This is a genomic window from Actinocatenispora thailandica, from assembly GCF_016865425.1.
In the GTDB taxonomy this organism is placed as follows: Bacteria; Actinomycetota; Actinomycetes; order Mycobacteriales; family Micromonosporaceae; genus Actinocatenispora; species Actinocatenispora thailandica.
In genome coordinates this window covers 6,484,751-6,540,302 of the sequence record NZ_AP023355.1, presented here as the reverse complement: position 1 = coordinate 6,540,302, position 55,552 = coordinate 6,484,751, and the positions used below count along the sequence as shown (strand labels likewise).

Below are 55,552 nucleotides of genomic sequence, written 5' to 3'. Positions count from 1 at the left end.
CGCTGGGATGCAGGTTTCCGTCCCAGGTGACGCCGCCGAACGAGTTGTTGCCGGCGTCCGTGCCGAGCGTCGCCTCCGCCTTGTAGCTGAAGTGCGTCTCCAGCTGCACCAGGCCCTTGCGTGCCATGGTGAGCCGGCGGATCGCCACCGCGGTGTGCCCGACGTACGGCCGGGTGGCGAGCTTGAGCGCGTAGTCGCCGGTGAGCGCGCCGTGCGTGCCGGTGTCGAAGAACGTGCAGTTGGACACCTGCGGCGGCCGGAAGTCGCGCATGTGATCGTCTACTGTGGACAGGTCGCCGTTGCCGTCGTAGTTGCCGATCAGCTCGGTCCAGCCGTTCGTCCCGGTGTCGAAGTTGTCGTAGGTGAGGATCCGTGGCAGCGGATCGAACCGGGACAGGGCGGGGTCGGCGGCGAGCATGCCCCGCCGTACCTGTTCGCCGGTGCTCCCCAGGTGTGGTGACAACGTTGGTCCTTCCTCCGACGGCGTGCGTGCCTCGACGGCGTGCGTGCCTCGACGCTAGGTGGCGGTGGCGTTGCGCGGCAACGGCGGTTGCATCGGTCGCAACGACAGATCCGTTGCCGCGCAACGATTCTCAGTGGGCGAGCTTGGCGTGGACGAACGACTGCCGGCCGGCCGGGTCGATGCTCAGCCCGGTGACGTTCGTCCGGTACGCCAGGTCGACGGTGAAGTCGGCCGGGAAGATGCCGACCGCGTCGTCCCAGATGATCTGGCTGGCCTGCTTGTACAGCGCGGTGCGCTCCGCCGGGTCCAGCGTCGCCTTCGCCCGCGCCAGCACCGTGTCCAGCTGGTGGTTGCAGTAGCCCATCCGCTTGGCGTCGCAGGTGTAGAGCCGGCCCAGGGTGTAGTCGGCGTCGCCGGTGGCCACCGTGTTGCCCTGCAGGTTCATGTCCCAGTTGAGCTTGTTCAGATCGTCCAGCCAGACCGACCGCTCCTTCGGCAGCGGCTTGACCTTCACCCCGATCTTCGCCCAGTACGAGACGAACGCCTGGCCGAGCGAGTTCTGGTTGGTGTCGTCGGAGCTGGCCCACTGGATCGTGGTGGCGAACCCGTGCGGGTAGCCCGCCTCGGCCAGCAGCTTCTTCGCCTTCGCCGGGTCGTACGGGTACGGCGACAGCTGCGGTGCGCCGAACACCGGCTGCGGGATCGGCGCCTGCGCGAGCTTCGCCTGCTTGCCGTACAGGTCGCCGACGACCTGCTTGACGTCCACCGCGTACCACAGGGCCTGCCGGACCCGCTTGTCGGTGAACGGTTTCCGGGACGAGTTGAACCAGATGAACTCGTAGCTGTAGCCCGGCCTGGTGGCGTAGTGCACGCCCGGCATCTTCTCGACCTGGCCGACCGAGTCGGCGCCGATCCCGTTCGTCACGTCCGCCTCACCGGTGGACAGCGCGGTGATCCGGGCCGACTCCTCCGGGATGTTCAGGTAGGTGATGGTCGGGATCGACGGCTTGGCTCCCCAGTACTTCGCGTTGCGGGACAGCACCAGCTGCTTGTCCGGGGACCACTCCTCGACCGTGTACGGCCCGGTGCCGATCGGTTCCTTCCAGTACGACTCGCTGGTCGCCTTGCCGGCCTCGGTGATCGGTAGCAGGCTGAGGGTGGCGAGCATCGTACCGAGCGGCTGGGTGGTGGTGATCGTGACGGTGTGCGCGTCCGTCGCGGTCACCGACTTCACCGGCTCCCACAGCGGTGCCAGCGAACTGCCCGCCTTGATCAGCGCGTCCGCGGACGCCTTGACGTCGTCGGCGGTCAGCGCTTTGCCGTCGGAGAACGTCACTCCGGACCGGAGGGTGAACGTCCAGGTGTGGTCGTCCGGCTGGCTCCACTTGGTGGCGAGCAGCGGCCGGTAGTCGTTGCCGGAGCGCGCCACCAGGGTCTCCAGCACGTGCTGCACCGGGCCCTGCACCGCGGCCTCCGCCGGGTACTGGTAGATGTTCAGCGACACCGGGAACGTGGCCGGCGCGACCCGCAGGCCCTTGCCGCCGGCGTTCCGGGCCGATTCGGTTGCCCCGCAACCGGTCGTGGCGAGCACACCGGCGAGGGCGAGTACCCCAGGGTGCTGATCGACGTGCGTCGTCTCACCGTTTCTCCTCAGCTCGTGAAGCGGTACGTGCACTGGACGGGTCGGTGGTCCGACGGCGCGATGCCGCCGGAGAAGTACTCGACGACCTCGGCGCCGGCCGCGCGCAGCGGGCCGCGGAAGAACTGCCAGTCGATCGTCTTCGCCGCGGCGTACGTGTCCGGCCACTGCCGCGGCTTGTCCAGCGGCAGCGGGTACACCGGGTGGGTTGCCGGCGCGACCGTGCCGAGCTCGCCGAACGGCTCCCGGTAGCCGGCGTCGTAGCAGGTCCACAGCGGGCGGGCGTAGTCGTTGGTGTCGGCGCAGAACAGCACCGCCACCTCGCCGCGCCCGGCGTCGCCGGCGAGGCGGCCGAGTTCGGCGACGATCGCGCGGGCCTGCTCGACCCGCGGGCTCCGGTCGTCGGCGATCTCGCGCGGGTGTCCGGGCCAGGTCAGGTGCGCAGTGGCGAACAGCAGCTCGGTGCCGGCCGCCGGGCAGCCCAGCCGTACCCAGAACAGCCGGGCGTCGTCGGACCAGATGCCGACGTCGGCCGCGCCGTGCGCCAGCTCGGTGAACAGCTCCCGGTGCCACCACAGGTTGCTGCGGGTCGCCCAGCCCGGGAACTCGTCGCGTACCCGGTCGTGGCCGGTCAGCGCGGCGTCCACGGCGGCGCGCGAGTCGGGATGCAGCTCCTGGGTGGCGAGCAGGTCGGGCCGGCGCCGGGTGAGCAGCCCGGTCAGCGGGTCGCGGCGCTCGGCGAACCGCCACCCGCCCCACAGGTTGTAGGTCATCGCGGTGAACGTCACCGGGTGGCTCATCTCGCCGCCTCCTCGGCCGGTGCGTGGCGGCTGGGCAGCTGCGCCAGGTGGTCGTCGGTGCCGTACCGGACGAGCCGGCCGGCGGTGATCGCGCCGCCGGCGACGTACAGCAGAACCTCGGTGAGCGAGCAGTTGCCGGGGCCGGCGAGCAGCCGGTGGCCGTCCGGTCCGAGCCCGAGCACCTCGGCGACGAGGGCGCGGATCGGCCCGCCGTGGGTGAACGCCAGGATCCGCCGCTCGGCCCCGGCCGGTACCTGCCGGGCCAGGTCGGCGAGCAGCTCGGCGCTCCGCCGGCGCAGGTCGGCGAATCGCTCGCCGCCGCCGCGCGGGATGTCCTCCCCGGCGCGGATCCGGGCGATGTCGCCGGCCCACTCGCGTTCGACGTCGGTGAGCAGCAGGCCGGCCCACGCCCCGTTGTCGAGTTCCCGCAGCCGCGGTTCGGGTACCGGTTCGGCCGGGTAGGGCCGCGCGGTCTCGACCACCCGCGGCAGGTCGCTGGCGAGGACCAGGTCCGGCGCCGGCAGCGTGGCCAGCCGGGCCGCGGTGCGGGCCGCCTGGCGCCGGCCGTACTCGGTGAGGCCGGGGCCCCGTTGCCCCTGGGCCCGCCGCTGCCGGTTCCACTGCGACTCGCCGTGGCGTACCAGGGTGAGGTGCAGCCGGCGGTCGCCGCCGTCGACGGGGTCGTCCACTGCCCAACGGGTCATCCGCGCTCCTCGACAGGTGGCCGGATCCGACCGGTCCCGCGGATGCCGCCGGGCCGCTCGGGGTCGCTGACGCCGACCAGCGGACCCCGCCGGTACCAGCGAGAACAAGCCCGTTTCGGGATGTGCAACGGGCCCCTTGACAGCCTCCGAGGGCCTGGCTAGCTTGCCACCGTGAACGTTACCGGTAACGTTCACGAAACACGGTTGTCGATCGGCTCGCACCACCCGTCACCCCCGGACGGAAGGCACCGAAGATGCAGTCGTTGTCTCGCGGGCTCGCGCTGCTGGGCGAGCTCGGTCGCCACGGGCGACCCATGACCCTGACCGAACTGACCGCCGTCGCCGGCCTGCACAAGAGCACCGTGCACCGGATGCTCGGCGCGTTCCTCGAGCACGGCCTGGTGCAGCGGGTCGACGACAACCGCTACACGGTCGGCGTCGGACTCTACGAGCTGGCCGAGTCCGCCCGCCCGGCCCCGGCCACCGCGCGCTGGCCGCACATCCAGGCTGCGCTCGGTGCGCTCGGCCGCGCCGTACACCGGCCGGTCGGGTTCGCGCTGCCCCGCTACGGCGGGCTGGTCCGGTCGCTGTCGGTCGACGCGCGCGGCGGCGCGGTCCCGCCGGCCCGCGGCACCGCCTCGCTGACCGGCACCGAACTCGGCGCCGCCTACCTGGCGTTCCGGCCCCGGGCGGAGGCCGAACGCTGCGCCGCCCGGCACGGTACCGACGGGTACCGGCTGCTGCTGTCGCTGGGCCGGATCCGGGCCCGCGGCTACGCGGTCGGTGCGGCCGTCGCGGCACCCGTACTCGGGCCGGACGGGCTCGCGATCGCCGCCGTCGAGGTGACGGTCGACGAACAGGACCGCGTCGCCCGGCAACGCATCGGCGTCGCCACGGTCGGCTGCGCCCGCCGGGTCGCCGGCTGCCTGACGCCGGCGGTCGGGCCGGCACCGGCGGCGACGCCGGCGAGCCGCCCGCGGCCCACCCGGACCCCACCGGCCGGCCGCCCGCGGCCCGCCCGCACCCCGGCGGCCGGGCTGGTCGCGCCGTCCGGGGCGAGCGCCTGATGCTCGGCTACCTGATCCGTCGCCTCGCCTACTCGCTGTTCGTGCTGTGGGGCGCGGTCACCATCGTGTTCGTGGTGCTGCGGGTGGTGCCGGGCGACCCGGCGCTGGTCATCCTCGGCCCCGACGCCAGCCCGGCCGACGTCGCCCGGCTGCGGCACGGCATGGGACTGGACCAGCCGCTGCTCGTGCAGTACGGGCACTACCTGGCAGACGTGGCGCGGCTGCACTTCGGTGACTCGATCCGGCTCGGCGGCGACGCGATGGGGCAGATCCTGCTGCGGCTGCCCGCCACCGCCGAACTCGCCGTTGCCGCCGTGGTGTTCGCGGTGACCGTCGGGATCGGCCTCGGCGTCGCCGCGGCGTCCCGGCCGAACTCCTGGCTGGACCGGCTGATCTCGGTGTTCACCCTGGTCATCCAGTCGACCCCGACGTTCTGGGCCGGGCTGGTACTGCTGCTGATCTTCGCCCGGCAGCTGCGGGTGCTGCCCAGCGAGGGCGCGCACTCCTGGCAGAACATCATCCTGCCGGCCATCACGCTCGGCCTCGGCTTCCTCGCCATGGTCACCCGGCTCACCCGGTCCGGGCTGCTGGAGATCAGCCACGAGTCGTACCTGAACACGGTGCGCGCCAAGGGGTTGTCCGAACGGGTGGTCGTCTTCCCGCACGCCATCCGCAACGCGCTGATCCCCGTCGTCACCGTCATCGGCCTGTACCTGGGCAGCGTGCTCGGCGGCACCGTGGTGATCGAGACGGTGTTCGCCTGGCCCGGCGCCGGTCGGCTGATCGCCGACTCCATCGGGTACCGCGACTACAACGTGGTGCAGGCCGGCGTCATCCTGATCGCCGCCCTCTTCGTCGTCGTCAACCTGCTCGTCGACCTGCTGTACGGGCTGATCGACCCCCGCGTGTCGGTAGGGAGCGTGTCGCGATGACCACCACGTCCGCGGTCGCGGACACCATCGAGACGGCCGCGCCGCCGGTCCGCCGCCGGGGCCGTACCGGCACGGTACGGATCGCCGGATCGCTCGCGGTGGTCGCCTTCTACGCGCTGTGCGCGGCGTTCGGGCCGATCCTGTTCCGGTTCGACCCGGTCGCCGTCGACACCAGGAACCGGCTGCTGGCACCGATGTCGCACACCAGCGAGGGCCACCTGGTGCTGTTCGGTACCGACCAGATCGGCCAGGACCTGCTCGCCAAGATGATGCAGGGTGCCCGGGTGTCGATGACCATCGGCATCTCGGCGCTGCTGCTGTCCGGGCTGATCGGGCTGGTGTTCGGGATCCTCGCCGGCTGGTTCGGCGGCTGGCCCGACTCGATCCTGATGCGGCTGGCCGACATCCAGCTCGCGTTCCCCGGCATCCTGCTCGCGATCCTGATCGCCGCGGTACTCGGCCCGAGCGTCGGCAACGTCATCGTGGTGCTGTCCATCTCCGGCTGGGTCACGTTCGCCCGGGTCACCCGCGGCCAGACGCTCGCCACCAGGCACCGCGAGTACGTCGACGCCACCCGGGTGCTCGGCGCCCGCACCTGGCACCTGGTGCGTACCTGCGTGCTGCCGTCCTGCCGGGCCCCGTTCCTGGTGATCGCCGCGCTGCACATCGGCGACGTGATCCTCGCCGAGGCGTCGCTGTCGTTCCTCGGTCTCGGCACCCCCGCCACCACGCCCAGCTGGGGCACCACCATCGCCAGCGGGCGGGACCTGCTCAGCACCGCCTGGTGGATCTCCACCATCCCCGGCATCGCGCTGGCCGTACTGGTCGTCGCGTTCGGAGTGCTCGGCGACGCGCTGCGGGACCGGTACGACCCGAAGCTCGCGGCGAGGTGAGCGCGATGGAACCGTTGTTGCGGGTACGCGACCTGCGGGTCCGGTTCGGCACCCGGCGCGGCGGAGTGCCGGCGGTGGACGGCGTCTCCTTCGACGTGTACCCCGGGGAGACGGTGGCGGTCGTCGGCGAGTCGGGCAGCGGCAAGAGCGTCACGATGCAGGCGGTCATGGGGCTGCTGCCGCGCGGCGCGCAGGTCTCCGGCTCGATCACCTACCGCGGCACCGAACTGGTCGGCCGGCCGCTGTCGGTGACCCGGGCGCTGTGTGGCGACGAACTGGCGATGATCTTCCAGGACCCGCTGTCGTCGCTCAACCCGGTGTTCCGGGTCGGCCGGCAGATCACCGAGGCGCTGGTACGCCGCCGCGGCATGTCCCGGGCCGCCGCCCGGGACCGTGCCGTCGAGCTGATGACCCGGGTCGGGATCCCGGCACCGGAACTGCGCGTCGACGAGTACCCGCACCAGTTCTCCGGCGGGATGCGGCAGCGCGCGATGATCGCGATGGCGCTGGCGATGTCGCCGCGGCTGCTGATCGCCGACGAGCCCACCACCGCGCTGGACGTGACCGTGCAGGCGCAGATCATGCGGCTGCTGGCCTCGTTGCGCGAGTCCGAGGGGATGGCGCTGGCGCTGATCACGCACGACCTGGGCGTGGTCGCCGACGCCGCCGACCGGGTGGCGCTGATGTACGCCGGGCGGGTCGTGGAGGCCGGCCCGACCCGGGAGGTGTACGAGCACTGCCGCCACCCGTACACCGAGGGGCTGCTCGCCTCGGTGCCGGACGACGCCGGGGCCGACCGGCTGGTACCGATCCCGGGCCAGCCGCCGAACCCGGCGTCGCTGCCCGCCGGCTGCGCGTTCCACCCGCGCTGCCGGTACGCGATCGAGCCGTGCCGCCGCACGGCGCCGGCACTGTCCGAGCTGGACGGCCATTCGGCCGCCTGCCACCGCAGCGAGGAGGTCGGCGGATGACCCGGCGAACCGGACCGGCCGACCCGGCCGTCCCCGGCGGTGGCGGCACCGGTTCCGCCGTCGATGGTGTCGCGGCCACGCCCGCGGTCGCCCCGGCCGTGGCCGGTGCCGCGACGCCGGCCGAGCCGGCCCTGTTGTCGGTGCGCGACCTGGTGACGAGCTTCCCGATCCGGTCGACGCTGCTGCGCCGGGTGACCGGCCGGATCGAGGCGGTCGCCGGCGTCTCCTTCGACCTGCCGGCCGGGCAGACCCTCGGCATCGTCGGCGAGTCGGGCTCCGGCAAGTCGACCCTGGCCCGGACGATCGTCGGCCTGGCCCGGGCCACGGCCGGTTCGGTGCTGTTCGGCGGCACCGACCTGGCCGCGGCGCCGGCGGACGAGGTGCGGCGCCGGCGGCGGGACATCCAGATGATCTTCCAGGACCCGTACACGTCGCTCAACCCGGGCCGCACCGTGCGCCAGCTCGTCACCGAGGCCTGGCAGGTCCACCCCGACGTGGTGCCGCGCCGCCGCTGGGCGGCCGAACTCGGCGAGCTGCTGGAACGCGTCGGGCTCGACCCGGACCACGCCGACCGGTACCCGCACCAGTTCTCCGGCGGGCAGCGCCAGCGGATCGGTATCGCCCGCGCGCTGGCGCTGCGGCCCCGCCTGGTGATCTGCGACGAACCGGTGTCCGCGCTGGACGTGTCGATCCAGGCGCAGGTGCTCAACCTGCTCCGTGACCTGCAGCGCGACCTCGGGCTGACGTACCTGTTCATCTCGCACGACCTGTCCGTGGTGCGGCACGTCGCGGACCGGGTCGCGGTGCTCTACCTCGGCCGGGTCGTGGAGGAGGCGCCCACCGCGGAGATCTTCGCCGCGCCGGCCCACCCGTACACCCGGGCGTTGCTGTCCGCGGTGCCCCGGCTGCGGCCGTGGCGGGAGGTGGCGCCGGAACCGGTCGTGCTCGCCGGCGACCTCCCGTCGCCGGCGAACCCGCCGTCCGGCTGCCGCTTCCGTACCCGCTGCGCGCAGGCCGCGGAGGTGTGCGCCGCCGAGGTCCCGGACCTGGTGCCCCGCGGTACCCACCCGGTCGCCTGCCATCTCGTGCCGCGCTGATTCACGGTGTCGCGGCGCGGCAACGGGCCGCTGCCCGGCCCGGCGCTGCCCTGCCCCGCGCTGCTCGGCCTGGCGCTGCCCTGCCCCGCGCTGCTCGGCCTGGCGCTGCCCGGCCCGGCAGGTGCGGCCCGGCCTGGCGCGCCGCGGTGCGGCCCGACCTGGTGCGGCACCGCTAGGTGCGCCGCGGTGCGGTGCGGTGCGCCGCGGTGCGGTGCGTGCGGGACACTCGACCCAGCCGCGCCGAGCGGCGCGGGCAACAGACGAGGGGAGCGGTCATGGCAGTGGGGCGACTGCGGGCGGTGGCGATCGACTGTGCCGAGCCCGAGGAGCTGGCGGAGTTCTGGGCGGCGCTGACCGGCGGCAAGGTGGCGTTCCGGTCGCCGCAGTTCTGCGCCGTGGACGCCGACGGCAGCTGGCTGAGCACCGTCCGGGTGGCCGACTACGCCCCGCCGACCTGGCCGGACGGGCCGGCGCCCAAGCAACTCCACTTCGAGGTTTCGGTGACCGACCTGGACGCCGCCGAGGCGGCCGCGCTGGAACTGGGTGCGCGCAAGGCGAACGCGCAACCGGCGCCGGACCGCTGGCGGGTCTTCCTCGACCCGGCCGGCCACCCGTTCTGCCTCACCACCCAGATCCCAGACTGAGCCCACCGCGCCCGCGCGGCCAGCGCGGGGCGGGCTCGGGGCGCATGATGGGCGGATGAGTGCGCGGGTGACGTTGCGGCCGATGACCCCGGCCGAGTTCGACACGTACCTCGGCCGTTCGGTCCGGGGGTACGCGCAGGAGAAGGTGCGGGCCGGCGAGTTCGCCCCCGAACGGGCCGACGAGCAGGCCCGCGCCGAGTTCGCGCTGCTGCTGCCGGAGGGCGTGCGGACAAACGGGATGCTGCTGTTCACCGCGGTCGACGGGTCCGAGCCGGTCGGCATGCTGTGGCTGGCGCTGCCGTCCGCCCGCCGCCGCCAGGCCTGGGTGTACGAGCTGTGGGTGGCGCCCACCGCCCGGTCCCGCGGCTACGGCCGGGCGATCATGCGGGCCGGCGAACGGGAACTGGCCGCCCGCGGTGTCAGTGAGGTCGGGCTGAACGTGTTCGGCGACAACACCACCGCCATCGGCCTGTACGAGAGCCTCGGCTACGCGGTGGTGTCGCAGCAGATGACCAAGCAGGTCGGCGGCACCTGACCCGGACCCGACCCCGGATCGTGCGGCCACGGAGTGTGACGGTTGCCGCAGTTGCGCCACCTCGGCGGGCCGCGTTCGTTCTACTCCACGGGCCGACAGCGGCGTCGGCCCCACCATAGACCTTGTTCCCCCGCCGCGAGGCGCCCCCGGTCACGACAGCGGCCGGGGGCGCCTCTCTGCCGGCGGCAGGTCAGCGCACGGCCCGCTCGACGCCGTGTTCGCGGCGGCCGAGGAACTCCGGATCCGGCTGCATCACCATGCTGTAGATCGCCTTCACGTCGGCGAGCTGCTCGCGGACCCAGTTGCGCGGGTACGCGTCCCAGCGGTGCTGGCCGGTGTCGCCGACGCCGTCCGCGTCGATGCCGACCGACCGGCACAGCGCCGTCGCCCGCGGAACGTGGAAATCCTGCGAGACGACCAGCGCCCGGTGTACGCCGAAGATCCGCTTCGCCCGCGCGCACGACTGGTACGTGTCGAAGCCGGCGTAGTCGGTGACGATCCGGTCCATCGGCACCCCGTGATCGACCAGCCAGGCGCGCATCACGTCCGGCTCGTCGTACCCCCACCGGCGGTGGTCGCCGGTGACGAGCAGGGCGCGCACCTTGCCCGCCACGAACAGCCGGCGGGCCAGCTCCAGCCGGCCCGTCAGGAACGGTGACGGGGTGTCGTCCTGGTACACCTCGGCACCGAACACCAGCGCCACCGGCGCGCTCGGCGCCGCCGCGACCGAGTAGTAGAGGTGGCCGTGCGCGCGGAGGTGCACCCAGCCGACCGCGCCGCCGAGCAGCACGGCCACCAGCGCCACCCCGGCGAGACCCGTCGCCAGCAGCCGCCGCGGCCGCAGCCAGCGACGGAGCGGAGCGGGCAGTCTCGACATCATGGCCTCACTATGCCCGTACCGGGCAACGGCATCCCGCTGGTGCCGGCCGGCCCTCCGTGCCTGCGGCCGCGCCGGTTCCGGGCCACGCCGCGGCGGTTCCGGCCCGCGCTGCACGGCGGTGCCACCCGTGTGGCGGGGCGGTTCCGGCCCGCGGTGCCCGGCCCAGGGCCCGCCCATGGTCCACATCACAGCCCAAAACGACCGGCTGACCTGCAAGGACGCGGGTGGTAGCGACGTATGATCGGGGCTGCACAGGGCCCGGGTCAACGGGTGGGGAAGCGACAGCCAGCCGGCGTTCGCTCCCGAGCCGGCTTCGACCTGACGGGCGCGCTGAGGGTGGGTTAGCGCGTCGATCGACGTCGTCGCATCGTCCTCGGAGGAGTCGAAGTGCCCGCCCTGGGTGCCTATCGTGCGCTGTTCGCTGCCACCGGTCCGCGGTTGCCGGTGCTGTCCTTCCTTGCCCGGCTGCCCAACGCGATGGGCCCGCTCGGCGTGCTCACCCTGCTGGTCGCCACCACCGGGTCGTACTCGGCGGCGGGCATCGCGACCGCCGCGCTCGGGCTCGGCGCCGCGTTCGGTGGTCCTGCGGTCGGTGCCCTCGCCGACCGGTACGGGCAGCGCCGGGTCGGGCTGCTCGCCGCGCTGGTGGACGCCGCCGGGTACGCCGGGCTGGTCGCCGCCGCGCTGCTGCACGGTCCGACCCCGCTGGTCACCGGCCTCGCCACCATCGCCGGCCTGGCCACCCCGCAGGTCGGCCCGTTCATGCGGGTCCGCTGGGTGCACCTGCTCGGTGCCCGCGGCGAGCTGGTGCCGACCGCCTTCTCGTACGAGGGTGCGGTCGACGAGACGTCGTTCGTGGCCGGCCCCGCGCTGGTCGGGCTGTGCGCGCTGGTGTTCCCGCCGGCCGTGCCGCTGCTGATCGCGGCGGCGCTGCTGGTGGTGGCGGGGCTGGCGTTCGCGCTGCACCCGACCGCGCCGACGCCGGCGGGAGCCTCCGGCGGCGCCGCACCGCGGGGCCGGTTGCCGCGCCGGCCGGTGCTCGGACTGGTCCTCGCGATGGCGGCGCTCGGCGCGATCTTCGGCGGCACCCAGACCGGCATCACCGCGCTCGCCGGTGCGATCGGCCGCCCCGGCTCGGCCGGGCTGATCTACGCCGTGCTCGGCGTCGGCAGCGCCACCGCCGGCCTCGCGACCGCCTGGCTGCCGGCCCGGTTCCGTTACCCCGCAAGGTATCTGGTGTTCGCCGCGGCACTCGCGGTGGCGGTCACCGCGCTGCTTGCCATCTCCGGCCCGGCCGGCGCCGTCGCCGCGATGGCGGTCCTCGGCCTGCTGGTCGCCCCGTACCTGATCACCGTGTACGCGCTGGCCGAACGGATCGCACCGCCCGGCCGCACCGCGACGGTGCTGACCCTGCTCGCCGCCGGCATCGTCGCCGGGGTCGCGCTCGGCGCCGGCCTCGCCGGTACCCTCGCCGACCGGTACGGCTACCCCGGTGCGTTCGGCGTGCCGGTCGCCGCCGGGGTGTTCGCGCTGCTGCTGGCCGCCGGCACGCACCGCCGACTGGCCCGCGCCATCGCGGCGCCGGCGCCGGCCGCGACCCGACCCGACCCGGTACCCGCCCGCTGACCTGCCGCGCCGATCGGGGCGCCGGGCCCGGCCGGTGCGTCGTGCAGGGCGCCGCTCCGATCAGCGCACGCCGTTAGCCGGGGCGCCACGGGGTGCGGGTCAGTCGTCGAGGGGGAGTTCCAGCGGGTCGAGCGGGCGCGGCGCGGCCGGCGCCGGGCTGGAGATGGTGTCGACGGCGGTGGGCGCGGTGAGCCGGCCGGCCGCCTCGGTCATGTGTCGCTCGACGACCGTGAGGAGGCCCGGTTCGTCCCGCGCCGCGATGGCGTCGATGATCTCGGCGTGCGAGTCCGGCATGTCGGCGCGGACCCGGAACTCGCGGTCCAGCGAGTAGGTGCAGAGCCGGGTCTCGATCAGCAGGGTGGCGATGGTGGCGGACAGCCGCGCGCTGCCGGCGGCGTCCACCAGCGCCTGGTGGAACTCGATGTCGGTGTCGCCGACGGCGTGCGCGTCGCGGCGCTTGTTCGCCCGGGCCATCCGTTGGTGCACCTTGCTCAGGGTGCGCACGGTGCGGTCGACGACGTTGTCTCGCAACACGACCCGGCAGGCGGCGCCTTCGACGGCGGTACGGGCGAGGTAGACGTCGGCGACCGCGGCGGCGTCCATGCTGACCACGGCGAGCCCGCGGCGCCGGGTGGTGGTGAGCAGCCGTTCCTGCACCAGCCGCTGGGCCGCCTCGCGCAGCGGGCCGCGGCTGACGCCGAGCTGCTCGGCCAGTTCCGCCTCGCCGAGCGGGGCGCCGGCCGGCAGGGTGCCCTCGAAGATGGCCTGCCGGAGCCGGGCCGCGATCAGGTCCACAGTGGACTCGCGGGGACAGGGGTGATCTTCTGCGCGCGGCCCGACCGAAGCGGCGTTGCGGGGCGAATAGGGCGACGCGAAGAATTCGCCACTGCTACGCACCTCCTGGGTCTGGGCATGGCCGGCCGGCGACACGCCGTGGGGTTACCGGAACCCTATTTGGGGTACCCACGCTCCGCCAGAGGCGACCCGGCCGGTTGGCCGTAGCTCACACGGCGGACCGGACCGCTCACCCGGCGAGACGGTACAACGCAGTTCGCCAACATGTTGCAGACTATCGACGATCCTAATGTCAACAAACATACGAGCGGTGCTAGCGTTCAGCACCGAACTCCGGGCCGAGAGTCGGCCCGCCATGCCCGGACCTCGACGCGGCCCCGAGCGGGTCGCGCGGTCCGATGCCTGAGGAGGTTGAGGTCCGTGACGGACAACAGTCAGTGGTCTCGTCGTACGCTCCTTCGCTCCGCCGCGGTCGGTGGCGGGCTGCTCACCGTGCCGGGCCTGCTGGCCGCGTGCTCGCGCACCCAGACCGGCACGGGCGCCAGCAAGGAGGACACACTCAGCAAGATCAAGAGTTCCAAGACGGTGACGATCGGTTTCGCCGGTGAGCAGCCGTACGGGTTCAAGAAGGGCGGTGAGTTGACCGGCGAAGCGCCGACGCTGCACAAGAAGATCTTCGGCGAGCTCGGCATCACCAACGTCAAGGGCGTGCTGGTGCAGAACTTCGACGCGCTCATTCCCGGCCTGACCGCCGGCCACTTCGACGTCATCTCGGCAGGCATGTCGATCACGCCGGAGCGGTGCAAGAAGGTGCTGTTCTCCGAGCCGGAGTTCACCGGTGCCACCGCACTGATGGTCAAGAAGGGCAACCCCAAGAAGTTGTCCGCACTCAAGTCGGTGGCCACTTCTGGCGCCACCCTGGGTGTGCTGACCGCCGCGGTGGAGAAAGGCTACGCCCAGGCGTACGGGGTGTCCGACTCGAAGATCAAGTCGTACGGCAGCCAGCAGGACGCGCTGGACGCCATGCTCAACGGCCAGATCGACGCGATCGCACTGACCGACATCTCGCTGCACTGGCTCGCACACCTCAACGCGGGCAAGCCGGTCGAGGTGCTGGCGTCGTTCGTGCCGGTCGTCAAGGGCACCAAGCAGACCAGTGCCGGCGGTGCCGTGTTCCGTAAGTCCGACACCAGTCTGCAGGCGGCGTTCAACAAGAAGCTGAAGGCGATCACCTCGAACGAGTCGGAGTACCTGAGCCTGCTCAAGCCCTTCGGTTTCGGCAAGAACAACGTGCCGCCGGCGAGCCTGACCACGTCCAAGCTCTGCGCCGGCTGACGGTCCGAGAGAGACGCCCCCATGGATAAGGTTCTGCACGCGGTCTTCGGATCCTGGGACCAGATCCTCTCCGGTCTGGGCTACACGATCCTGGCCACCGTGCTCGGTGCGCTGCTTGCGCTGATCCTCGCGTTCATCCTGGGACTCGGGTCCCGAGCCCGCAACGTGGTGGTGCGCGGCGTGGTGCGCGCGGTGGTGGAGTTCTTCCGCGGTACCTCGCTCTTCGTTCAGTTGTTCTGGTTCTACTACGCCATGCCGGAGCTGGGTTTCGGCTTCGCTCCGGTCCAGATCGGCTCGTTCATCATCCCGAGCGGCGTGTTCGCGGGAGTGGTCGCCTTCGGGCTGAACTTCGGTGCGTACGGCGCCGAGGTGGTGCGGGGTGCGATCAACGCGGTGCCGAAGGCGCAGTGGGAGGGCGCCACGGCGCTGAACATGTCGCCGTTCCAGCGGATGCGGCTGGTCATCCTGCCGCAGGCCTGGGTAGGGATGATCCCACCGTTCAACAACCTGCTCATCCAGTTGCTGAAGTCCACCCCGCTGCTGTCGCTGGTGCTCGTTGCCGACCTGACGGCGGTGTTCCAGCAGATCCGGGACGACACGGCGAACACGTTGGCCACGTTCTTCGTGCTGATGCTGATCTACTTCGTCATCGCCTACGTGTTCACGCTGCTGATGAACGCCCTGGAGACGGTGGCCTCGGCCAAGCTCGGCCGCGGTCGCGGGCTGCGCGCGGTGTTCCGGATCCGGGCGGCCGACACTTCAGTGGACATCGGTAAGGGGGTGCGGTGACGATGTTCGATACCTCCAATCTCGGCGAGATCCTGCCGCTGCTGCTGGTGGGGTTCTTCCGCTACACGCTGACCGCCACCCTGATCGGTACCGGGATCGGCGTGGTGTTCGGCCTGGTCCTGGCGATCCTGCGCCGGATGCACACCCGGTGGGTCCGGGTGCCGGTGCGGGCTTTCGTGGAGTTCGTCCGCAGCACCCCGTTGATGGTGCAGTTGCTGTTCGCGACGGGTGTCGGCTTCGTGGCCCGGCCACTCGGCCCGTTCCTGGTCGGCTCCATCGTGCTCGGCATCCACTACGCCACCTACATGTCGGAGGTGTACCGGGCGGGCATCGACGGTGTGCCGAAGGGGCAGTGGGAAGCCGCCGTGGCGCTGTCGATGTCGCGGCGCCGCACCTGGCAGGCGGTGGTCCTGCCGCAGGCGGTGCGCAACGTGCTGCCGGCACTGGGTAACTACGCCATCTCGATGTTCAAGGACACGCCGTACCTGTCGGTGATTGCGGTGCCGGAAATGGTGCGAGTGGCCGAGGAGTACGGTGGCGAGCACTTCGCCTACACCGGCACGTTCACGCTGGCGGCGATCCTCTTCCTGCTGGCCAGCTACCCGACCTCGATCCTGGTACGAAAGCTGGAGACGCGCCTTGGACACTGACGACACCTCTGCTGTGGAAAGCCGGGTGACCCGGCTGCCGGAGGGCACCCCGATGGTGCAGTTCGACAAGGTGGTGAAGCAGTTCGGCACCAATGTCGTCCTCGATCACCTGGACTTCTCCGTCGCCCAGGGCGAGCGGGTCACGTTGATCGGGCCGTCCGGGTCGGGGAAGACCACGATCCTGCGGCTGCTGATGACGCTGGAGAAGATCAACGGCGGTGTCATCTACGTCGAGGGCGAGCCGCTGTCGCACATGATGCGCGGGGGCCAGCTCGTTCCGGCAAGCGAGCGCTACCTGGGCACCGTGCGCAAGAAGATCGGCATGGTCTTCCAGCAGTTCAACCTGTTCCCGAACATGAAGGTGCTGGACAACGTCACCGAGGCGCCGATCCACGTGCTCGGACTGCCGAGGGACGAAGCGGTGGAGCGGGCGAAACAGCTGCTGGACATGGTGGGCCTCGGCGACCGGGTCGACCAGCACCCGACCTCGCTGTCCGGCGGTCAGCAGCAGCGGGTGGCGATCGCCCGGGCGCTTGCCATGCAGCCCGACGTGCTGCTGCTGGACGAGGTCACCTCGGCGCTCGACCCGGAACTCGTCGCCGACGTGCTCAACGTGCTGCGCGACATCGCCCAGACGACGACCATCACGATGCTGATCGTCACGCACGAGATGCAGTTCGCCCGGGACGTGTCCAACCGGATCCTGATGTTCGACAAGGGCCGGATCGTGGAGGAGGGCCCGCCGGACAAGATCTTCTCGAACCCGGAGAACGAGCGCACCCAGACGTTCCTGCGCGCCGTCCTCGAAGAGCGCTGACCGGTCGGGGTTCCGCCGCCGGCCAGCGGCAGCGGAACCCCGTCGGAGTCGAGATCGCCCCGCCACGGCGGGGCGATCTGCCGTTCATGGGATCATCGAGACGACCGCTTCGACGGTCCCCGGAACGGTTCGCGGAGGTGCCCGGTGATCCGCCGCCTGTCGGACGCCTGGTCCGCCCGGCTCGGCCTGCTGCTACGCCAGGCGTGGGGGCGACTGCTCCGGCTGTCCGGCCCGCGCACCCGGCGAGCGCTGGTGCTGGTTCGGCGCGCGGTGGGCGAGTTCGCCGAGGACCGCTGCCCGCAGCTGGCCGCCGCCATCGCGTTCCACGTCCTGCTGTCGGTGTTTCCGCTGGCCATCGTGGTGCTGTCGACGTTCGGCCTGGTCGCCGACGAGGCGCACGTCCGGGACACGGTGATCGGTACGGTCACCGCCTACGTGCCGCTGACCGCGGACGGGCAGCGTGGCCTCGCCGCGCTGCTGGCGCAGTTGCAGGGCGGGTCGGCCGCGCTGGGACTGCTCGGCCTGCTCGGCGTGGTGATCGCCGCCTCCGGAATGATGGGCGCGCTGCGTACCGCGCTCACCCTCGCCTGGGACGCGCCGGCGCCCCGGGGGTTCCTGCACGGCAAGCTGGTCGACGTGCTGCTGGTCGCCGCCACCGGCCCGGTGCTGCTGGCGTCGTTCGTGCTGACCGTGGTGGACCGGCTGACCAGCCGGGCCGGGCAGTCACCGGAGGTGCTCGGCCGGCTCGTCGGTGCGGCGGGCTGGCTGCTCGGGCTGCTGGCGCCGATGGCGCTCACCTTCGTCGTGTTCGTGCTGCTGTTCCGGATCGTGCCGGCCACCCGGACCCGGGTGGCCGACGTCTGGCCGGGAGCCCTGTTCGGCACGGTGCTGTTCGAGGCGCTGAAGGACGGGTTCGCCGTCTACCTGGCCAACTTCGCCCACTACAACGCCATCTACGGGGTGCTCGGCGCGGCGGCGGCGTTCATCTTCTTCGTGTACCTGTCGGCGAACGTGCTGCTGCTGGCGGCCGAGGTCGCCTCCGAGCATGCGCAGCGGGCACCGGCCGCCCGGCGCTGATCCTGCCTGGTCACCACTCCGCGAGCGAGCCGTCGGGATGGCGCCAGAGCGGGTTGCGCCAGCCGGCGTCGCGGCCGTCGGCGGCGCGGACGGCGGCCTCGTCGAGCGTCACGCCGAGGCCGGGCGTCTCGGTGCGCTGCGCGTACCCGTCGACGAACCGGAACGGGGTCGGGTCGGCGACGTAGTCGAGCAGGTCGTTGCCGGTGTTGTAGTGGATGCCCATGGACTGTTCCTGGATCAGCACGTTGGGCGTGGCGAAGTCGACCTGCAGCGACGCGGCGAGCGCCACCGGCCCGAGCGGGCAGTGCGGGGCGAGCGGCACGTCGAAGGTCTCGGCGAGCGCGCCGATCCGGCGTACCTCGGAGATGCCGCCGGCATGCGACAGGTCCGGCTGGGCGACGGCGATCCCGGCGGTCAGCGCGGGCAGGAAGTCGGTACGGGAGTAGAGCCGTTCCCCGGTCGCGATCGGCACCGGGCCAGCGGTCAACCGGGACAGCTGGTGGCCGTACTCCGGGGGGAGTGGTTCCTCGACGAACAGCGGGTGCAGGTCGGCGATCGCGGCGATGGCCCGGGGCGCGGTGGGCCAGGCGACCCGGCCGTGGAAGTCGACGGCGACGTCCCGGTCGGCCCCGAGTACGGCGCGGGCGGCGGCGACCCGGTCCACCAGGCCGGCGAGGTCGGCGGCGGTGGCGGCCCGGCCGATCCGGCCGAACCCGTTCATCTTGACGGCGGTGAAGCCGGCGGCGACGGCGGCGCCGACCGAGTCGGTGATCTCAGCCGGCTCGTCGCCGCCGACCCAGGTGTACATCCGCACCCGGTCCCGCACCGGGCCGCCGAGCAGCGCGTACACCGGGACCCCGTACGCCTGGCCGGCGATGTCCCAGAGCGCCTGGTCGAGGCCGGCGACGGCGCTGGACAGGACCGGCCCACCGCGGTAGAAGCCGCCCTTGGTCAGCACCTGCCAGTGGTCCTCGATGCGCAGCGGGTCGGCGCCGAGCAGGTGTTCGGCGGCGACCTCGACGGCGGCGCGAACCACCTCGGCGCGGCCCTCGACGACCGGCTCGCCCCAGCCGACCAGCCCGTCGTCGGTCTCCACCCGGCAGAACAGCCAGCGCGGCGGTACCTGGAACGTCTCGATCCGTGCGATCCTCATCCGCGCTCCGCTCGGTCCGGGGTCAGCGCCGCGGCGTGCTGGTTGGCCGCGGCGAGCAGGTCGTACATCGCCGTCTCGGCGCCGTCCGGGTCGCCGGCCCGGATCGCGTCGAGTACCGGCCGGTGGGTGGGGACCGGGTCGGGCGCGGATCCGCCGTGTACCAGCCGGTCCCGCTCGGCGAGGGCGCGTTCCACCACGACCTCCAGCCGGCCGAGCAGCTCGTTGTGCGTGCAGGCCAGCAGGGCCCGGTGGAACCGCAGGTCGGCGGCGACCGCGGCGTCGGCGTCCGTGGCACCGTCCATCTCGGACAGCGCCGCGTCGAGTTCGGCCAGGTCGGCGTCGGTGCGCCGGGTCGCGGCGAGCCGGGCGGCCGGCGGCTCCAGCAGGGTACGCACCTCGGCCAGGTCGCCGAGGAACCGCGTCCAGGTCGGCGCGGGCGCGGCGAACTGCCAGCGCATCACGTCACCGTCGAGCAGGTTCCAGGCCTGCCGCGGCCGGACGAACGTGCCGCGCTTCTGCCGCGCGCCGACCAGTCCCTTGGCGGACAGCACCTTCAGCGCCTCGCGCAGCGCGGTACGGGACACGTCGAGTTCGGCCTCCAGCGCCGGGATGTCGAGCGTGGCGCCCTCGGCGAGCCGGCCGGACAGGATGCGGTGCGCGAGCAGCTCGACGGTCTGGCCGTGCAGCCCGCGGCCCGGGTACTCGTTCACGCGGACGCCTTCGTGATGGACCAGCCGCCGTCGACCGGGACCGCGGCGCCGGTCACGTACGAGGCCTCGGGGGAGGCGAGGAACGCGATGACGGCGGCGACCTCGGCGGGGTCGCCGAACCGTTTCGCGGCGGTGGCCTCGACGCTGCGGGCCCGATCGGGTTCGGGCACGCCGTCCCAGGCGGCGGTCAGGATCGGGCCGGGCAGCACGCTGTTGACCCGGACCTCCGGGCCGTACTCGACGGCGAGTTGCCGGCACAGCGCGGTCAGCCCGCCCTTCGCCGCCGCGTACGCCGGGTGGCCGGGCAGGCCGATCAGGGCGTGCACCGACGAGGTGACGACGACCGCGCCGCGCCGCGCGCGCAGGTCCGGCAGGAAGGTACGGACGGCGAGGTAGCTGCCGGTGAGGCAGACGGCGAGCTGCCGGTCCCAGCTGTCCCGGCCGGTCTCGTGCAGCGGCCGGGCCGGGTCGAAGAACGCGTTGCTGACCAGCACGTCGACCGGCCCGTACCGGTGCGCGACGGCGGCGACGCGGTCCCAGTCGGCGTCGCTGGCGACGTCCGCGGCGACGAAGGTGGCCTGCCCGCCGGCCGCCTCGATCTCCGCGGCGACCTGCGCACCGGTGTCGTCGATGTCGGCGAGCACCACCCGGGCGCCCTCGGCGGCGAGCCGGCGGGCGGTGGTGGCGCCGATGCCGCGGGCCGCGCCGGTCAGCACCGCCAGCCGGCCCGCGAATCTCCCCGGCGCGGTCGTCTCTGCTGCCATGCCCGCCACTCTAGGTTAAGTCTTTTTTTATGAATACATCTTGACAGGCATGTCACACCCTGGTGATGCTCGGAGCCATCCCGCGTCGGTGTGCACCGAAAGGGGTCAGGATGGGCTCGCCAACGGCGATGACACGACGATCGGTGCTGGCCGGCGGCGCCGCCGCGGCGGCGGCCGGAGCCGGGCTGCTCACCGGGTGCGGCACCGGCGCGGCGCCACCGCCGGGCCGGGCAGACCGCAAGCCGGGCGAGAAGGTGACGCTCCGTTTCTGGTCCTGGGTGCCGGGCATCGCCGCACCCGTCGACCTGTGGAACAAGCGCAACCCGGACGTGCAGGTGCACCTGGACACCATCATCCCCGGCGGCAGCGGCGGCTACGCGAAGCTGCACGCCGCGGTGCACACCGGTGGCGCACCGGACCTGGCGCAGATCGAGTACCACATCCTGCCGGCGTTCATGCTGGACGGCGGGCTGCTCGACCTCACCGACTACGGCGTCGAGAAGTACCAGCACCTGTTCGTGCCGTGGCAGTGGCGGCAGGGGGTGTTCGACAAGCGGGTGCGGACGGTGCCGGAGGCGTCCGGGCCGATGGCGATGTTCTACCGCGCCGACCTGTTCGCCAAGTGGGGCATCGAGGTGCCGAGGACCTGGCAGCAGTACCGGGACGCCGCCGCGAAGGTGCGCAAGGCGGACCCGGGCGCGTACCTCATGGCGTTCCCGCCGGCGAACTCCGCCTACCAGACCGGCCTGGCCTGGCAGGCCGGCGCGCACTGGTTCACCCCGAGCGGGCAGCGCTGGCGGATCGACATGACCGACCCGGGCAGTACCCGGATGTGCGACTACTGGGACGAGATGCTGCACGAGAAGCTCGTGCTGGCCGAGCAGGACATGCAGTCCGGCTGGTTCGCGCAGCTGCAACGTGGCCAGATCGTCAGCTGGGTCGGGCCGCAGTGGGGCGACGCGCTGCTGATGGGCAACGCCGCCGGTACCGCCGGGAAGTGGCGGGTGGCGCTGATGCCGCAGTGGGACGAGACACATCCGAGCGCGGCGAACTGGGGCGGCTCGTCGACCGCGGTGATGGCCAACACGCAGTACCCGGAGGAGGCGATGCGGTTCGCGGTCTGGCTCAACACCAACCTGGACAGCGTCAACCTGCTCATCAAGGGCGGCTACGGCTGGCCGGCGCTGGCCAACTCGTACCACCGGACGATCCTGGACCGGCCGAGCAAGTTCTTCGGCGGCCAGCGGTACAACGAGATCTTCGCCGCGGCGGACCAGCAGATCGACGACAGCTGGATGTGGCTGCCCACCACGGCCTCGACCTTGGACCACCTGAACGCCTCGATCGCCGGCGCGGTCAACAGCGGCGGCAAGCTGATCGGCGCACTGCGCACCGCGCAGCAGCAGACCGTGGACGACCTGCATGCCAAGGGGCTCGAGGCGTCCGGACCGGGAAGGGAGCGGTGATGGCGACCCGCACGCGTCGGCGGATCTCCCCGGGCATCGGGTTCGTCGCCCCGTTCTGCCTGTTCTTCCTGCTGTTCTTCATCGTCCCGATCGGCTACGCGCTCTACCAGAGCCTGTTCCGCACCGAACGCACCGGGCTGTACGGGGAGCTCGGCACCAGGCAGGTGTTCGCCGGGTTCGGCAACTACGCCAAGGTGTTCGCCGAGGGTGCGTTCGTGCAGAGCGTGCTGCGGGTGCTCGGCTACGCGGTGGTCCAGGTGCCGGTGATGATCGTGCTGGCGACCGTGCTCGCGCTGCTGCTGGACGCGGCGTCCGCCCGCGGCGTGCGGTTCTTCCGCTCCGCCTTCTTCCTGCCGTACGGGGTGCCTGGCGTCGTCGCCTCGATCCTGTGGGGCTTCCTGTACACGCCGGGGATCAGCCCGCTGGTGTCGATAGGCGGACACCTCGGGCTCACCCTCGACTTCCTCGGGCCGAACACCGTGCTCTGGTCGATCGCGAACATCGTCACCTGGCAGTTCGCCGGCTACAACATGCTGGTCATCATCGCCCAGCTCAAGGCGGTACCGGGGGATCTGCTGGAGGCGGCGCGGATCGACGGGGCGAACGCCTGGCAGGCCGTCTGGCACATCAAGCTGCCGCTGATCCGGCCGGCGATCGTGCTCACCACCGTGTTCACCATCATCGGCTCGCTGCAACTGTTCACCGAGCCACTGGTGCTGCAACCGTTGACCGCCAACGTGACGAGCACCTACACGCCGAACATCGCCGCGTACGCGGACGCGTTTTCCAACAACAACTACAACTATGCCGCCGCCGAGGCGGTACTGCTGGCGCTGATCGCCGCGGTGCTGTCGTTCGGGTTCCTGCGGCTGGTCGGTGGCAGGAGGCGCGGATGACCGCCACGATGGAACGGCCGACCACGACCGTCCACACCCGACGGAAGCGGCGCCGGCTCGCCGACGGCCCGCTGTCCACCCGGATCATCCTGACCGCGGTGCTCGGCCTGATCTCGATCTACTTCCTGGTCCCGGTCTACTGGCTGATCGTGTCCGCGACGAAGAACAGCACCGACCTGTTCGGCAGCTTCGGGCTCTGGTTCGCCCACCCGCAGCTGCTCAGCAACCTCGGCGACCTGTTCTCCTTCGACAGCCACATCTACCTGCGCTGGGGGCTGAACAGCATCGTGTACGCCGGTGGCGGCGCGCTGGTGGCCACCGCACTCGCCGCGGGCGCCGGCTACGGCCTGGCCCGGTTCTCGTTCCGCGGCCGGGAGGCGGTGTTCAACACCATCCTGGCCGGCGTGATGCTGCCGCAGACCGCGCTCGCGCTGCCGCTCTACCTGCTGTTCACCCAGGCGGACCTGGCCAACTCGTACTGGGCGGTGCTGCTGCCCAGCTTCGTCAGCCCGTTCGGCGTGTACCTGTGCCGGATCTACGCCGACGCGGCCGTCCCGCCGGGGCTGCTGGAGGCGGCCCGGATCGACGGCGCCAGCGAGTTCGCCATCTTCCGCCGGATCGTGCTGCGGATCATGTCGCCGGCGCTGGTGACGGTGTTCCTGTTCCAGTTCGTCGGGATCTGGAACAACTACTTCCTTCCGCTGGTGATGCTGTCCGACACCAAGCTCTACCCGATCACGCTGGGGCTCACCTCGTGGCAGGGCTTCGCGTCCCGGCAACCGCTGCTGTACCAGCTGGAGGTCGGCGGCGCGCTGGTGTCGGTGATCCCGCTGATGATCCTGATCGTGGTGCTGCAACGGTTCTGGCGGTCCGGACTGACCGAGGGAAGTGTCAAGGCGTGAGCCGGTGCAAGCGAGCGAACCATGGGCATCGGGTGGCCCGGTGCCTCAGGCGGGTGCCGGCGAAGGAGGAAGCCGCATGAGCGGCGGCGACGACCGGATGGCCGCGGTACGGGCGAAGCTGGGCCGGATCGGCTACGGCGCCGACTACAACCCGGAGCACTGGCCGCAGCCGGTACGCGACGAGGACCTGACGCTGATGGCCGACGCCGGCGTCTCGCTGGTCACCGCGGGCATCTTCTCCTGGGCGGAGGTCGAGCCGCGCGAGGGGGAGTACGACTTCGGCTACTTCGACGCCACGATGGACGGGCTGGCCGAGACCGGGGTGTCGGTGTGCCTGGCCACCATGACCGCCTCACCGCCGCCGTGGCTGTCCCACCGGTACCCGGAGACGCTGCCGCGCACCGCGGCCGGCACGATCCTGTCGCCCGGCGGCCGGCAGCACTTCTGCCCGTCCAGCCCGGTGTACCGGGAGCACGCCGGGCGGCTGGTCGAGCAGCTCGCCACCCGGTACGCGAACCATCCGGCGCTGGCGCTGTGGCACGTCGGCAACGAGTTCGCCTGCCACATCCGGGCCTGCTACTGCGACGTGTCGGCGGCCGACTTCCGCCGCTGGCTGATCGAGAAGTACGGCGACATCGACGCGCTCAACGCCGCCTGGTCGACCACGTTCTGGGCCCAGCGGTACGCCGACTTCGCCGAGATCCTGCCGCCGCGGGTGGCGCCGACCTTCCCGAACCCGGCGCAGCAGATCGACTTCGCCCGGTTCTCCTCCGACGCGCAGCTCGACTGCTACCTGGCCGAGAAGGCGATCCTGCGCCGGCTCACCCCGGACGTACCGGTCACCACCAACTACGTCGGGCTGGTGCAGAAGGCGCTCGACTGGTACCGCTGGGCGCCGCACCAGGACGTCGCGGCGATCGACTCGTACCCCGATCCGTACGATCCGCGGGCGCACGTCGAGGCGGCGTTCTCCTACGACCTGATCCGGTCGGTCAAGGGCGGCCAGCCGTGGCTGCTGCTGGAGCAGGCGCCGTCCGCGGTGAACTGGCGGGAACGCAACGCGCCCAAGGCGCCGGGCCTGATGCGGCTGTGGAGTTGGCAGGCGGTCGCGCAGGGCGCCGACGCGGTGGTGTTCTTCCAGTGGCGGCAGACCGCCGGCGGCGCGGAGAAGTTCCACTCCGCGATGGTGCCGCACGGCGGCACGAACACCCGCACCTGGCGGGAGGCGCGGGCGCTCGGCCACGAGCTGGCCTCGGTACCGGAGCTGGCCGGGTCGACGGTGCGCGCCGAGGTGGCGCTGCTGCACGACTGGAACTCCTGGTGGGGGCTGGAACTCGACTCGCACCCGTCCGCTGACCTGAACCTGCTGGACGCGCACCTGGCGCACTACGGGCCGCTGTTCGACGCGCACGTGACCTGCGACGTGGTGCATCCGTCCGGGGACCTGTCCGGTTACCGGCTGGTCGTGGTGCCCAACCTCTACCTGCTGGACGCCGCCGACGCGGCCCGGTTGACGTCCTATGTGGAGGGCGGCGGCATCCTCGTGGTCTCGTTCTTCTCCGGCATCGTGGATCCGGACGACCGGGCCCACCTCGGTGGCCACCCGGCGCCGCTGCGCGAGGTACTCGGGCTCCGGGTCGACGAGTTCTGGCCGCTGCCCACCGGCGGCACCGTCGGTCTCGCCGCGCCCGCACTGTCGACGCCGGACGCTCGCGGCACGATCTGGTCCGAGTGGATCGAACCGGAGGGCGCCGAGGTCGTCGCGACCTTCGCGGACGGCGAACTGGCGGGCCGCCCGGCGATCACCCGGCACCGGTACGGCGCCGGCACCGCCTGGTACCTCGGCACCCGCCCCGATCCGGCCACCCTGCGGGCGCTGTTCGACCGGGTGCTGGCGGAGGCCGGGACCACCGCGCCGATTCCGGGGCTGCCGCCGTCGGTGCAGGCCACCCGCCGGCGCTCCGCCGACGCGGACTACCTGTTCCTGCTCAACCACGGCACCGAGCCGGTCACGGTGTCGCTGCCGCAGCCCGCGGTCGACCTGCTGACCGACCGGAACGCCCCGGTACGGGCGGTGACGCTCGCCGCGCGGGGTGTCGCGGTACTGCGCGGCTGACCGCCGTGGCCCGCGGTCGTCGCGGCGGTCAACCGCTGCGGCGGCCGGCCGCCACGGCGGTTTCGACCGCGGCGAGGATGTCTTCCAGCGGGCGGTTCAGCGACGCGGCGCCGAGCACGATCGGCGTGCCGTAGCGGGCCAGCTCGTCCCGGCCCTGCCGGCGCAGCCACGGACGCATCGCCCGAACCGTGCCGGCCGGATCGGCCGGGAAGACCAGCAGCACCGGAGACTGCGGCTGACCGAGCCGGATGCCGCGGCGCACCGACCTCAGCGCCGTCCACGGCAGCCGCACCCCCATCAGGGGGAACCGGACACCGTCCGGGCCGATCGCGATCACCGGCACCCGGCAGATCGTACTCAGCACGATCGGGTAACCCAGAACCGTGATCATGACCGCGCCGCTCGCCAGGACGACGAACCGGAGCGGGGTGTCGATCAGGACCCCGAAGGCGATCGCGACCACGCCGATGAGCAGGAAGGCCAGGTAGGCCACGCTGGGACGAAGGTGGACCCGGAAGGACACCGCCGTATCGTCGCATGCCACCGCACCCGCGCCGCCGGCCGGCCGCAGCGTGCGGGCGGCCGGCTATCCGGCCGCCGGGGCGCGGCGGCGGGTGGTGATCGCGGCGACGACGAGCAACGCTGCGAACACGCTCATCACCGTGGCGATGCGGTGCAGCCCGCTCGCCGACGGCGGCTCCAGCACCAACCCGATCAGCGCGGTGGACAGGATCGCCCCCACGTACCGCGCGGTCTGGAACAGGCCGGCCGCCATCCCGGTACCGTCCGGCGGTGCGGCCGAGTAGAGCGCGGCCTGCAACCCCATGTTGTTCAGCCCGTTCGGCAGCCCGAGCACCGCGGCGACACCGAGGATGCCGACCGCCGGGGTCGCGTCGTGCAGGGTGAACACCAGCAGCGAACCGGCCAGCAGCCCGACCGAGCCGAGCAGCAGCGGCAACCGCGGCCCGAACCGGCCGACCAGGCGGGCGGCGACCGGGGTCACGAGTACCCCGAGGGCGGCGATCGGCAGCATCAACAGGCCGGCCTGCTCGGTCGAGTAGTGCCGGGACTCCTCCAACCACATCGGCAGTCCGTAGAACACGCCGTAGAACACCAGCTGGATGGCCGCCTGCTGGCCGAGCACCCCGGTCAGCGCCGGGCTGCGGGCGAAGCCGCGCACGTCCAGGAACGGGGTCGGGGTGCGCAGCTCCCACCAGACCAGCCCGACCGCGCACACCGCGACCAGCGGCAACAGCATCCACAGTGGATGGTGCGGCAGGGCGAGCAGGAACCCGAGCAGACCGACCAGGGTACCGCTGAACAGCAGGATGCCGAGCGGGTCGAGCAGCCGGACCAGCCCGGCGCGGGCCGCGGTGACCGGCTCGTCCGGCGGCAACACCTTCAGCGCGAGCACCAGGGTGACCAGCGTGAGCGGCACGTTCACCAGGAAGATGCCCGGCCAGCCGGCGAACGCCACCAGGAAACCGCCGAGTACCGGGCCGAAGCCGGCCGACGCCGAATTGGCCACCGCGATGGTGCCCAGCGCACCCGCCGGCGGTGCCCCGGTACCGGTGGCCCGGCGGATCAACGCCAGCCCAGCCGGGAACGCCGCCGAGGTACCGACGGCCTGCAGGATCCGGCAGCCCAGCACCACGCCGAAGCCCGGCGCGAACGGGGCGAGCGCGCTCGCCACGCACACCACCGCGAGACCCAGGCAGTACACCCGGCGAGGGCCGAACCGGTCGGCGACCCGCCCCATCAGCGGCTGCCCGACGCAGGCCGCCAGGTAGAAGCCGGACACCAGCCAGCTCGCGGTGCCGAAACCGACGCCGAACGCGTGCTGCAACGAGACGAGCGCGACCGCGATCATCGACGAGTTCAGCGGGTTCAGCAGGGTGCCGAGCGCGATGACCGCCACGTACCGACGGGGCACCGGGACAGCCTTCACGAACGCCCAATCTAGTGCGAGAGCGGCAGATCGCCGCCGCGGTGTGAGAACCTCCACCTTCCGGCCGGCGACAGCGGTACCGCATAGGCTGGGGGCATGCGGGTGACGGGTGTGAGCGAGCCGCGGCCGGGGAAGCCGAACGAGGACCTCCTGGCGCACCGGGGTGAAGTGGTGGTGGTCCTGGACGGTTGCGGCGTGCCGGACAGCATCGGCGGCGAGCTGCGGCGTGGCTGCCGGCACGGCGTCCCGTGGTACGTGCGGTCGCTCGCGGACGAGCTGCTCGCCCGCGCCGCGGATGCGCGCGAGACGTTGCGGGACGCGCTGGCCGGCGCGATCGAGGCGGTCACCGCGGTGCACCGGGACGAGTGCGATCTGTCCAATGTGGATACACCCGCCTGCACCGTGACGATGCTGCGGCAGCGCGGTGACGTGCTCGACCACCTGGTGCTGTCCGACTCGTCGGTGGTGTTCGACCGGCGGGGCGCGGGCCGCGGCATCCAGGTGGTGTCCGACGACCGGATCGCCGCCGTCCGGCTGCCCGGACCGGCGATCCCGCTGGACAGTCCGGCGCGCGCCGAACGCGACCGGGCCGGCAGCGCGGCCCGCTCGGCCAAGCTGAACCGGCCGGGCGGGTTCTGGGTCGCCGCAACGGATCCGGCCGCCGCCCGGGAGGCGCTGACCGGCAGCACCCCGGTGGCCGGCGTCGACGGGGTGCTGCTCGCCACCGACGGCGCGACCCGGCTCGTCGAGTTCGGCGAGCTGACCTGGCCGGCCCTGCTCGACCTCGCCGCCGCCGACCCGGCCGAGCTGGTGCGCCGGACCCGGGCCGCCGAGACGGCCGACCCCACCGCGATCCGCTGGCCGCGGGGCAAGCAGTACGACGACGCCACGGCAGCCTGGTGCACCTTCGTCTGAGGCCGGCAACGATGCTGGCGCTCGACCCGTCGCGCCGGCCATCCGCCCGGCAGGTCAGAACTCCTCGTGCCGCTCCGGGTCGCCGCCCTGCCGGCCCCGCGCCAGCCCGCTCAGCGCCGCCAGCTCCGCCTCGTCCAGCTCGAAGCCGAACAGGTCCAGGTTCGTCGCCTGCCGCTGCCGCGACGCCGACTTCGGGATCGGTACCGCACCGAGCTGGACGTGCCAACGCAGCACCACCTGCGCCGGCTCGACCCCGTGCCGCTGCGCCGCCTGCACCACCACGGGCTCCCGCAACAGTTCACCGGCGCGCGCCAGCGGGCTCCACGACTCGGTCCGGATGCCGCGCGCCTCGTGTGCCGCGCGCAGCTGCTGCTGCGGGAAGTACGGGTGCAGCTCGATCTGGTTGACCGCGGGCGGCTCGCCGGTCTCCTCGATCAGCCGGTCCAGCTGTGCCACGGTGAAGTTGCTGACCCCGATCGACCGCACCAGGCCGTCACTGCGCAGCGTCATCATCGCCCGCCACGACTCGACGTACCGGTCGATGCGCGGCAGCGGCCAGTGGATCAGGTACAGGTCGAGGTAGTCCAGGCCGAGCGCGAGCCGGGACGCCTCGAACGCCGCCAGCGTCTCCTGGTAGCCGTGGTCGCGCCCGCGCAGCTTCGTCGTCACGAACACGTCGTCCCGCGCCAGACCCGCCGCCGCGATCCCGCGGCCGACCGCCTCCTCGTTGTCGTAGCTCGCCGCCGTGTCGATCAGCCGGTACCCCAGCCGCAGCGCGCCACGGACCGCGGTGACCGCCTGCTCGTCCCGCATCGGATACGTGCCCAACCCGACCGCAGGTAGTTCCACACCAGCGCCGATCGCATACCCCGGAACTCCACCCATACCACCACCTTAGGCCCGCCCGACGGCACCGCGCCGAGCTGTGCCCGAAGCGGCGACGACCAGCCGAAGCCCGCGCGAGGCTCCGGCGTGCACCCATCTCGGTGCGCCGAGTGCACGGAGGTGGCCTTCACACCTGCACCCCGAAGCGGCGCCGCACGGAGGTGGCCTGACCCCGGCACCAGCGCCTCGGGCGCACCTCGGCGCAAAGAGGTGCCCCCGCGATCAGATCGCGCGGTGGTACTGGACGGGCCAGGCGGCGCGCGGCGCGTCCGGCGCCCGCAGCGCCCAGTACGGATCGCGCAACATCGGCCGCCCGACGAAGACCGCGTCCGCGTCCCCGGCGACCAGGACCTCGGTTGCCGCGTCGGGCGTCTCCAGCAGCCCGACCGCGCCGACCGGCACCCCGGCCTGCCGCCGGATCTCAGCGGCGAGCGGCACCTGGTACTTCGGCCCGACCGGTACGGTGGCGTCGGCCGCGCTGCCGCCCGAGGAGACGTCGACGAGGTCCACGCCGCGGGCGGCGAGTTCCTTGGCGAACACGACGCTCTCGGCGAGCGTCCAGCCGCCCTCCACCCAGTCGGTGGCGGACACCCGGACGAACAGCGGCCGGTCCGCCGGCCAGGTTCGGCGCACCGCGTCGACCACGGCCAGCGGCAGCCGCATCCGGCCGGCGAGGTCGCCGCCGAAGTGGTCGGTGCGCCGGTTGGACAGCGGGCTGAGGAACTGGTGCAGCAGGTAGCCGTGCGCCGCGTGCAGTTCGATCACGCCGAACCCGGCGTGCACGGCGAGCTGGGTGGCGCGGGCGAAGTCCGCCACCAGCCGATCGATGTCCACGGTGGACATCGCGACCGGCGGCGGGGACCCCTCGAACGGCACCGGCGACGGCCCGATCGTGGCCCAACCGCCCTCCTGCGGCGGGACCCAGCCGCGGCCGTGCCACGGTGCCCGGGTGGACGCCTTGCGACCGGCGTGCGCCAGCTGCACCCCCGGGACGGCGCCGGCCGCCGCCACCGCGGCGGTGATCGGCCGGTACGCCTCGGCCAGTTCGGCCGACCACAGGCCGGCGTCCAGCGGCGAGATGCGGCCGGCCGGGCTCACCGCGGTGGCCTCGAACAGCACCAGCCCGGCACCGCCGATCGCGCGGCTGGGGTAGTGCGTGCGGTGCCAGTCGGTCGGGAACCCGTCCCGGGACGAGTACTGGCACATCGGGGACAGCCAGGCGCGGTTGCGGAACGTGGTGCCGCGCAGCGAGTACGGCCGCCACAGCATCGGCTCGACCCGCTCACCCACCACGACCTCCAAGTAGTTTCAGATTCAACGAACGAAACCTACTCGGATCCGGTGACGCCGCAACAGGCCCGCGGTGGCCCGTGACGGTCGTCTCAACACCGACGGGCCGGTCGCCGTTCGCCGGGCGGGTCAGGGCAACCGGCGGGCCGGGGTGGAGCGGGTGGCGCGCGTCGCCGGGGCGGTGACGGTCAGCTGCGGCGCCGTCGCCACGGTACCCAGGTGGGTGGCGCCGGCGACCGGCAGCGACAGGGTCGAGTGCGCCAGGTCGACGGTGACCTTCGCGCCGGTACTGGACGGGCTGGTGTTCTCGGTGTCCGACAGCGAGACGACCAGGCCGAGATGGTGGCCGGCGGCGAGCAGCTGGTCCTGGGGCTGCAACCGGATGGTGATCGAGTACCACCGGCCGGGGGCGACGGGCGTGTAGCGGGTCAGGCCGGTGCGGTGCGCGGCGTCGGTCCAGCCGCGGGACAGCACCCCGTAGTCGGTGCTGTGCACGACCTCGGTGGTGTCCAGGTAGCAGGCCGAGTCGTCCGCGGTGGATTCGCCCCAGCAGGACCGGGTGTCCAGGTCCTCGATCCCGCTCAGGTCGTTGGCCAGGTAGTCGTCCCGGGCCGCGGTGCCGTAGTCGACCAGCTTCGCGGTCAGCTCGGTGTCCGGCTCGTCGGAGCGGAACCGCAGCGTGACGGTCGGCGTACCGGACAGGTGGGTGGTGCCGGACAGCGCGGTGGACAGGAACGTCGCCCGGTCGCTGCGGGCCGCGTTCGGGTCGCCGACCGCCTGCGTCTCGGTCAGGTCGGGGTTGTCGGTCAGCGCGACCGTGCCCGATCCGCCCCCGGTACCGATCGTGCCGGCGCCGCCGCCACCCGCCGCCAGCGACAGCCGGACCGGCCGGGCGCCCGGTGCCGGGTAGTCGGCCTGCTGCTGCCACTGCTGCGGGGCGCGCTCGACGCGGACCTTCGGTCCGCCCATCACGCCGTTGTGGATGCCCTGCAACCAGTAGTCGAACCAGCGGTGCAGCATCGTCATCCAGGCGCCCCGGTCGATGTCGAACGGGTCGGTGTGCCCCTCCTGGTGCAGCCACAGCTTGCGCGGCACGTGGTGCTCCGCGAGCGCGTCCCACCACCGGGAGAAGTTGCGCGCGAACACGTTCTGGTCGTTGAGCCCGTGCGCGATCAACACGCTGGCGCGCACCTTGCCCGCGTCCGGGACGTAGTCGCGGGCCGCCCAGAAGTCGTTGTAGTCGCCGGTGGTGTCGTCGCCGGCGCTGGTCAGGCCGGCCTGGACCGCGTCGCAGGTGCCGGCGGGCCGCCCGTCCACCGCGCCGGCCAGCCAGCCCGGGTAGCCGGTCGCGCGCGGCACGCCGTCCAGCCGCATGTAGTCGTACCAGCTGGAGATGCCGGAGATCGGGACGATGGTGGCCAGGCCGCGCACCCCGGTCGCGGCGACCCCGTTGGCCAGGGTGCCGTCCCAGGACTTGCCGATCATGCCGACCCGGCCGGTGGTCCAGCCGGGGCGCGCCGTTCGCCCGTCCCGGTAGCGTGCGGTGCCGCGGCCGTTCAGCCAGTCGACCACCGCCTCGACGCTGCCGATCTCGGCCGGGCCGCCGACGTCGCCGCATCCGGTGGAGCGGCTGGTCCCGACCAGGTCGACGGCGACGAACGCGTACCCGCGGGGAACGAAGTAGTTGTCGTAGGCGAGCGGCATCGAGAGGATCGTGCCGTTCCGGTCGTACTTCTTGAGCTGGAACTCGTTGCCCCGGCCGCAGCAGGAGTAGTACGGCGAGGCCTCCATGATCACCGGCACCCGGGTCGCGGTGCGTGGCCGGACGATGTCCACCGACACCGTGTCCGGCGTGCCGTCGTGGTCGCTGTCCAGCTTCGTGTCCACCTGCACGCTCTCGCGCACCGCGCTGGCGTACGAGTAGGTGGGCACGGTCTGCCCGCCGTGCACGTACGGCGGTGGCGGCGCCGCGGCGGCCGGTGCGGCGAGCGCACCGACCAGCGTGAGCAGTGCGGTGACCAGAGCGACCGCGGCGGCGGCCCGCCGGGAACGACGGTTTTCCACGACAACTCCCCTCGACGACGCGATCACACGCTATCGGGGCCGGTGCCCGAGAGGGAAGCATTGTGGACAACGCGGCGTTCGCTGCCGGTCCACCGGGCTAGCTGGGGACAAATCTGTGGATAACCGGCCGGTTCGCTTGTGGATAACCCGCCCGAACCTGTGGACAACTGTGGAAAAGTCGTGCCGGCTGTGAACAGGGCCGCGGGTGCGACCGAACCGTGGCAGCAGCACCACGACGACACGTACGGTTCAAGGAACCGCTGGCGTGGGAGGTGACGCGTTGTCTGCCGTACCGGAGCTTCAGCTACGGCAGATCGCCCGCTGGTGCGATCGGCGAGTGCCGAACCAGCTGCGCGACCAGGTGCGGGTCGAGTACCGGCTACGCGGGCGCAACATCACGATCGTGGAGTGCCGGCCACCGTTCATGCCCGAACTCGGCCCCGACTGGACCGAGACCCGGGTCGCCCAGCTGCGCTACGCCCCGCCGCCACCGGACGGCGGCGAGTGGACGCTGCACTGGTCCGACAGCCACAACCGGTGGCACCCGGCTCCGGAGGTGCCGGCCGCCTCCGGCCCCGGCCCGCTGCTGGCCACCATCGAGTCCAACCCGCACGGCGTCTTCTGGGGCTGACCCCGGCGGCCACCCGACCGTCCGTGCCGGGCGGTACGCCGGAGGCAAGCAGCCGCCGCGCGGTCGGCGGCGACCCGTGTGGGCAAGCAGTCGCCGTCGCGCGCGCGGCGGCGACCCGTGCGGGCAACGTGCCGGGCAGCCCGCACGACGGCGGGCCACCCGGCACGTGCCGTTTCAGAGCCGGGCGAGGGCCTCGCGGAGCGGGTCCAGGCCGATCGAGCCGAGGTCGAGGGCGGCGGCGTGGAACGCCTTCAGGTCGAAGTCGGCGCCCTTGCGCGCCCTGGCCTCCTCGCGGGCGGCGAGCCACATCCGCTCACCCACCTTGTACGCCGGGGCCTGCCCCGGCCAGCCCAGGTAGCGCAGCAGCTCGAAGCGGAGGAACTCCTCCTCCATCCGGCAGTGCGCGCGCAGGAACTCCCAGCCCAGCTCCGGGGTCCACGTCTCACCCTCGTGGAAGCCGGTACCGGCGGGGATCTTGAGCTGCAGGTGCATGCCGATGTCGATGATGACGCGGGTTGCCCGGAACGACTGCGCGTCCAGCATGCCCAGCCGGGCACCGGGGTCGGACAGGAAACCGAGATCGTCCATCAGCCGCTCCGCGTACAGCGCCCAGCCCTCACCGGAGCCGGACACCCAGCACAGCAGCCGCTGCCAGCGGTTCAGCAACTCCGACCGGTACACGGTCTGGCCGACCTGGAGATGGTGCCCGGGGACGCCCTCGTGGTACACGGTCGTCACCTCGCGCCAGGTGGCGAACTCCTCGACACCGTTCGGCACCGCCCACCACATCCGGCCCGGCCGGGACCAGTCCTCGCTCGGCGGAGTGTAGTAGATCGCGCCGTCGGAAGTCGGCGCGATGCACGCCTCGATGGTGCGCACCGGCTCCGGAATGTCGAAGTGCACGCCGTCGACGGCCGCGATCGCCTCGTCGGCCTGCCGCTGCATCCACTCCCGGAACGCCTCCTTGCCGGCGATCCGCCGCTTCGGATCGGCGTCCAGGGCGGCCGCCGCCTCGACGATCGAGCTGCTGCCCGGCACGATCTGGCCGGCCACCCTGCGCATCTCGGTCTCGATCCGGGCCAGCTCCTGCCAACCCCACTCGTACGTCTCGGCCAGGTCGATGCTGGCCCCGAGGAAGTACCGCGACGCGCGCTGGTACTTCTCCAGGCCGGCCGCGTCCGACTCGGCGGCGCGCGGCAGCAGCTCACCGGTCACGAACCCGCCGAACTCGTCCACCGCCTGCCGGGCGCCGGCCGCGGCGGCGGCGATCCGGGCACCCAGCGCACCCTCGGCGCCGACCCGGGTGGCGAGGCCGGCGAAGAAGTCGTCCGTACCGGTCCATTCCTTGTACTGGTCGACGCACGCGGCGAGCTGCCGGCGGGACGCGACCCGGCCGGCCGCGGCGTCCGCGGACAGCGTCGTACGCAGCTGGTCGAGCGCGCGGGGCAGCTTCTCCAGCCGGGACGCGACGTTGCTCGCGGCCTCCTCGCCGGCCAGCGGCATCAGGTCGAACGTCTGCCGCAACCCGTGCACCGGGCTCGCGATCACGTTCATCTCGCGGTCCTCGCCGGCGTCGGCGATCTCGACCTCCAGGCCGAGCCGCTCCTGCATGGCCGCCTTGGCTGCGCGTTCCCGCTCGTCGGCCGGCTCGACGCCGGCCAGCTCGGCCAGCACCCGCCGGTTCAGCTCGGCCCGCGCCGCGTACCCGTCCGGGGTCAGGTCGGGCATTTCGTCGTCGTGGCCTACCACGCCGGCCTCGGTGGCACCGGCCGGATCGAGGGTGGCCCAGTCGTCCACGTACCGGTCGGCAATCTCGTCAATACGTCCCACGGCCCGGACAGTACGCGAACCCGCCGGTTCCGCACTCCCCGTTATGGCCTTCCGTTATGGCCACTCGACCGTTCCGGAATCGCGCCGACGCCCGGCCCCCCGCCGACCGCCGACGCCGGGCTCGGCGGTCGGCCGACCGATGCCTGCCGCGCACCCCCGCCGGCTGCGCGGCGACCGGCCGAGGATCGTTCACCCGCGCTGGTGCTCGGCCGGGCTGGCAGCGTCGGGGGGTGGCCGGCGGCCGATCACCCGCCGGCGGCCGATCACCCGCGCCGCCGCCCGGTCCATTCCAGTAGCCGGTCGGCCGGCCAGGTGTTGACCACCCGGTCCGGGTCGATGCCGCAGGCCGCCGCGCGGGCGCACCCGTACGGCAGCCAGTCGAGCTGGCCCGGCGCGTGCGCGTCGCTGTCGATCGAGAACAGGCAGCCGGCCTCGATCGCCAGTCGCAGCAACCGTTTCGGCGGATCCAACCGCTCCGGCCGGGAGTTCACCTCGATCGCCACGTCGGCCGCCGCCGCGGCGGCGAACACCCGGTCGGCGTCGAACTCGCTCTCCGGCCGGTGCCGTTTGCCGGTGACCATCCGGCCGGTGCAGTGGCCGAGCACGTCCATCTGGCCCGACCGGATCGCGGCGAGCATCCGGCCGGTGACCACCTCCCGGCTGCCACGGAGTCCACTGTGGAGGCTCGCGACGACGACGTCCAGCTCGGCCAGCAGCGACGGCTCCTGGTCGAGCGAGCCGTCCGCGTCGATGTCCACCTCGATCCCGGTCAACAGCCGGAACGGCGCCATCGCCGGCGCCAGCGCGCGGATCTGGTCCAGCTGGGCGCGCAGCCGGTCCGCGGACAGCCCGTTCGCCACCGTCAACCGGGGCGAATGGTCGGTGATCGCCAGGTAGTCGTGCCCCAGGTCGATGGCCGCCGCGGCCATCTCGGCCAGCGGCGAACCGCCGTCCGAGGCGTCGGTGTGGCTGTGCAGATCGCCACGCAACCGGGCGCGCAACGCATCCCCGTCGGCGTCCACCGACCGGCCGGCGGTGGCGAGCAGGCGCCGGAGGTACACCGGTTCCTCGCCGCGCAGCGACTCCACGATGCAGCGTTCGGTGACCGCGCCGATGCCGGGCAGCTCCCCGACCGTACCGGCGGCGACCCGCGCGTCGATCTCCCCGGCGTCGAGACCCGCCACCGTACCGGCGGCGCGCCGGAACGCACGCACCCGGTACGTCGCCTCGCCGGCGCGCTCCAGCAGGAACGCGATCCGCCGCAGGTCCGCCACCGGATCCCGCGCACCCTCGGTACCCATCCGCCGATCGTACGGTCGCTTCCCCGGCCCGTACCCGCCATCGGCCAGGGAGGCGCGCCGCCGGACGCGCGCCGATCAGGCCTCCTGCCCGCCACGCGGGTGGATCGAGGTGACGTGCCGGTGGCGCCCGCGTGCGTCTCGGTCGAGGTGACGTGCCGGTGGTACCCGCGTGCGTCTCGGTCGTGGGGGCGTGCCGGTGGTGCCGCGTGCGTCTCGGTCGAGGTGACGTGCCGGTGGTACCCGCGTGCGTCTCGGTCGTGGGGGCGTGCCGGTGGTGCCGCGTGCGTCTCGGTCGGGGGGTGGCGCCGGTACCGTGGCGGGATGCGGACGATCGACTGGGTGTCCGACGCGGCCGGGCCGGCGATCGAGATCATCGACCAGACGGCGCTGCCGGACACCACCCGGATGCTGCGGCTGCGTACCACCGCCGAGGTGGTCGACGCGATCACCCGCCTGGCGGTACGCGGCGCGCCCGCGCTCGGCGTCGCCGGTGCGCTGGGCGTCGCCCTCGCCGCTGCCGGCGGCTCGGCGGCCGATCCGGCCGCAGCCGGATCGCCGGCCGGACGAGCGTCCGGTGCCGCGCCGGCCGGACGAGCGTCCGGTGCCGCGCCGGCCGGAGCAGCTTCGGGTGGTGCTGGTGCGGCGGCGAGCGGCGACGGTGCAGCGGACCGGCTCGCTGCCGACGTCGCTGCGCTGCGCAACGCCCGGCCGACCGCGGTCAACCTGGCGCGCGGCGTGGACCGGGCCGCGGCGCGGATCCCGGCCGGCCCGGCCGCGGTGCTGGCCGAGGCGCTCGCGCTGCGGGACGAGGAGATCGCCAGCTCGCAGGCGATGGCCACCCGGGGCGCCGACCTGGTGACCGAACTGGTCGGCCCGTCGGCGCGGCTGCTGACCCACTGCAACACCGGTGGCCTCGCGACCGTCACCGGCGGTACGGCACTGGCCGTGGTCACCGAGCTGCACCGGCGCGGCGCGCTGGCCGGGGTGGTCGCGTCCGAGACACGGCCGCTGTTGCAGGGCGCCCGGCTGACCGCGTGGGAGCTGCGGGAGGCGGGGGTACCGTTCCGGGTCGCCGTCGACGGCGCCGGCCCGTTCCTGATGGCCCGCGGCGAGGTCGACGCGGTGATCCTCGGCGCCGACCGGATCTGCGCCAACGGTGACGTGGTGAACAAGGTCGGCAGCTACGCGCACGCGCTCGGCGCCGCGCGGGCCGGCATCCCGTTCCTCGTGGTGGCGCCGGAGTCCACAGTGGATGATGCGACCGCGACCGGCGCGGACGTACCGATCGAGGACCGGCCGGCCGACGAGGTGCTGGCCTACGCCGGGCGTCGCACCACGCCGGACGGCGCGGCGGCGGCGAATCCCGCGTTCGACATCACCCCGTCCGACCTGGTCACCGCGATCGTCACGGACCGCCGCGTGCTTCGCCCGAACGCTCCCTGAGCACCGAGTCCGGCGCGGGGCTGTCTCGAAGTCCGCGCGCCAGCTGCGGCGGCACCGGGCCGCTCACCTCGCCCGGCCGAGTTTCCGGCTCCGCGGCCCGTCGGTGCCGGCGGCCGGTCGGCTCGGGAGTACGGCGGTGAGCCGGGTACCGGCGATCTCGGTGAGCCAGCCGCCGGCCCGGCCGAGGGCCAGCAGGTCGTCGCGCTCGGGCGGTATCGGGATGGCCGGTCCCGCGGTGGGCGGCCAGCCGGCGCGGGCGGCGTGACCGGCGCCGAACCAGGTCTCCAGCGCCGGGGCGGGCGCGTCGAGGGCGGCGCGGGCGGTGCCGAGGTCGGCGATCAGGCGGTCCAGGGCGGCGCGGACCGCGGGCGCGTTCGCCGCGCAGATGTCCGCCCACAGCGCCGGCGGGCTGGCCGCGACCCGGGTACCGTCCGCGAACGACCCGGCCGCGAGACCGGCCGGCAGCGCCCCGGCGGCCTGGGCGGCGAGCGCGGCGGCGGCCAGGTGCGGCAGGTGGCTGACCCGGGCGACGGCGTCGTCGTGCTCGGCGGCGACGGCCGGCACCGCCCGGGCGCCGAGGGCGAGCACGAACTCGGCGACGGCCAGCCAGTCGGCGAGCGCGGTCGGTTCGTCCAGGCACAGCACCCACGGTCGGTCGTCGAACAGGGCGGCGTCGCCGGCAGCGAAACCGGACACTTCCCGGCCGGCCATCGGATGACCGGCGACGAACCGTACGCCGGTGGGCACTGCGGCGAGCGCCGGCTGCTTGACCGATGCCACGTCGGTGACGATCCCGGGGTGCCCGGCGAGGGATTCGAGCACCGTGGGCAGCGCCGCCGGCGGTACCGCGAGTACGACGAGGTCGGCGCCGTCGGTGGCCGGGCCGGGCGAGTCGTCGATCCGCCAGTCGCCGGCGTCCCGGGCGGCGGAGCGGGTGGCCGGATCGGGGTCGTAGCCGCGGCAGTCGTGACCGGCGCGGGCGGCGGCGCGCAGGACCGAGCCGCCGATCAGGCCGAGGCCGATCACCGTCACGGTCCGCAGCATCACGCGCAACAGCGTGGCACAGCGGCGCGTCGCGCGTACCGCTGACCCCGAACAGGGCAGATTGTGACCGTCCAATGACAATCCGTTGATTCGGAGGGGTTCATGCGAGCGCCGATCAGCCTCCTGACGACCCGGCGCCCGGCCGCCGCCCGGCCGGCCGCCACCCGCGGCACCGGCATCCCCGGCGTCGCCACCCGTACCGCCGCCACCCGCCGCGCCGCCACCCGCGGCGCCGACCCCCGCCGCGCCGCCACCCGCCGAGCCGACACCCGCGCCGCCACCCACGGCGCCGACACCCGCGAGATAGCGGCCGGGCCGGCCACGACGACGCGCCGCCTGGCCGGCCGCCGGCTCGCCGGTGCGGTGGCCGCCGGGGTCGCGTTGGCCGTCGCCGGTACCGCGCCGGCCGGCGCCGCGACCGCGACCGTCTCGGCGACCCCGCAGTCCACCACGCCGGGCTTCAACGACCAGGTCCGGGCCGTCGCGTACGGCGGGGACACGATCTACCTCGGCGGGTCGTTCACCGTCGCGGTGGCCAATGGCCGGCGGGTCGCGCGAGGGTACGTGGCCGCCGTCGATGCCGCGACCGGCGCGCTGACCGGCTGGGCGCCGGCGGTGAACGGGCCGGTCACCGCGCTCGCGGTCAGCGGCGGCTCGGTGTACCTCGGCGGGTCGTTCACCACCGTCGGCGGGCGGGCGCACCGGCACCTGGCCAAGGTCGCGGCGACCGGCAGCGGCGCGGTCGACGACACGTTCCGGCACAGCATCTCGACCGCGCCGGACGTGCTCACCGCCGCCGGTGGCCGGCTCTACGCGGGCGGCACGTTCGACACCGTCGACCGGACCACCCGGACGCACGCCGCCGCGTTCGACCTCGCCGGCGGCACCCTGGACGCGTCGTTCCGGCCCGAGCTGGACGGCACCGTCCGCAGCATCGCGGTGTCCGGCTCCCGGGCGTACCTGGGCGGCACGTTCCACGCCGTCGACGGCGCCGGCGGGCACGCCCGGCTCGCCGCGGTCTCCGCCAGCACCGGCGCCCTGGACACCGGCTTCGCCGGCAGCGCCCCGTACGCGGTGCACCACGTCACGGTCGCCGGCGGCACCGTCTACGCGGCGATGGCCGGGCCCGGTGGCCGGGTCGTGTCGTACGACCGGGCCGGCCGGGCCGGCTGGACGCTGACCACCGACGGCGACGTGTCCGACGTCGCGGTGCTGGACGGGGTGGTCTACGGCGGCGGCCACTTCGACCACGCGTGCACCACCGCGCGGGTGGCGAACACCAACGGCGACTGCCTGGACGGCAACCAGCGCCGGCAGAAGCTGTTCGCCGCCGACCTGTCCGGCCACCTGCTCGGCTGGGCGCCGCAGGCCAACTCGACGGTCGGGGTGATCGTGCTGGCCGCCTCCGCGTCCCGGCACGCGCTCGCGGTCGGCGGCGCGTTCACCACCTTCGGCGACACCACCGTCAAGTCGCGATTCGCCCAGTTCGCCCGCTGACCGGCAGCGTCACCGGCCGCTCGCCGCGGCGGACCGCCCGGCGGGGTGGCCCGGGTACGCTTCGGCGAGGACTGCCAGGACCGCCAAGGTCCGCAGCGCAGCGTCGGATGGCCAGCCCGGTAGGGGAGGGGGCACGTGGTCGAGCGCAGCCAGCGGCCGGACGGGTCGAACGAGACCGAAGGCTGGGCGCCGCCGGACACGCCACCCTCGTCGTACGGCGCGGGGCTGGCCGCCACCGACCGCCCACCGGCCGGCGATGCCGCCGCCGGCCGCCCGCCGGCACCCGCCGCCGGCCCGGCCCGGCCCGGTACCGGTCGGAACGGGTGGCCCGGCCCCGGTGCGCGACCCTGGCCGGCTCCCGGCGGCCCCGCGGGCGGCCTGCCGCCGCCCGCCGCGTACCCGCCCGGACACCGCCGCCCCGGGCCGCCGTCCGGCTGGGCGGCGGCCGGCCCCGGCTGGCCGCCCGCCGGCCCCGGCGTGGACCCGCGTACCGGCCGGCCGGCGTGGCCGCGCCCCGGGATGCCGTGGACACCGGGCGCCATCGCGCCACCCCGGCCGTACTATCGCGAGCCGCATCCGATCCGGGCCCGGTCGGTCTGGGCCGGGATCGGCTCGACGGTCGTCTGGTTCGGCATGTTCGCCGCGATCAGCTGGTCGGCCCGGGCGTACGCGTGGAGCACCCTGGGCGCCGCCGTGCTCGCGCTGCTCGCGGCGGTGGCTCTGCTGCGGTTCGGGGACCGTGGCGTCGCGGTCGGGGTGGCCGCGGCGGCCGGCTGCTGCCTGGGTATCGCCGGAATCGTGGCGGTCGTCAGCGCTTTCACCGGGCACTGGCTGCTCTGGTGAATTCGTCGCGCTGATCCGCAAGACGGCCCGACAGGCCCGTTAGGCCCGGTAAGGTCGCGGTTCTGGGGAGGTCCTGCGCGCGGGGGTGCAGGCCGGAACGTCGCGTCGATCGCGGTGGCCTTCTCGCGCGGACCTCGCGGACCGCGATTCGGAGGTGTCAGTGGAACGGCCGTGTCCGGCCGGGACCGCGACGGACGGTACCGGCACCAACCCGGCAGGTTGTCAGATGCGTACCCACCGTGTGGGGTCGACTGCAAAAGCACTCCCGGACTTGACGCTGGTGGCGCCGGCCCGGCACATTCGCGGAATGCCCCCCATGAAGTTGCAGCGGCTCGACCCTGAGCGGCGGCGCCGACGACTGCAGCTGCTCGCCGAGCTGTCCGACGCCAAGGCGCTGCGTGACCGGGTCGCCCCCCGCCGGGCCCAGGTCGACCGGCTGCGCGAACTGATCGCCACCCGCCGCCGCCGGGAGGCCGTCTAGGGTCCGGGCAGCCCCGGCCCCGCGGCATCCGCGGCGGGGCTTCGAGGACTCCCGACCTCCGATCGGCCACCATCACCGGCCGGCCCGGTCGCCGGCCGCACGCCCCGCCGTACCCGCGTCGGGTCCGGACGCCGGCCGACCGTGCCGTCGCCGCCCCCTCCGGGCGCCGGTGCGGGCGGGCCGGAGGAACGGAACCCGGCGCGGGGTCCGCGTCCGTCGCGCTTCGGTCTACGATTTCGCTGTGGCCGCACCGCCGGTCAGTGACCTGCCGTACATCCGACGGCCGGGCCGCTGACGCCGCCGGGCGCCCGCACACAATCTCCGTGAGACCTTCGGACCGGTGCTTCCACCGGACCGGACGTCGATCATCTCCTACACGTGCCCCGGGGGGATCGTGTCGTACTTCGCTGTCGCGGCGGCTCGCGGACCACGCGACTGGGCTGTCGCCGAGCTGGATCTGGGTCGGCCCGCCGACCTGGCGGACGTGGAGGACGTCGCCGACCTGCTGCGCGACGTCGACGCCGATGCGTCCGTGTCGTTGCTGTTCGTCGAGGTCGACGACGAGTACCTGGCGGTCCTGCGCCTGGACGAGGGCGAGGACCTGCGGGTCTTCGGCTCGGACGCGGCGTTCGTGGACGAGTCGCCGCTCGGCGCCGTGCTGCTCGGCGACCAGGACCGGCACGACACGATCGAACTGCCGGACGAGGACGACGACTACGAGGCGCCCGAGCAGCCGCCCGGCAACGCCGACGACATCGAGCCGGTCGGCGACTCCGATCTGCTGGCCGACCTGGGCGTCTCCGGGCAGAAGCTGGTCGAGTTGTGCGCCGGTGAGGGCATGATGCCCAGCGACGTGACGACCGAGATCTGCGCGGTGCTCGGCTGCGCCGACGCCGTCGAGGAACTGCGCTGAGCCTGCCGCCCGACCGCCACCCCGAGCTGATGCGTCGCGCGCTCGCGGTGGCGGCGGCCGCACCGGCCGGCGACGTACCGATCGGTGCGGTCGTCGTCGATGCGGACGGCGTGGAGCTCGCCGCGGCCGCCAACGAGCGGGAGGCGGTCGGCGATCCGACCGCGCACGCCGAGATACTCGCGCTGCGCCGTGCCGCCGCGGTACGGGGCGAGTGGCGGCTGACCGGCTGCACGCTCGCGGTGACCCTGGAGCCGTGCACGATGTGCGCCGGTGCGCTGGTGCTGGCCCGGGTCGACACGGTGGTGTTCGGCGCCTGGGATCCGAAGGCCGGCGCGGTCGGGTCGCTCTGGGACGTGGTCCGGGACCGCCGCCTCAACCACCGCCCCGAGGTGTACCCGGAGGTGCTCGCCGACGAGTGCGGCGCGCTGCTGCGGTCCTTCTTCGGCCGCTGACCTGCGCCGGCCGCCGTCCGGTGGGTGGGCGGCGGGGGTACCTGTCGGTACCCGGGGCGCGGCGCTGCGGCAGCATGGGGACATGACCGACGCTGCAGACCGACGCCCCGCGACCGATCGGCCGGGCCGATGACCGACCCCGCGGTGCGGCTGGTCGAGCCGCTGGCCGCCGCGCCGGACGCCGAAGTCACGATCCCCGGTTCGAAGAGCGTGACGAACCGGGCGTTGCTGTGCGCGGCGCTCGCCGACGGCACCAGTACCCTCGCCGGCGCGCTGTTCGCCGACGACACCGCGGCGATGGTGGGTGTGCTGCGCGGCCTCGGGGTCGAGGTGCGCACCGACGAGGCCGCCGCCCGGATGGTGGTGGCCGGGGCGGGCCGTGGCGTCGGTGCCGAGCCGGCCACCGTGGACGCCCGGAAGTCCGGTGCGACCTCGCGGTTCGTCCTGCCGGCGGCGGCCCTGACCGCGGCGCCGGTGGTGGTCGACGGTGCCGCGCAGCTGCGGGCCCGGCCGTTCGGGCCGCTGCTCGACGCGATGGTGGAGCTGGGTGCGGCGGTCCGGCCGTTGGCCGCACCCGGCTACCTGCCGGTCGAGGTGGCCGGGCCGATCCGGGGTGGCGAGGTGACGATCCCGGGGCACCTGTCGAGCCAGTTCCTGTCCGGGTTGATGCTCGCCGCGCCGCTGCTGCCGGGCGGTCTGCGCGTCCGGGTGTCCACCCCGCTCGTCTCCGTGCCGTACGTGCGGATGACGGCGCGGGTGATGGCCGCGTTCGGCGCGACCGGGGCCGACGTGACCGAGTCGTGTGTGGTCGTGCCGGCCGGGTCGTACCGGGGTGTCGCCTACCGGGTCGAGCCGGACGCGAGCGCCGCATCGTACTTCTTCGCGGCGGCGGCGATCACCGGCGGCCGGATCACCGTGCCGGGCCTCGGCCCGGACGCGCTGCAGGGCGACGTCGCGTTCGTCGACGTACTGGCGAAGATGGGCGCCGCGGTCGAGCGCGGCCGGGACGCGATCACCGTCCGCGGTACCGGCACCCTGCACGGCATCGACGTCGACATGGCCGACATCTCGGACACCGCGCAGACGCTCGCCGCGGTCGCGGTGCACGCCGACTCGCCGACCCGGGTGCGCGGGATCGGCTTCATCCGGCGCAAGGAGACCGACCGGATCGGCGCGGTCGTCACCGAGCTGCGCCGGGCCGGCATCGACGCCACCGAGGACGAGGACGGCTTCACCATCCACCCCGGCACGCCGCGGCCGACGACGTTCGCCACCTACGACGATCACCGGATGGCGATGAGCCTCGCCCTGCTCGGCCTCGGCACCCCCGGCATCGGCATCGCCGACCCCGGCTGCGTGGCCAAGACCTTCCCGACCTACTTCGAGGTCCTCGACTCGCTCCGCTGACCCGCCGCGAGGCCGCCGCCGACCCGCCGCCAGGCCGCCGGCCCGCCGCGAGGCCGCGGACCCGCCGCGAGGCCGCCGCCGGCCCGCCGCGAGGCCGCGGACCCGCCGCGCGGTGCCGTGGCGTGGGTCGGTCAGCTGAGACCGGCGCGGAGCTTGGCGGCGGCGCTGAACGCGTCGGCGCCAAGCTCCGCCTCGTCCCACAGCTCGCGCCACTCCGAGTCGGCGCCGAGGACCCGGTCGACCGCGGCGCGGGCGAGCGCCACCAGCTCCGGGGTCGCTGCCGGGAGGTCGGCGGCGGGCAGGCTCCGCCCGTACGCGGTGAGGTCGGTGCCGGCGGCTGCGGCGGACACCACCGCGGCGGCGGCCAGCGCCCGCTGCCCCTCGTCGACCTCGACGTACTCCTCGCAGGGCAGCGCGAACGCCGACCGCAGCACGTCGGCCCGCCCCGCCGGCGCGGCGGTCAGCAACTCCGCGTGCAAATCCCCGGCACCGTCGTTGTCGAAGATCCCGGTGTCCCAGGCACCCATCCGCGCCTCCCCTCGCCGTGTCGTCTCGGTCCGATCCTGCCCGGCCGGTACGACGTTTCGCTGGCCGCCGGGTTACGCCGGGTCGGGATCTCGGCGGCCACCAACCGTTCGAACGCCGGCCGGCGGCCACCCACCTCCACTGTCAGGCGTCGGCGGTGACGGTGTCCAGGGCGATCTCGACCATCTGGGAGAACGACCGCTCCCGGTCGGCCGCCGGCAGCGCCTCGCCGCGCACGATGTGGTCGGACACGGTCAGCAGCGCCAGCGCCCGGACGTCGAACTTCGCGGCCAGCGTGTACAGCGCCGCCGCCTCCATCTCCACCGCCAGCACGCCGTAGCCGGCGAGCCGCTCCGGCAGGTCCGGCCGGTCGCTGTAGAACACGTCCGCGGACAGCACCTGGCCGACCCTGACGTCGACGTCGCGCCCGGCCGCCGCGTCCACCGCGCCACGCAGCAGCCCGAAGTCGGCCACCGGGGCGTAGTCGATCACGCCGTCGAACCGCTGCCGGTTGATCGCCGAGTCGGTACTCGCGCCGATCGCCGCGATCACGTCCCGCAGCCGCAGCGAGTCGGCCAGCGCGCCGCAGCTGCCCACCCGTACCAGGGTCTTCGCGCCGTAGTCGTTGATCAGCTCGTGCGCGTAGATGGAGATCGACGGGATGCCCATCCCGGATCCCTGCACCGACACCGGCACCCCGCGGTAGGTACCGGTGAAGCCGAACATGTTGCGCACGGTCGAATAGCAGGTCGCGTCGGTGAGGAAGGTCTCCGCGATCCACTTCGCCCGCAGCGGGTCGCCCGGCATCAGCACCCGCTCCGCGATCTGCCCGCGCTCCGCCCCGATGTGCGTACTCATGATCACTCCAGTCCTCGCGCTGGTCGGCGCACTGCCGCCGGCCGGAAAGCAGAAGGCCGGCGCGCCGCCGCGGAACTCCGCAGCCGCACGCCGGCCGACCGGCGGTGGTGGTGGGATTTGAACCCACGGAGGGCGTGAACCCTCACACGCTTTCGAGGCGTGCTCCTTAGGCCGCTCGGACACACCACCGCGAAGGACTGTACCGGATGGCTCCGAGCCGGCTCCATTCCCCCGGCGGGCGCTCAGCGGGCGCGGGTCGCCGCGGCGTCGACGGCGGCGCCGAGCCGGGTCAGCGCCTCGGCGAAGTCCGGCTCGGGCAGGTGGCCGAAGCCGAGCCGGAACACCCGGTCCGGCTCGCCGAACGTGCCGCCGGGCTCGACGCGGGTGTCCAGTTCGGCCAGCCGCGCGTAGAACGCGGGTACCGCGCGGTCCGGGATCTCCTCCGGGGACAGCCGGAGGCAGCACAGCGCGCCGCCGTCCGGCCGGACCAGGTCGACCGGTGCGGTCTCGACCCAGGCGGTCAGCGTGGCGAGGGTACCGGCGAGGAACGCGGCCCGCGGGGCGAGGATCTCCCGCTGCCGGCGCAGTACGGCGGCGCCGAGCACCTCGTCGATGCGGGCGCCGGAGATCGAGGTGAGGAACTTCGCGTTCCGCAGCCGCTCGTACAGCTCGGCGTCGGTGACGGTCAGCCAGCCGAGCCGCAGGCCGGGCGCGCCGTGCGCCTTGGACAGCGACGAGCAGGTGACCACCCGGGGCGAGCGCGGCGCCGCGGACGGCGGCACCGGCGCGGCGCCGTACGTGCAGGCCCGGTAGGTCTCGTCGACCAGCACGATCGCGTCCGGTGCGGCGCGTTCGGCGACCACGTCGAGCAGCGCCGCCAGCTCCTCGCCGGAGTAGCGCACCCCGGACGGGTTCTGCGGGGAGGCGAGCGAGACCAGCCGGGTCGTGCCGGTCAACCGGGCCGCGACGGCGTCGATCGGCAGCCGGTACCCGTCGTCGAAGCGCGCCGACACCACGTCGACCGCGGCGCCGAGCCCGGCGGGCACCGTACCGGTCGGTGGGAAGCAGGGGCCGACCACGAGTACCCGGCCGGGCGTCCGGTCGAGGGCGAGCAGCGACATCGCGCCGGCGGCGCCGGTCGTCAGCAGGACCTGGCCCGGCCGTACCCCGGTGTCGGCGGCGACGAGCGCCCGCAGCTCGGCGTCGCCGGGCGAGGTGCCGTAGCCGAGGGTCAGCGCGGCGAGGCCGGTCGGGTCGACGATCTCGTCGAGCCGCAGTGCCGGGCAGGTGCTCTCGGCCAGGTCGTACCGGACCGAGGTGTCGATCAGGCTCGACATCGTACTGAGTGGAAACCGTGCCATGGCGCCGATCCTGCGTGGCGGCGCCGGGTCCGCCAAGAGCCAATCGGAGCCGACTGGCCCGCACCGACCGGCGGGGCGGGGTACTCAGCGGGCGATGGGGATCTCCGGCAGGTCGGTCCACAGCTGGCGCAGTTCGGCGTACGGGCGGTCGGGCAGGTCGCCGAGCACCGCGAGCAGCGCGGGCCGGGCCCCGGCGGTACGGGCGGCGCCGAGCAGGTCGTCCCGGCTGGCCGCGCCGGTGGCGAACGCCGACTCGACGTGGTCGGCGATCTCGATTCGGGTGACGGTGGTGGGGTCGGTGGCAAGCGCAAGCGTCATCGAAACTCCATACCTAGCAACGGATCCCGCCGTCGGAGCGGGGCGACGGTGGATGGGGGGCGCCGGCCTGGCCGGCGGCCGTACTGCCGAGATCAACGACGTGCCAGCGGTTTTGGACGCGCACGGGTTCGCCCGATCGGGTTCCCGGCGCGGGGCGGCCCCGATCCCTGGCGAGTGGGACCGGGGCCGCGTCGTGCCGAGTGTGGCTGCGGGCAGCGGCGGAGTGCCCGCCCGGGCACCCCGCCGCCGCGATCACTCGAAGGGCGTCACGCCCTTCGGGGTACCGAGGCCGGTCGGGCCGTCGTACCCCTGGACGCCGGTGCACAGGTAGTCGCCGCCGCAGTAGCCGTTCGACCCGCCGACCGCGTCGTGGAACGCCGTCGGCTCGCCGTACAGCCGCTTCGGGGTCACCGTCGACGGGTGCCCGGCCAGCGCGATCACGCCGGCCACGAACGGCGACGCCGCGCTGGTGCCGCCCACCACCAGCCAGCCCGCGTCCGCGCCGAGCCCGTACGTGTCGTAGACGGCGACGCCGGTGGCCGGGTCGGCGACCGCGGAGACGTCCGCGACGGTGCGCATCGAGCAGTTCTCGTCCCGCTGCCAGGACGGCTTGTCGATGTAGGCCGAGCAGCCGCTGCCCGCGCCGGACCAGGCGCTCTCGGACCAGCCGCGCGCGTTGTCCGCCTTCGTCAGGGTGGTGCCGCCGACCGCGATCGTGGACGTGAGTACCGCCGGGAAGGACGCGGCGACGAACCCGGCGTCGCCGGACGACACCGTGATCGGAACCCCGCTGTGCTGGTAGTAGTGCGCGTAGTCGGACATCCCGTTGAACTCGTCGGTGCCGTAGCTGTTCGACACCACCGAGGCGCCGAGCCGTACCGCGGTGTCCACCGAGGTGCCGAGCGCGTCCAGGCTGGCGTCGTCGCCCTGCACCAGCAGCAGCCTGCAACTCGGGCAGGCGGCGGACGCCAGCTGCAGGTCCAGCGCGGTCTCCACACCCCAACCGGAGTCCGGCTCGGGCAGCGGAGACGTGTCGCCCTGCTGGTTGACGATGCGCAGGCAGCCCGACTGCACCGTGCACGCGGGCAGCCCGTACTGCTTGCGGTAGGCGGCCAGGTCCTTCGCGGCGGTCGGGTAGCCGTACGCGTCGACGATCGCCACCGTGCCGGTGCCGCCCTGGGCCGGCAGCCCGTACGCGGCGCGCAGGTCCTTCGCGCCGAACCCGTCCGGGGTCGCGTCGGCGCGCATCGCGTCGTGCCGCGTCCGCCCGGTGGCCCGGTACTCGGCAAGGCAGCGGGCCGCGCCCGGCCCGGCCACCGAACACGCCGTGTGCAGCCCGGTCGACGGGGTCTGGGCCGAGGCCGGGGTGGCCGCGGCGACCATCCCGACGGCCAGGGCGGCGAGCGCGGCGCCCGCCAGGGTGCGGCGAAGCGTTCTTCCGCGGCGAACCGTTCCGATCATCGATCCCTCCTCATGCTCGATGGGCAGGTCCGGGCAGCGCGGCGCCGGTCGGCCGCGCTGCCCGGACCTCGTACTCAGGACTGGGCGACGGTCGCCGCCGCGTGCACGATCTGGGTGACGGTGGCGTGGGTCGAGTCGGACGCGGTGACCTTGAGGGTCACCTGGTGGCCGGCCGCGGCTGCCGGGTTGCGCCAGTGCGCCCGGAAGTTGCCGGCGCCCAGGTCGCTGACCTTCGCCCTGGTCCACGTCCTGCCGTCGTCGAACGACACCGACACGGTGGCCGACTCGACCGGTACCCGCGGGGCACCCGCCGAGTGGTCGACGGTCAGCGCGAGGGTGTTCCGGCCGACCGGGATCCGGCCGTCCAGGCCCTGCTTCAGCCGGTAGTGCGGGAGCAGCAGGGACACCGGCGAGCAGTGCGTGGGGTCGCCGTCGGAGCCGCAACCCCACCGGTCGGTGGGCACCGTGGTCCTGCCGGAGTGCGCCGAGCTGAACGTCCACTCGCTGTGCGACGACGTCGACTGCGCGGTCCACGGCGCCTTGCGGGTCTGGTCGTACGAGATCCGGTAGTTCCCGCGCGCCGCCGGTACCGCGACGTCGACGCCGGTCACGTCCTTCCCGTCGGCCAGCTGGGTACTGCCGGAGAACAGCTGGAAGCGCGAGGTGGAGACGGTACCGGGGGTGCTCGGGTCGTCCAGGTAGCCGGAGTGGTCCGGGGTGGAGTCGCCGACCGGGGCCAGCGCGATCGACAGCGTGTCGTCGATCCGGCAGGCGCCGCAGAAGTACCCGCCGACGCCGGTGTCGGCCGGGATCGTCGGCGCGAGCGGCCCGCGCAGCCAGTCGACCCGCTCGTGCTGGCCGCCGCGGAACACGTACGAGCCGGACTGGAAGGTGCCGCCGAACGCCTCGTCGGACATCTCGGCGTCCATCATCGCCGAGTAGGTCAGCTCGGCCCCGCCGGTCAGGTACTCGGTGCGCCGCATCGGCTGCGGCAGCGGGATCCCCAGCCGGAACTGGAACAGCTCCCAGGACGGCGAGTCGAACCAGACGCTGTCACCGGTGCGCTTCTCGTCCGCGTAGTAGCTGGTGTTCAGGGTGGCGAGGCTGCCGGCGGTGGCCCGGTAGTGCTGGTTTGCGCCGATCGCCCGGTCGCTCGGGAAGATCACGTCGTACAGGTACGGTGTGGCCGCCGAGTCCGGCGAGGTCGCCGTCTCGTGCACGGAGAAGTGCTGCACGCCGACGCCGGCCGGGCTGGTGGACAGCCGGACCGGATGCCCGGCGTAGGTGCTGACGCCGGACTGCAGCCCGTAGTCGTCGCTGGCGCCGCGCGCCCAGGTGAGGTCGATGCCCTGCACCTCGGCCGGTTTCGGCGTCGCGACCGACACCTCGTGGGTGGCCCGGCGCAGGTCGACCGCCGTCGTGGTCGCCGTGCCCGACACGGTGAACTGGCCGAACGACAGCCACTCGCCGGTCAGCTCGCCCTGGTCGTCGGCCGTGTAGTAGTACGCCATCAGCGCGTAGTGCCCGTCCGGCACGCTGATCCGCGCCTCGCCGTGCAACGCCTCCGGGAACGCGGCGTACTTGCGGGAGTCGTCGACGTTGACGACGCTCAGGCTGGCGTCGTCGGCCGGCCTGCCCTGCGGGTCGGTGACCTTGATGGTGGCGGTCCGCATCGGAAAGTCCGGGTGCGCGGTGCCGCTGCCCGGCGCGACCCCGGGCCGCCCGGCGACCAGTGCGGACACGTCGAACTGCGCCAGCCGGTAGCTGCCCGCGCCGAGCGCGTGCAGCGCGGTCGCCGGCACCACGTAGGTGTCGTCGCCGTACCGCTGGGTGAGGTAGGTGCGGCGCGCGGTGCTCGCCGGGTGCGCGGTGCGGACCCGGCCCTGCGGGTCGGTCCCGACGATCACCTTGTCGCCGGTCGGCAGGGTCACGCTGGCGGTACGGGCGTGCCCGGCGCCGGTCTGGTCGGTGCTGAGGGCCGGCCGTACGGTCGGGCCGGCCGCGGCGGGCAGGGCCGCGGCGGCGGTACCGACCGCGGCGGTTGCGGCGAGGGCCGCCACGGCGGCGGCCCGCCGGCCGCGCCGCGGTCTGGGTGCTGAGGTGCTGTGCTCTGCGGCTGCTGGCATGAGTCCTTCCCCCGTGTGTCGAGCGACGCTGCGGTCGCTGCCGGGTGCTGTGACGGCACCATAGGCCGATGAGAAAACCCTTGTGGGACAAGAGATTTCGCCGATCAGGCAGTGTCGGGCACAGGACGATCGGCGCTCCACCACCGGCCGTCGTGGAGTCGCGTCGCGATCTTGCCGTCACCTATGAAGACGCACAAAGTGCCTGAAAAGTTGATGGGTCCGGCGATTTCTTTTGGCTTCTTGTGGATTTGCTATGAGCTACCCCACATTGCCCCGGGCCGGCCCGGGGCCCGGGCGTGTCGCTGGATCGCCGGCCTCGCCGCCTCGCCGCGTCGCCGGACTGCCGTGTCGCCGGACCGCCTGCGGCCTCGTCGGAGTGCCTGCGGGACCGCCGGCGGCGTGGCCACGTTGTTCGCGGCGTCCGGTCTGCCTGCGGTACTGCCGGTCGCTGGCGCCCGGCCGGAGAGCAGTTGGGTGCGTTCGGCGTGCGGCGGCCGGGCGCTGCCGGTACGGTCGGCGTCGGACCCGCCGGAGGGAGTCGGGCATGCAGAAGTCGTCACTGACCGCCCTGGCCCGCGAGCAGCTGGCCGCCGCGCTGCGGTCCGCCAACGGCCGCAGCGCGTCCACCGTGTACGGCGGGCACGAGCGACGGTTGCGCCAGACGGTGATCGGGCTGACCGCGGGCGAGGTGCTCAGCGATCACGACAACCCGGGCGAGGCCACCGTCCTCGTGCTGTCCGGCCGGATCCGGCTCGCCGCCGACGAGGTGTCCTGGGACGGCGCGGAGGGCGACCTGATCACCGTGCCGCACGCCCGGCACAACGTCACCGCCCTGGAGGACTCCGCCATCCTCCTCACGGCCGTCCCCCTCCGCTGACCCCGGCGCGGGCCGGAACGGTCAGACGCGGCCGAGGACGTGGCGCAGGCAGGACTCCAGGTCCGGCTGGCGGAACCGGTAGCCGCTGCGCGCCAGCACGTCGGGGTGCGCGTTCTGGCTGGCCAGTACGGTCAGCTGGGCACCCTCGCCGCCGAGCAGCAGCCGTGGCGCGAACGCCGGTACCGGCAGCACCGCCGGTCGGTGCAGCACCCGGGCGAGCGTCGCGGTGTACGAGGCGTTGGTGACCGGCGCCGGTGCCGTTCCGTTGACCGGGCCGGAGATCTCGTCGTTGGTCAGCGCGTGGTGGAAGATCCCGACGATGTCGTCGATCGACACCCAGGACAGCCACTGGTCGCCCGGCCCGAGCCGGCCGCCGGCCGCGGCCAGGAACTGCGGCAGCTGGTACCGGAGCATCCCGCCGGCCGGCGACTGCACCACCCCGGTGCGTACCTGCACCACCCGCACGCCGGCCTCGCGCGCCGGCCCGGCGGCGGCCTCCCACTCCCGGCACAACGTGGCGAGGAAGTCGGTACCGGGACCGGACTGCTCGTCGACCCGCTCGGTGCCGCGCTCCGCCCCGTAGTAGCCGATCGCCGAGCCGGACACGAACACCCGCGGCCCGGCATCCTCCCGGCGCAGCGTGGCGAGCGTGCGGGCGAGCAGCCCGGTACCGAGGATCCGGCTGCGGCGCACCGCGTCCTTGTGCGCGTGGGTGAACCGGCCGGCGATCGGCGCACCGGCGAGGTTGACCACCGCGTCCGCGGGCCGCAGCGCGTCGGGGTCGAGCGACGCGCGTTCGGGATCCCAGAACACCTCGTCGGGTACCCGCGGGGTGCGGCGGACCAGCCGGATCACCCGGTGCCCGCCGGTGGTCAGGAACGCCGTGAGCGCCTGCCCGATCAGCCCGGACGCGCCCGCCACCGCCACCGTCAGTGGCGCGCTGCCGGCCGCGGCGTGCGCGGCCAGGTCGTCGGCGAGCTGCCGGTGCCGGTAGGCGAACATCCGCCGCAGCCGCGCCTGCACCTGCCCGGCGGCGAGTTCACCGGCCGAGCCGAGCGGGAGCTGGTACGACACCTCGTCGCGCAGGTCGCAGCCGGTGTCGGTCTCATCGAACACGTGCCGGTGCCGCCAGCTGTCGAACGGCCCGGAGATCTGCACGTCGGTGAACTCGTGCGGCGGCTCCAGCGCGGTGTGCCGCGCCACCCACCGCGGCGCGATCGACGCCGGTGGACCGGCCAGCCGCAGGATCGCCTCCGCGCCCTCGGCCAGGTCCGGCGCCTCCTGCGCCACCGTGACCGGCTCCCAGGGCGGCAGCAGCCGGCGGATGGCGCCCGGCCGGGTGTGCCAGTCGAACACCTCCCGGACCGGATGTGGCAGCGACGTCTCGGCAGTGAAACTGTGCACAGCAAACCCCCAACCGCGGAGCTTCCAGTCTGCCCGCTCCCGCTCCCACCGCACGGCCAACCCGCCAGGTTCGTCGGAACTCGGCATGTCCCGCACGCCCGCCCGGGTCCGGGTACTTCCGCGCGACGCTTTGCTCTGCCCACAAATACGCACCGGCCCGGCGGCACGCTGAGGTGCGCAGAGCCGGCTCTGCGCACAAATACGCACCGCCTGGTGGCACGCTGAGGTGCGCAGAGCCGGCTCTGGCCACCCACCCGCACCACCGGTGGCACGCTCAGGTAGGCAGAGCAAAGGTGGTGCGCGAGCACCGCCGCCCCGGGAAACGGCGGCAGGTCACCAGGCCAGGCGGGCGAGTTCGCGGGCGGCAACGGCGGCACGGCGCCGGCGGGGCACCCGGGCCCGGCGGGACAGCACGTCGAAGTCGGCGCGGGCCACCTCGTCGAGAATCCCCCGGTAGAGCACGGCCGCGGCGCGGATACCCGGTCGCGCCGACCGGCTCAGCAGCTCGATTCCCGGCAGCGCGGCCTCGTACAACTCGTGCGCGCGGGCAACCTCGAACGCGATCAGCGCCCGAACCGCGCCGTCCGCCACCGGCGCGGCCAGCGCCGACCGGGTCACGCCGAAGCGGGCCAGGTCCTCGCCCGGCAGGTACACCCGGCCCCGGTCCAGGTCCTCGCGGACGTCCCGGATGAAGTTCGTCAGCTGGAACGCCACCCCGAGCCCGCGCGCCGCCTCCCGGGCCGCGGCGACCGGAACCCGCTCGGTACCGAGGATCGGCAGCATCATCGACCCGATCGCCGCCGCCGAGCCGGCCATGTACCCGCAGACGTCGGCCCAGCGCGGATAGTCGGTCACCGTCAAATCCATCGCCATGCTGGCGAGGAACGTCCGGAAGTCGGCGACGTCCAGGTCGAACACCCGGATGGTGTGCAGCACCGCCGGCAGGATCGGATCGGTCACCGGTTCTCCGGCCAGCCCCGCCTCGAACCGTGCGGTGAACGCGCGCAGCGCGGACTCCCGCGCCGCGACCGGGCCACCACGATCCACCGTGTCGTCGGCGTACCGGCTGAACCCGTACAGCGCGTGCACGTGTCGCCGCTTCCACCCCGGCAGCAACATCGTGGCCAGGTAGTACGTCCGCCCGTGCCGTCGGTGCAGGACCTGGCACCGGCGGTACGCCGCGGCCAGTGGCTCGCCGCCGTCCCACCCCGGCCCGCGCACCGACACGTCGCCCGCCCCTCCACGTCGCTTCCCGACGATTCTCACGTACCCGCTGGATCGTCCTACCGGCCCCCGGCCCGGTGTGGGCGGTAACGTCGCATCCGGTACCCAGGCGTCGGGCCGGGCCCGGCCCGACGCGCCGCGACGAGCCGGGAGCGAGCATGCCGGAAAACCGGGAAGTACACCCCGTCGAACTGGTCGATGCGGCGGGCCAGGCGATCGGCACCTGCACCGTGGCCGAGGCGCACACGCTGCCCGGCCGGCACCACCGCGCCTACTCGGTACTGCTCGCCGGGCCGGACGGGGTGCTGCTGCAACGCCGTGCCGAGGTGAAGACCCGGTTCCCGCTCCGCTGGTCGAACACCTGCTGCGGGCACCCGGCCCCGAACGGCGACCTGGCCGCGGCGGCGGCACAGCGGCTCGCCGAGGAGATGGGCGTCACCGGGGTCGAGCTGCGCGAGGTCGGCGAGTTCGACTACCGCGCCGAGGACGCCGCGACCAACCGGGTCGAGGACGAGCACGACCACGTCCTCGTCGGGTACGTCGACGGGGCGACCCCGGAACCGGACCCGACCGAGGTGGCGCAGTGGCGATGGGTGCCGCTGCCGGAGCTGCGGGCGGCGGTGGCTGCCGACCCCGACTCGTACACGCCGTGGCTGTCCGGGGTCCTCCGGCTCGCCGAACCCGCCGTCCTGAACACCTGAGGCGGGAAACACCTGAGGTGCCGGACACCTCG

General features: G+C 73.5%; 53 protein-coding genes and 1 tRNA gene (1 of these 54 only partly in view). 28 read left to right on the top strand and 26 right to left on the bottom strand.

What is annotated here, in order from left to right:
- The 4 genes from Athai_RS29420 to Athai_RS29405 all read right to left on the bottom strand — a co-directional run.
- Positions 1–463 carry the start of a DUF6772 family protein gene (locus tag Athai_RS29420; protein WP_203964489.1) on the bottom strand. The gene continues 500 nt to the left of window position 1, outside the view, so 463 of the gene's 963 nt are visible here — the first part of the coding sequence; the start codon lies at positions 461–463; its stop codon lies off the left edge, out of view.
- A 130-nt stretch (positions 464–593) separates the two neighbouring features.
- Positions 594–2,054, bottom strand: a complete 1,461-nt coding sequence (locus Athai_RS29415; RefSeq protein WP_203964488.1) for an ABC transporter substrate-binding protein — start codon at positions 2,052–2,054, stop codon at positions 594–596.
- Positions 2,055–2,113: 59 nt separating this feature from the next.
- Positions 2,114–2,902 carry an endonuclease/exonuclease/phosphatase family protein gene (locus Athai_RS29410; RefSeq protein ID WP_203964487.1) on the bottom strand — a complete coding sequence of 263 codons (789 nt, stop codon included), beginning with the start codon at positions 2,900–2,902 and terminating at the stop codon, positions 2,114–2,116.
- Positions 2,899–3,606: a histidine phosphatase family protein gene (locus Athai_RS29405; RefSeq protein WP_203964486.1), complete on the bottom strand. Its 708-nt coding sequence runs from the start codon at positions 3,604–3,606 to the stop codon at positions 2,899–2,901. The genes Athai_RS29410 and Athai_RS29405 overlap by 4 nt, the downstream gene beginning before the upstream one ends.
- 254 nt (positions 3,607–3,860) lie before the next feature.
- Here Athai_RS29405 and Athai_RS29400 point away from each other — a divergent pair, with 254 nt between their 5' ends.
- From Athai_RS29400 to Athai_RS29370, 7 genes are all read left to right on the top strand, one after another.
- Positions 3,861–4,673, top strand: coding sequence for a helix-turn-helix domain-containing protein (locus Athai_RS29400; protein WP_203964485.1), 813 nt, complete (start codon positions 3,861–3,863; stop codon positions 4,671–4,673).
- Positions 4,673–5,605: an ABC transporter permease gene (locus Athai_RS29395; protein WP_203964484.1), complete on the top strand. Its 933-nt coding sequence runs from the start codon at positions 4,673–4,675 to the stop codon at positions 5,603–5,605. Before Athai_RS29400 ends, Athai_RS29395 begins: the two co-directional genes overlap by 1 nt.
- Complete coding sequence (locus tag Athai_RS29390; protein WP_203964483.1) at positions 5,602–6,498, top strand: ABC transporter permease; 897 nt, start codon at positions 5,602–5,604, stop codon at positions 6,496–6,498. The genes Athai_RS29395 and Athai_RS29390 overlap by 4 nt, the downstream gene beginning before the upstream one ends.
- Before the next feature lie 5 nt (positions 6,499–6,503).
- Positions 6,504–7,469 carry an ABC transporter ATP-binding protein gene (locus tag Athai_RS29385; protein WP_203964482.1) on the top strand — a complete coding sequence of 322 codons (966 nt, stop codon included), beginning with the start codon at positions 6,504–6,506 and terminating at the stop codon, positions 7,467–7,469.
- Positions 7,466–8,566: an ABC transporter ATP-binding protein gene (locus Athai_RS29380; protein ID WP_203964481.1), complete on the top strand. Its 1,101-nt coding sequence runs from the start codon at positions 7,466–7,468 to the stop codon at positions 8,564–8,566. Before Athai_RS29385 ends, Athai_RS29380 begins: the two co-directional genes overlap by 4 nt.
- A gap of 275 nt (positions 8,567–8,841) precedes the next feature.
- Positions 8,842–9,210 (top strand): VOC family protein, encoded by a 369-nt coding sequence (locus Athai_RS29375; RefSeq protein WP_203964480.1) that lies wholly within the window; start codon positions 8,842–8,844, stop codon positions 9,208–9,210.
- A 55-nt stretch (positions 9,211–9,265) separates the two neighbouring features.
- Positions 9,266–9,745 (top strand): GNAT family N-acetyltransferase, encoded by a 480-nt coding sequence (locus tag Athai_RS29370; protein ID WP_203964479.1) that lies wholly within the window; start codon positions 9,266–9,268, stop codon positions 9,743–9,745.
- A 190-nt stretch (positions 9,746–9,935) separates the two neighbouring features.
- Here Athai_RS29370 and Athai_RS29365 read toward each other — a convergent pair whose 3' ends face one another.
- On the bottom strand, positions 9,936–10,625 hold the full coding sequence (locus Athai_RS29365) for a SanA/YdcF family protein (RefSeq protein WP_203964478.1): 690 nt from the start codon (positions 10,623–10,625) through the stop codon (positions 9,936–9,938).
- Between the two features lie 387 nt (positions 10,626–11,012).
- Between Athai_RS29365 and Athai_RS29360 the strand changes: the two genes are divergently transcribed.
- The gene (locus Athai_RS29360; RefSeq protein WP_203964477.1) at positions 11,013–12,251 is read left to right on the top strand and encodes an MFS transporter; all 1,239 of its coding nucleotides are present in this window, start codon (positions 11,013–11,015) and stop codon (positions 12,249–12,251) included.
- A gap of 99 nt (positions 12,252–12,350) precedes the next feature.
- On the opposite strand, the gene Athai_RS29355 is transcribed toward Athai_RS29360, so the two are convergent.
- Entirely contained in the window at positions 12,351–13,148 is a 798-nt protein-coding gene (locus Athai_RS29355) for a GntR family transcriptional regulator (RefSeq protein WP_203964476.1), read from the bottom strand.
- A 318-nt stretch (positions 13,149–13,466) separates the two neighbouring features.
- On the opposite strand from Athai_RS29355, the gene ehuB reads away from it, so the two are divergent.
- The 5 genes from ehuB to Athai_RS29330 all read left to right on the top strand — a co-directional run bounded on the left by ehuB (position 13,467) and on the right by Athai_RS29330 (position 17,714).
- Entirely contained in the window at positions 13,467–14,381 is a 915-nt protein-coding gene (ehuB, locus tag Athai_RS29350; RefSeq protein WP_239157242.1) for an ectoine/hydroxyectoine ABC transporter substrate-binding protein EhuB, read from the top strand.
- A 21-nt stretch (positions 14,382–14,402) separates the two neighbouring features.
- Positions 14,403–15,170, top strand: coding sequence for an amino acid ABC transporter permease (locus tag Athai_RS29345; protein ID WP_203964474.1), 768 nt, complete (start codon positions 14,403–14,405; stop codon positions 15,168–15,170).
- Positions 15,171–15,172: 2 nt separating this feature from the next.
- Entirely contained in the window at positions 15,173–15,820 is a 648-nt protein-coding gene (gene ehuD, locus Athai_RS29340; protein WP_203966435.1) for an ectoine/hydroxyectoine ABC transporter permease subunit EhuD, read from the top strand.
- Entirely contained in the window at positions 15,810–16,637 is an 828-nt protein-coding gene (ehuA, locus tag Athai_RS29335; protein ID WP_275422592.1) for an ectoine/hydroxyectoine ABC transporter ATP-binding protein EhuA, read from the top strand. The genes ehuD and ehuA overlap by 11 nt, the downstream gene beginning before the upstream one ends.
- Positions 16,638–16,781: 144 nt before the next feature.
- Positions 16,782–17,714: a YihY/virulence factor BrkB family protein gene (locus Athai_RS29330; RefSeq protein WP_203964473.1), complete on the top strand. Its 933-nt coding sequence runs from the start codon at positions 16,782–16,784 to the stop codon at positions 17,712–17,714.
- A 10-nt stretch (positions 17,715–17,724) separates the two neighbouring features.
- Here Athai_RS29330 and dgoD read toward each other — a convergent pair whose 3' ends face one another.
- The 3 genes from dgoD to Athai_RS29315 are packed head-to-tail and all read right to left on the bottom strand — an operon-like array spanning position 17,725 to position 20,341.
- Positions 17,725–18,867, bottom strand: a complete 1,143-nt coding sequence (dgoD, locus tag Athai_RS29325; RefSeq protein WP_203964472.1) for a galactonate dehydratase — start codon at positions 18,865–18,867, stop codon at positions 17,725–17,727.
- Positions 18,864–19,577: a FadR/GntR family transcriptional regulator gene (locus Athai_RS29320; protein WP_203964471.1), complete on the bottom strand. Its 714-nt coding sequence runs from the start codon at positions 19,575–19,577 to the stop codon at positions 18,864–18,866. Before Athai_RS29320 ends, dgoD begins: the two co-directional genes overlap by 4 nt.
- The gene (locus Athai_RS29315) at positions 19,574–20,341 is read right to left on the bottom strand and encodes an SDR family NAD(P)-dependent oxidoreductase (RefSeq protein WP_203964470.1); all 768 of its coding nucleotides are present in this window, start codon (positions 20,339–20,341) and stop codon (positions 19,574–19,576) included. Before Athai_RS29315 ends, Athai_RS29320 begins: the two co-directional genes overlap by 4 nt.
- 128 nt (positions 20,342–20,469) lie before the next feature.
- On the opposite strand from Athai_RS29315, the gene Athai_RS29310 reads away from it, so the two are divergent.
- From Athai_RS29310 to Athai_RS29295, 4 genes are all read left to right on the top strand, one after another.
- The gene (locus Athai_RS29310) at positions 20,470–21,807 is read left to right on the top strand and encodes an ABC transporter substrate-binding protein (RefSeq protein ID WP_203964469.1); all 1,338 of its coding nucleotides are present in this window, start codon (positions 20,470–20,472) and stop codon (positions 21,805–21,807) included.
- On the top strand, positions 21,807–22,703 hold the full coding sequence (locus tag Athai_RS29305; protein WP_203964468.1) for a carbohydrate ABC transporter permease: 897 nt from the start codon (positions 21,807–21,809) through the stop codon (positions 22,701–22,703). The genes Athai_RS29310 and Athai_RS29305 overlap by 1 nt, the downstream gene beginning before the upstream one ends.
- A complete protein-coding gene (locus tag Athai_RS29300) occupies positions 22,700–23,605 on the top strand; it encodes a carbohydrate ABC transporter permease (protein WP_239157241.1) in 906 nt (301 codons plus the stop codon). Before Athai_RS29305 ends, Athai_RS29300 begins: the two co-directional genes overlap by 4 nt.
- Positions 23,606–23,681: 76 nt before the next feature.
- Complete coding sequence (locus Athai_RS29295) at positions 23,682–25,721, top strand: beta-galactosidase (protein WP_239157240.1); 2,040 nt, start codon at positions 23,682–23,684, stop codon at positions 25,719–25,721.
- Between the two features lie 28 nt (positions 25,722–25,749).
- Here the strand turns inward: Athai_RS29295 and Athai_RS29290 are convergent, their stop codons facing one another.
- Together Athai_RS29290 and Athai_RS29285 are read right to left on the bottom strand one after the other, a co-directional pair.
- Positions 25,750–26,244, bottom strand: a complete 495-nt coding sequence (locus Athai_RS29290; protein WP_203964467.1) for a hypothetical protein — start codon at positions 26,242–26,244, stop codon at positions 25,750–25,752.
- A 63-nt stretch (positions 26,245–26,307) separates the two neighbouring features.
- The gene (locus Athai_RS29285) at positions 26,308–27,669 is read right to left on the bottom strand and encodes an MFS transporter (RefSeq protein WP_203964466.1); all 1,362 of its coding nucleotides are present in this window, start codon (positions 27,667–27,669) and stop codon (positions 26,308–26,310) included.
- 96 nt (positions 27,670–27,765) lie between these two features.
- Between Athai_RS29285 and Athai_RS29280 the strand changes: the two genes are divergently transcribed.
- Positions 27,766–28,584: a protein phosphatase 2C domain-containing protein gene (locus Athai_RS29280; protein WP_203964465.1), complete on the top strand. Its 819-nt coding sequence runs from the start codon at positions 27,766–27,768 to the stop codon at positions 28,582–28,584.
- Positions 28,585–28,638: 54 nt separating this feature from the next.
- Here the strand turns inward: Athai_RS29280 and Athai_RS29275 are convergent, their stop codons facing one another.
- The 3 genes from Athai_RS29275 to Athai_RS29265 form a co-directional block, all read right to left on the bottom strand.
- On the bottom strand, positions 28,639–29,469 hold the full coding sequence (locus tag Athai_RS29275) for an aldo/keto reductase (RefSeq protein WP_203964464.1): 831 nt from the start codon (positions 29,467–29,469) through the stop codon (positions 28,639–28,641).
- A gap of 222 nt (positions 29,470–29,691) precedes the next feature.
- Positions 29,692–30,759 (bottom strand): NADH:flavin oxidoreductase/NADH oxidase, encoded by a 1,068-nt coding sequence (locus Athai_RS29270; protein WP_338028164.1) that lies wholly within the window; start codon positions 30,757–30,759, stop codon positions 29,692–29,694.
- A gap of 129 nt (positions 30,760–30,888) precedes the next feature.
- Positions 30,889–32,823 (bottom strand): Xaa-Pro dipeptidyl-peptidase, encoded by a 1,935-nt coding sequence (locus Athai_RS29265; protein ID WP_203964463.1) that lies wholly within the window; start codon positions 32,821–32,823, stop codon positions 30,889–30,891.
- Positions 32,824–33,103: 280 nt separating this feature from the next.
- Between Athai_RS29265 and Athai_RS29260 the strand changes: the two genes are divergently transcribed.
- Positions 33,104–33,454 (top strand): DUF3024 domain-containing protein, encoded by a 351-nt coding sequence (locus Athai_RS29260; protein ID WP_203964462.1) that lies wholly within the window; start codon positions 33,104–33,106, stop codon positions 33,452–33,454.
- 174 nt (positions 33,455–33,628) lie between these two features.
- Here the strand turns inward: Athai_RS29260 and Athai_RS29255 are convergent, their stop codons facing one another.
- Both Athai_RS29255 and Athai_RS29250 read right to left on the bottom strand, forming a co-directional pair.
- The gene (locus Athai_RS29255) at positions 33,629–35,284 is read right to left on the bottom strand and encodes a DUF885 domain-containing protein (protein WP_203964461.1); all 1,656 of its coding nucleotides are present in this window, start codon (positions 35,282–35,284) and stop codon (positions 33,629–33,631) included.
- Positions 35,285–35,547: 263 nt separating this feature from the next.
- Positions 35,548–36,585, bottom strand: a complete 1,038-nt coding sequence (locus Athai_RS29250; protein ID WP_203964460.1) for a PHP domain-containing protein — start codon at positions 36,583–36,585, stop codon at positions 35,548–35,550.
- Positions 36,586–36,906: 321 nt separating this feature from the next.
- On the opposite strand from Athai_RS29250, the gene mtnA reads away from it, so the two are divergent.
- On the top strand, positions 36,907–38,028 hold the full coding sequence (gene mtnA, locus Athai_RS29245; RefSeq protein ID WP_239157239.1) for an S-methyl-5-thioribose-1-phosphate isomerase: 1,122 nt from the start codon (positions 36,907–36,909) through the stop codon (positions 38,026–38,028).
- A 63-nt stretch (positions 38,029–38,091) separates the two neighbouring features.
- Here the strand turns inward: mtnA and Athai_RS29240 are convergent, their stop codons facing one another.
- Positions 38,092–39,072: a prephenate dehydrogenase gene (locus Athai_RS29240; RefSeq protein ID WP_203966413.1), complete on the bottom strand. Its 981-nt coding sequence runs from the start codon at positions 39,070–39,072 to the stop codon at positions 38,092–38,094.
- A 102-nt stretch (positions 39,073–39,174) separates the two neighbouring features.
- Between Athai_RS29240 and Athai_RS29235 the strand changes: the two genes are divergently transcribed.
- The 6 genes from Athai_RS29235 (at position 39,175) to aroA (ending at position 44,665) form a co-directional block, all read left to right on the top strand.
- A complete protein-coding gene (locus tag Athai_RS29235) occupies positions 39,175–40,569 on the top strand; it encodes a PQQ-binding-like beta-propeller repeat protein (protein ID WP_203964459.1) in 1,395 nt (464 codons plus the stop codon).
- A 135-nt stretch (positions 40,570–40,704) separates the two neighbouring features.
- Positions 40,705–41,412, top strand: coding sequence for a hypothetical protein (locus Athai_RS34955; RefSeq protein WP_203964458.1), 708 nt, complete (start codon positions 40,705–40,707; stop codon positions 41,410–41,412).
- 307 nt (positions 41,413–41,719) lie between these two features.
- Positions 41,720–41,893 carry a hypothetical protein gene (locus Athai_RS29225; RefSeq protein ID WP_157034974.1) on the top strand — a complete coding sequence of 58 codons (174 nt, stop codon included), beginning with the start codon at positions 41,720–41,722 and terminating at the stop codon, positions 41,891–41,893.
- 394 nt (positions 41,894–42,287) lie between these two features.
- Positions 42,288–42,806, top strand: a complete 519-nt coding sequence (locus tag Athai_RS29220; RefSeq protein WP_203964457.1) for a tRNA adenosine deaminase-associated protein — start codon at positions 42,288–42,290, stop codon at positions 42,804–42,806.
- Positions 42,807–42,835: 29 nt separating this feature from the next.
- The gene (locus tag Athai_RS29215; RefSeq protein ID WP_203964456.1) at positions 42,836–43,258 is read left to right on the top strand and encodes a nucleoside deaminase; all 423 of its coding nucleotides are present in this window, start codon (positions 42,836–42,838) and stop codon (positions 43,256–43,258) included.
- Positions 43,259–43,387: 129 nt separating this feature from the next.
- Positions 43,388–44,665 (top strand): 3-phosphoshikimate 1-carboxyvinyltransferase, encoded by a 1,278-nt coding sequence (gene aroA, locus Athai_RS29210; protein WP_203964455.1) that lies wholly within the window; start codon positions 43,388–43,390, stop codon positions 44,663–44,665.
- A gap of 131 nt (positions 44,666–44,796) precedes the next feature.
- Here aroA and Athai_RS29205 read toward each other — a convergent pair whose 3' ends face one another.
- From Athai_RS29205 to Athai_RS29175, 7 genes are all read right to left on the bottom strand, one after another.
- The gene (locus Athai_RS29205; protein ID WP_203964454.1) at positions 44,797–45,192 is read right to left on the bottom strand and encodes a DUF4259 domain-containing protein; all 396 of its coding nucleotides are present in this window, start codon (positions 45,190–45,192) and stop codon (positions 44,797–44,799) included.
- A 142-nt stretch (positions 45,193–45,334) separates the two neighbouring features.
- Positions 45,335–46,048 carry a purine-nucleoside phosphorylase gene (gene deoD / locus Athai_RS29200; protein WP_203964453.1) on the bottom strand — a complete coding sequence of 238 codons (714 nt, stop codon included), beginning with the start codon at positions 46,046–46,048 and terminating at the stop codon, positions 45,335–45,337.
- A 102-nt stretch (positions 46,049–46,150) separates the two neighbouring features.
- A tRNA-Ser gene (locus tag Athai_RS29195) sits at positions 46,151–46,237 on the bottom strand.
- 53 nt (positions 46,238–46,290) lie between these two features.
- On the bottom strand, positions 46,291–47,385 hold the full coding sequence (locus Athai_RS29190; protein WP_239157238.1) for a pyridoxal phosphate-dependent aminotransferase: 1,095 nt from the start codon (positions 47,383–47,385) through the stop codon (positions 46,291–46,293).
- Between the two features lie 108 nt (positions 47,386–47,493).
- Entirely contained in the window at positions 47,494–47,727 is a 234-nt protein-coding gene (locus Athai_RS29185; RefSeq protein WP_203964451.1) for a DUF2795 domain-containing protein, read from the bottom strand.
- A 252-nt stretch (positions 47,728–47,979) separates the two neighbouring features.
- Positions 47,980–49,188, bottom strand: coding sequence for a S53 family peptidase (locus Athai_RS29180; RefSeq protein ID WP_203964450.1), 1,209 nt, complete (start codon positions 49,186–49,188; stop codon positions 47,980–47,982).
- A gap of 74 nt (positions 49,189–49,262) precedes the next feature.
- On the bottom strand, positions 49,263–51,314 hold the full coding sequence (locus Athai_RS29175) for a hypothetical protein (RefSeq protein WP_203964449.1): 2,052 nt from the start codon (positions 51,312–51,314) through the stop codon (positions 49,263–49,265).
- Positions 51,315–51,858: 544 nt separating this feature from the next.
- Here Athai_RS29175 and Athai_RS29170 point away from each other — a divergent pair.
- Positions 51,859–52,191: a cupin domain-containing protein gene (locus tag Athai_RS29170; RefSeq protein WP_203964448.1), complete on the top strand. Its 333-nt coding sequence runs from the start codon at positions 51,859–51,861 to the stop codon at positions 52,189–52,191.
- Positions 52,192–52,212: 21 nt separating this feature from the next.
- Here the strand turns inward: Athai_RS29170 and Athai_RS29165 are convergent, their stop codons facing one another.
- Positions 52,213–53,595, bottom strand: coding sequence for a TIGR01777 family oxidoreductase (locus tag Athai_RS29165; protein ID WP_203964447.1), 1,383 nt, complete (start codon positions 53,593–53,595; stop codon positions 52,213–52,215).
- A gap of 333 nt (positions 53,596–53,928) precedes the next feature.
- Positions 53,929–54,783 carry a phytoene/squalene synthase family protein gene (locus Athai_RS29160; RefSeq protein ID WP_239157487.1) on the bottom strand — a complete coding sequence of 285 codons (855 nt, stop codon included), beginning with the start codon at positions 54,781–54,783 and terminating at the stop codon, positions 53,929–53,931.
- 194 nt (positions 54,784–54,977) lie between these two features.
- Here Athai_RS29160 and idi point away from each other — a divergent pair, with 194 nt between their 5' ends.
- Positions 54,978–55,520, top strand: a complete 543-nt coding sequence (idi, locus tag Athai_RS29155) for an isopentenyl-diphosphate Delta-isomerase (RefSeq protein WP_203964446.1) — start codon at positions 54,978–54,980, stop codon at positions 55,518–55,520.
- Positions 55,521–55,552: the final 32 nt, after the last annotated feature.

What these genes read in the sequence shown, in the direction of transcription:
- Athai_RS29310 (WP_203964469.1), top strand. Translation starts at nt 20,470, where the DNA reads ATGACACGACGATCGGTGCTGGCCGGCGGCGCCGCCGCGGCGGCGGCC.
- ehuD (WP_203966435.1), top strand. Translation starts at nt 15,173, where the DNA reads ATGTTCGATACCTCCAATCTCGGCGAGATCCTGCCGCTGCTGCTGGTG.
- Athai_RS29280 (WP_203964465.1), top strand. Translation starts at nt 27,766, where the DNA reads ATGCGGGTGACGGGTGTGAGCGAGCCGCGGCCGGGGAAGCCGAACGAG.
- idi (WP_203964446.1), top strand. Translation starts at nt 54,978, where the DNA reads ATGCCGGAAAACCGGGAAGTACACCCCGTCGAACTGGTCGATGCGGCG.
- Athai_RS29380 (WP_203964481.1), top strand. Translation starts at nt 7,466, where the DNA reads ATGACCCGGCGAACCGGACCGGCCGACCCGGCCGTCCCCGGCGGTGGC.
- Athai_RS29275 (WP_203964464.1), bottom strand. Translation starts at nt 29,469, where the DNA reads ATGGGTGGAGTTCCGGGGTATGCGATCGGCGCTGGTGTGGAACTACCT.
- dgoD (WP_203964472.1), bottom strand. Translation starts at nt 18,867, where the DNA reads ATGAGGATCGCACGGATCGAGACGTTCCAGGTACCGCCGCGCTGGCTG.
- Athai_RS29295 (WP_239157240.1), top strand. Translation starts at nt 23,682, where the DNA reads ATGAGCGGCGGCGACGACCGGATGGCCGCGGTACGGGCGAAGCTGGGC.
- Athai_RS29315 (WP_203964470.1), bottom strand. Translation starts at nt 20,341, where the DNA reads ATGGCAGCAGAGACGACCGCGCCGGGGAGATTCGCGGGCCGGCTGGCG.
- Athai_RS29345 (WP_203964474.1), top strand. Translation starts at nt 14,403, where the DNA reads ATGGATAAGGTTCTGCACGCGGTCTTCGGATCCTGGGACCAGATCCTC.
- Athai_RS29205 (WP_203964454.1), bottom strand. Translation starts at nt 45,192, where the DNA reads ATGGGTGCCTGGGACACCGGGATCTTCGACAACGACGGTGCCGGGGAT.
- Athai_RS29250 (WP_203964460.1), bottom strand. Translation starts at nt 36,585, where the DNA reads ATGGGTACCGAGGGTGCGCGGGATCCGGTGGCGGACCTGCGGCGGATC.
- Athai_RS29170 (WP_203964448.1), top strand. Translation starts at nt 51,859, where the DNA reads ATGCAGAAGTCGTCACTGACCGCCCTGGCCCGCGAGCAGCTGGCCGCC.
- Athai_RS29385 (WP_203964482.1), top strand. Translation starts at nt 6,504, where the DNA reads ATGGAACCGTTGTTGCGGGTACGCGACCTGCGGGTCCGGTTCGGCACC.
- aroA (WP_203964455.1), top strand. Translation starts at nt 43,388, where the DNA reads ATGACCGACCCCGCGGTGCGGCTGGTCGAGCCGCTGGCCGCCGCGCCG.
- Athai_RS29400 (WP_203964485.1), top strand. Translation starts at nt 3,861, where the DNA reads ATGCAGTCGTTGTCTCGCGGGCTCGCGCTGCTGGGCGAGCTCGGTCGC.
- Athai_RS29215 (WP_203964456.1), top strand. Translation starts at nt 42,836, where the DNA reads ATGCGTCGCGCGCTCGCGGTGGCGGCGGCCGCACCGGCCGGCGACGTA.
- Athai_RS29395 (WP_203964484.1), top strand. Translation starts at nt 4,673, where the DNA reads ATGCTCGGCTACCTGATCCGTCGCCTCGCCTACTCGCTGTTCGTGCTG.
- Athai_RS29235 (WP_203964459.1), top strand. Translation starts at nt 39,175, where the DNA reads ATGCGAGCGCCGATCAGCCTCCTGACGACCCGGCGCCCGGCCGCCGCC.
- Athai_RS29405 (WP_203964486.1), bottom strand. Translation starts at nt 3,606, where the DNA reads ATGACCCGTTGGGCAGTGGACGACCCCGTCGACGGCGGCGACCGCCGG.
- Athai_RS29365 (WP_203964478.1), bottom strand. Translation starts at nt 10,625, where the DNA reads ATGATGTCGAGACTGCCCGCTCCGCTCCGTCGCTGGCTGCGGCCGCGG.
- Athai_RS29190 (WP_239157238.1), bottom strand. Translation starts at nt 47,385, where the DNA reads ATGTCGAGCCTGATCGACACCTCGGTCCGGTACGACCTGGCCGAGAGC.
- Athai_RS29175 (WP_203964449.1), bottom strand. Translation starts at nt 51,314, where the DNA reads ATGCCAGCAGCCGCAGAGCACAGCACCTCAGCACCCAGACCGCGGCGC.
- Athai_RS29180 (WP_203964450.1), bottom strand. Translation starts at nt 49,188, where the DNA reads ATGATCGGAACGGTTCGCCGCGGAAGAACGCTTCGCCGCACCCTGGCG.
- Athai_RS29300 (WP_239157241.1), top strand. Translation starts at nt 22,700, where the DNA reads ATGACCGCCACGATGGAACGGCCGACCACGACCGTCCACACCCGACGG.
- Athai_RS29410 (WP_203964487.1), bottom strand. Translation starts at nt 2,902, where the DNA reads ATGAGCCACCCGGTGACGTTCACCGCGATGACCTACAACCTGTGGGGC.
- Athai_RS29375 (WP_203964480.1), top strand. Translation starts at nt 8,842, where the DNA reads ATGGCAGTGGGGCGACTGCGGGCGGTGGCGATCGACTGTGCCGAGCCC.
- mtnA (WP_239157239.1), top strand. Translation starts at nt 36,907, where the DNA reads ATGCGGACGATCGACTGGGTGTCCGACGCGGCCGGGCCGGCGATCGAG.
- Athai_RS29305 (WP_203964468.1), top strand. Translation starts at nt 21,807, where the DNA reads ATGGCGACCCGCACGCGTCGGCGGATCTCCCCGGGCATCGGGTTCGTC.
- Athai_RS29240 (WP_203966413.1), bottom strand. Translation starts at nt 39,072, where the DNA reads ATGCTGCGGACCGTGACGGTGATCGGCCTCGGCCTGATCGGCGGCTCG.
- Athai_RS29390 (WP_203964483.1), top strand. Translation starts at nt 5,602, where the DNA reads ATGACCACCACGTCCGCGGTCGCGGACACCATCGAGACGGCCGCGCCG.
- Athai_RS29370 (WP_203964479.1), top strand. Translation starts at nt 9,266, where the DNA reads ATGAGTGCGCGGGTGACGTTGCGGCCGATGACCCCGGCCGAGTTCGAC.
- Athai_RS29185 (WP_203964451.1), bottom strand. Translation starts at nt 47,727, where the DNA reads ATGACGCTTGCGCTTGCCACCGACCCCACCACCGTCACCCGAATCGAG.
- deoD (WP_203964453.1), bottom strand. Translation starts at nt 46,048, where the DNA reads ATGAGTACGCACATCGGGGCGGAGCGCGGGCAGATCGCGGAGCGGGTG.
- Athai_RS29225 (WP_157034974.1), top strand. Translation starts at nt 41,720, where the DNA reads ATGCCCCCCATGAAGTTGCAGCGGCTCGACCCTGAGCGGCGGCGCCGA.